The organism is Wolbachia endosymbiont of Dipetalonema caudispina (genome assembly GCF_013365495.1).
Classification (GTDB): Bacteria; Pseudomonadota; Alphaproteobacteria; order Rickettsiales; family Anaplasmataceae; genus Wolbachia.
In genome coordinates this window covers 692,058-749,728 of the sequence record NZ_CP046580.1, presented here as the reverse complement: position 1 = coordinate 749,728, position 57,671 = coordinate 692,058, and the positions used below count along the sequence as shown (strand labels likewise).

Here is a 57,671-nt window from a genome sequence, read left to right as displayed (position 1 = left end):
ATGTCTAACGAAACTATGTTCACAGACTACAAGTCCTCCTATTGACTTCCAAAGTCCAATTATTGCAGTTATCATTGCAATGACAGCAAGACCAGTAGATAAGCCAACAGAGGAGATGATTAAAACAACACCAGTAAATATTGCACCAATGGCAATTGCTATTCCAGTAAGTGCTGAGGTTGTTTTAAATGCTTCACAGTCAGGGTTAGAAGCACGACTAAAGCTATCGGTAAAATTAAATCTACTAATAAATTTTGTTCTATCGGAATCACTTATCATATCTGCAAAAGTTGGATATGATAGTAAAAAGTCTGCATTTAATAAAAATACTGCAGTAAGTAATAGTGACAGTTTGGTTTTAAACATTTTTTACTCTCTGGTAGAAAATGGGTAACCACTTTTTGGGATCATTTCCTACTTCTTTTAATATATCGTGTAACAGTAGGATACTTTCTGCACGTCCAGATAATACATTGACTATGTCATCTAGATCTTTTAAGTCTACTCTAGCCACAACGGCATTAGCTCCTTGTTTTACTAAAAAAAATCTAGTACTTGGATCTGTGTGCTTGATTAGTATGTATTCACGTTCAGTTAACATAAAAACATCTCGATAAACGGTAGTAGCTTTTAAATTTGGTAAAAAAATTTGTGTTGCTGTTTGTTGTACAAGTGTATCACTAATGGTACTTTTGCTTGCATCTTCAACACTTTGGGTAGCGAAGATCACGAAAGCGTTTAACTTTCTCAGTACTTTTAACCAATCTTTTATTTTTGGTGCAAAGACTGGATTATCTATTAATGCCCACGCTTCATCAAGTACAATAATAGATGGGGTACCATCAAGAGATGTGCTGATTTTATGAAATAAGTAAATCAATACCGGTCCAAGAGCAACAGTATCTTTGAGTAAGCTAGCCATTTCAAAGCCAAATACCCTTGCTTTTGAAAAATCCAGTAGGTCTTCTTTATTATCGAATATTGCAGCATGAGAACCATCACTATGCCACATAGATATTGCTCCAGCTAGAGTTCCAGGGCCTGTAAGACCTAAAAATGGTACAAGATTTCTTAAAAATCTGTCTTCTTTTTTTAATTTAAAGTTCCCTTCAATTGCGTCATTAATTCTAGTAATATCTTCTGAAGTAAATTTATCATTATAAACCGAAATTAAAGATTTTATCCATTCCATTAAAAATGTTCTATTATCAGGGGTGTCATTGAGTTGTAAGGGATTAAAATTTGTTTTGGTTCTTGGTTCTATTAGAGTGTAGATGCCGCCAAGTGCTCTTAAAAAGATTTCTGCGCCACGATCTTTATCAAAGAAAAATATTCTTGGAGAGAATTTCATTGCTTGAGCACATAAGAAGTTCATTAAAACAGTTTTACCAGTACCAGTTGGACCAATTATCATGGTATGACCAACATCTCTTATATGAAAGTTAAAGAAAAATGGTGTACCAGATGTTGTGTCAAAAACTGTAACAGCATTTCCCCAGTGATTATTGAATTTATTACCTGTAGGGTAATTGTGTTGAGATACAAAGCCAGCTAAGTTAAGACTGCTTATTGTACCTTTTCTTACTATATAATCAAAATTACCAGGAATTTGCGCCCAAAATGCTGGTTCAAGATTAACTTTTTCACGGATGGGGTAAACACCACAATTAGAAAGTTCCGATTCTATTAACGATAAAGCATTATCTAATGACTTATGATTCTTTTCTATACATAGAATAGTTAAGTGATGTTCACCAAATGCAATTTTGCCACTCATTGCATCATCAAGTGCATGAGAAATTTCTGCTATTTGAGAAATAGCTTTATCATCGGATTGTATCATGCGATTTTGTTGTATTTGCATTTTTGCAATTGCTATTTGTCTGTTTGTAAATTGAAAGGATTGTGTAATGATGAACTCATATGGAAGTTGTAAAAAATGGTCAAGCATCCCTGCATAGGTATTATTTCCATATTCTTTGATGCTGACTATTCCAGCATATTTGCTTTCATTATGAGTTAAGACTTGTATAGTTTTGTGACCAAAGAATAGCCTATGTACTGGTAGATATTTCGATATTTCGGTTCTTAAGGGAAAAAGAGTGTTTGTGATAAAACCACAATTTACAATTCTAGATAGGAATTCCATTATTTCGCAAAATAGACCATTTTGTGTTTCTTTTACTCCAAGAATCTTAGGAGAATAATTTTTAAGGCTTGTTACTACACGGTTTGTTGTTTCTTCTAAGTCTTCATAAGTAGCGTACATGTCACTTTCCCAGGCATATTTTGAAGTTACATGCCCGAATTTTTTTAATAAGTATGATAAAAATTCTATCCCTTTTATGTCTGTTCTACGAATAATTGTAATATATAAGTCATTAATAAATGATTTTCTTGTTGAGAGCTTTTCTTTCCATTTAAGATTGACATAATTAGCAAAAAAATTTGGTAATTTTTGACTTGCGGATTCATTAGAAAAAATATTTTTTTTGCGTCTGATAGTATGAAAGTATAACCCAAATGTTGGAGAGGAAATGCTTCTTAGCATCTGATTTCTGATATTATTTTGTATTACTAAATCTTCATCGTCAGCTGTTTCAAACGCGAAGCCACTTAATTTTATAAATTTTACTAACCAGTTTTGTTTTGTTATTAGAGTTGTGCTATTCCAATAGTAAGAATAAGGTATAAATTCAGCAGTATGAACTTCTCTGTTTAAAATGGATTTATTTTTTGATTGAATAGCCCTGAATTTCAATATCATATAGATTAAGTAATATCGTAGGAATTGGCTCCATAGTAAAGACGGTTTAGACATCTTGAGCATTTTCCTAATTTTACTTTAAGTAGTTCAATAAACAACGGTTCTTTTGCAGAAGCTATGTAACCAAGTCCATGTATTCCGAATAAAACCAAGAAAGTTCTAAGATCATTTGTGTTAATAAAAATTAACATGCAAATTAAAACATTTAATATTGCGAACATATAACTTACGCCAAAGAGCATTGCAGGTCTTGTAAGACCTTTGAATAATTGATTTGTTTGTATGCTGCCTGTAGACATTTTTACCTTAATTAAATATATTCTAATACTAATTATTAGTACATCATTAATTAAAAATCCATTGAAATAAGTAGCTTTTTAGGTAAGATAAGTAATTTGATTCAGTTTTTAATGATAAGTTGGCCCTTTCAGGAAGCAGAAAAAATATTACAAAGATTTCCTGATAAGAAAGAGATAATATTTGAAACTGGCTATGGGCCTTCAGGTTTACCACATATTGGTACTTTTGGAGAAGTTTTTCTTACTACAGTTGTTGCGAATGCACTAAAAAAAATAGCTTCTGATATAAAGACTAAAATTATTGTAATTTCTGATGACATGGATGGGTTGCGAAAAATACCAGATAATATACCAAATCAGGAAATGTTAAGAGAACATTTAGATAAGCCATTAACCATGATACCAGATCCATTTGGTACTCATGAAAGTTATGGTCACCATATGAATTCATTATTATGTAAATTTCTTGATTTATTCGGTTTTGAATATGAATTTAGAAGTGCTACAGAATGTTATAAATCTGGTATTTATGATGAAAAGCTTTTACTTTTGCTGAAAAATTATGATAAAGTAATGAATGTAATGCTTCCATCATTCCGAGAAAAAAGGCAGCAAACTTATAGTCCCTTTTTGCCAATATGTTCGAGATTTTCTCAAGTTTTACAAGTTCCAGTAGTTGAAAAGGATATTAATAAAGGAACAATTACATATAAGGATACAAATGGAAGAAAAATAGAAATTTTGGTGACGAGGGGCAAATGTAAACTGCAATGGAAACCAGATTGGGGAATGAGATGGGCTGCATTTGGAGTGAATTATGAAGCTCATGGAAAAGATTTAGCTCCATCTACTGTACTTTCGAGTCAAATATGTGAAATTCTTGGAGAAAAACCTCCACTTCTATTTTGCTATGAATTTTTTCTTGATAAAGAAGGAAAGAAAATATCAAAATCAAAGGGAAATGGTATTTCACTCGAGGAGTGGCTTACTTATGCACCAACAGAGAGTTTAGCGTTATATATTTTTCAGAATCCACAAAAAGCTAAACGTTTATACTTTGATGTTATACCAAGATTAACTGATAAGTATTTAGAGCTTGTTAAGCATTATAATGAAAATAAAGAGAGATGTATAGATAGTCCTATATGGCATATTCATCAAGGCAATGTTCCAAGCATAGAGATTTCAAGTATAAGTTTCTCGTTACTTTTAAACTTAGCAGCGGCTTGTAACGCTGAAAATAAAGAGATTCTTTGGGGATTTATATCTACTTATGTGTCAGGTATCACACCGGAGAACAATAAAATGCTTGATAAATTAACAAATTTTGCAGTGAGGTATTATCATGACTTTATCAAGCCAACAAAAAAATATAAAGTTCTAAGTAAGAAAGAGAAAGAAGCGTTACTAGATTTAAAAAATGTTTTAGGTTCCTTACCTATTATGGCTACTGCTGAAGAGATTCAATCTCAGGTTTTTTTAATTGGAAAAAAAAATAATTATAGTAATTTGCGTGATTGGTTTAAGCTGCTTTATAAAGCATTACTTGGTCAAAAAGATGGTCCAAAAATGGGTTCTTTTATAAAGCTTTATGGAATAGATAATACAATTTTTCTTATAGATGATGCTATTAAGCGCACACTTTAAAGTTTAGTTTTGTCTATATACATGTTATATATTTTGTGAAATTTAGTGTTTTCCACTGTATAAGTGGAAACACATTTATAAATATTTTGAGTACTTTAAAGAGTATAAAATTGATGAGTAGTGTTTAAGTATTGGTTGTTCTAGATTTTTTTTACTTTGTTAATTAGTCTATTTTTGGATATTTAGAACTAAAGGAATTTAAAAGTTTTAAAGAGGGAGGGGGATGTTATGCTTAAAACTTTATTTGTAGATGGTTGCTTTAAAAAAAAGTATAATGTTAGTATACTTAATGCTTAGGTTAATAATAGTTATAATAAAATGAGAGTAAAATGTTTTATGAAAAATTTGTATAGTTAAATTATATTTAAATTTGATGATATGATAGAGAGCAATATGGATGAAAGAGTTAGAGTAGAATTAGATAGTTTAGGTGAAGTTAAAGTACCAAGTAGGCATTATTGGGGAGCACAAACACAACGTTCCTTGGAGAATTTTAAAATTAGTATAGAGAAAATGCCAGAACCTCTAATTAAAGCGTTAGCGATAGTAAAGCTTGCGGTAGCACGTGTCAATATGAAGTCTAATGCTATAGATAAAAAAGTAGGGAATACAATTTGCATGGCTGCACAGGAGGTAATAGATGGTAAATTTAATGATGAATTTCCTCTTGTTGTATGGCAAACTGGCTCTGGGACTCAGACTAATATGAATATGAATGAAGTGATTAGTAATCGTGCAATAGAGATTTTGGGTGGTAATTTAGGTAGTAAATTTCCAGTGCATCCAAACGATCATGTAAATTGTGGTCAATCATCAAATGATACTTTTCCAACAGCAATGCATATAGCAGTAGCAAGAGAAATAAATCATTCTCTTATTCCTAGTCTTGAATGGCTTCGTAAAACGCTAAATGATAAAGTTCAGGAGTTTAAAAACATAATAAAAGTAGGACGTACTCATTTGCAAGATGCAGTACCTTTGACACTAGGGCAAGAGTTTTCTGGCTATATGGTTCAGGTTAAAAAGGGGATAGAGAGGGTAAAGTTAGCTCTGGGTAATGTATATGAGCTTGCGCAGGGTGGCACTGCAGTTGGTACAGGGCTAAACGTTAGCCGTGGCTTTGCCGAGAGTGTTGCTAAAGAAATAGCAAAAATTACTGATCTTCCATTTACTTCAGCACAAAGTAAGTTTGAGGCATTAGCAGCTAATGATGCTTTAGTTGAATTAAGTGGAACACTTAATACGGTAGCGGTTAGTTTGATGAAAATTGCGAATGATCTAAGATTACTGAGTTCTGGTCCTAGATGTGGGATTGGAGAAATAATATTACCAGAAAATGAACCTGGTTCTTCAATTATGCCAGGTAAGGTAAATCCTACTCAATGTGAAGCAGTAACTATGGTATGTGCTCAAGTTATGGGAAATCATGTTGCTGTAACTATTGGCGGCTCAAATGGTCATTTTGAATTAAATGTGTTTAAGCCAGTAATAATTTATAATATTTTACAGTCTATAAGACTTTTAGCTGATGTAAGTTTAAGTTTTGCAGAAAAATGTGTGCTTGGTATTAAAGCAAATGAGAGAAGGATAAAAGGTTTTCTAAATCAGTCATTGATGTTAGTCACTGTATTAAATACTCATATAGGATATGACAATGCAGCAAAAATAGCAAAACTTGCCCATGAAGAGGATATAACCCTGAAAGAAGCTACAATAAAATTAGGATTGCTTACTGAGAAGGAATTTGAAAAAATAGTAAATCCAAAAGAGATGGTAAATTTGTATAGCTACTAATTTTATATTGTATTTGGAGTTATTTTTAATTTTTGTAGTATTTATAATAATTTTGCCCCTTATAATGAAGGAGTTAACCATTAAATAGTTAATGAGCATTGTAAGGCTTTGATATAGAAGAATATTAAGTAGTAATGTATATTAATTTATATTAGAATATGAAGGTATTAAATGTTGTATTTATGTTAGATTAATTCTAAACAATTACAACTTTAGCAAGATTAATTGTCATATTATATGTATGATATAATATGATATTAAAATATATACTACATATTTTGTAAATTATATAAATTAATGTGATAATCAGTGAGAAAAGGTTAAAGTAAAAAGTTCAAGAGTTATATAGTTACTTTATTTGTGTATAATTTCAGAAAAATTTTATTTCATAATAATGAAAAGAGCTTTAATATCAGTGTTTGATAAGACAAATATAGTTGATCTTGCATTGTTTTTAGTACAGCGACGAGTAGAAGTTCTTTCAACTGGAAATACTTATAAGGTACTATTTGAAGCTGGGGTAAAAACGCGAGAAGTTTCAGATTATATAGAGTTTCCAGAGATACTGGGTGGTAGGGTGAAAACTTTACATCCTAAAATTTATGGAGGAATACTTTGTGGTCAAAAAAAGTATAATGAGGAAATGCAAGATTTAGGAATTGAGCCTATAGATCTTCTGATAGTTAATCTATATCCATTTTGGGAAGAAGTAAATAACATGGCAAGTTATGGGCAGATTATAGAACAAATTGATATCGGTGGAGTAGCCTTAATTAGGGCTGCAGCAAAAAATTTTCATTTTACTTCAGTTATTTCTAGTATTGAAGACTATGAAATATTAAAAATTGAGATGATTAAGAATGATAATAAAACTACGTTGAAATATAGAAAATATCTAGCAACTAAAGCGTTTGCTCTTACCACATATTATGATTCTAATATTTATAATTGGTTTATATCACAAAGTAAGGATAGTAGTAAGTTGCCAAAATTTTTTGCTTTGTGTGGATATAAGATGCAAGAACTGAGATATGGTGAAAATCCTCATCAAAAAGCTGCATTTTATAGTAATCAATTTACAAAGTATCCGCTAGAAAAGATACATGGTAAAGATTTGAGTTATAATAATATATTAGATGTAGAATCTGCACTTGATGTGATTTCTGAGTTTAAAGAGCCTATAGCAGTAATAATTAAGCATAATAATCCATGTGGTGTTGCTGTTGGTAGTAATGTTTTAGAAGCATATGAAAAGGCTTTGTCATGCGATAAAGTAAGTAGTTTTGGTGGTATAGTAGCTTTAAATCGAGAGGTGGATTTCAAGCTAGCAAAAAAATTAAATGAGATATTTTTGGAGATAGTTGTTATGCCATCAATAAATAATGAAGCATTGCAAATTTTACGGAGAAAGAAGAATTTGATAATTATTATTTATAGGTCCTTTAAGCAAGATATAAAATATAAAATTAAAAATGTTGTCGGTGGTTTTTTAATACAAGGGAATAATGACCATATAATAAGAACGGAGGAAATGAATCAAGTAACAGAGTCTGCTGTAACAGAAAAAGAAAAAAAGGATCTGCTTTTTGCTTGGAAAATATGTAAATATGTGAAATCAAATGCGATAGTTATAGTGAAAAATGAATGTACTGTTGGTATTGGTGCAGGGCAAACAAGTAGAATAGATAGTGTTAATATTGCAGTAAAAAAAGCAGGTAAAAGATGTAAAGGTGCTGTGCTTGCTTCAGATGCATTTTTTCCATTTTCAGATAGTATAATTAAAGGTGCAAAATATGGAATTACAGCGATAGTTCAGCCTGGAGGCTCTCTAAAAGATCAAGATGTGATAGCAGCTGCAAATAAAAGTAAAATCGCTATGTTTTTTACTGGTATTCGTAATTTTTTTCATTAAATTTTATAACTTATAGTAAAAAGTTTTTTTGTATCAAGTAATTTAACGAATATATATGATTTTTTACTTGGTAAATAATGCTCTCTAGTAAGAGTTTGCTGCACTTTTAAAAGTGCAAAGCTTATTTTTATTATTTCAATATATCAAGAATTATTTAAGAAATTATTCTGAAATGATTTTTTTGTATTTTTATATTTTGGATTAAGTAATTTTTGATTCTTTTATATAAATGAATGAATTAACAAATCCTATGATTTTTATTTTTTTGTGCTTATAAAATACCTTTTTGCTGTTTTATGAGCATGTTCTTTTTTAGTAATGTAAAATCTATTTTGATTTACACTAATATTAATTCTAATGTAAACTTTAACTTACATATTATATAATGGTATGCATTGAAAGATGTTGCTTTTTTTTAAAAAAGTGGGCATTCAATGTTATTGAATATAGTTTGTTATAAATTTTGGAGTTGAATTTATAGTGCAAAAATATATCATGTTTTTTCTTTAATATTACTAAACTTTTTTTTCTGTATTTAAAATACTACTTTGTAAATTTATTTATGATGATTTTTCTTTAATTTTATACAGTTTTTACTGTGGTGGAGTAACTTTTATCTTAGTAGAAGATAAAGTTTTTTGATCGAAGTTTTTTATTGTTCAGCAGAAGCCTAATAGCTGGCTAGGAAAATTAAGTATTTATGTGTTTTTGCTGTATTGATTACTGAAGATATGATTTAATTTGTCTCTTTATGTCATATCAATATCACTTGTAGTAAATTTACCTGCGATGTGGAGGTTTTATTCTTAATAAAGTTCATTTATTAAATAAATTATTTGTTAGTTAAACAATAATTTATTTGGATTTATTTTTTATATTTATTGGATATTAGAATTATTTTTATGGATTACTTTTTTTAAATTTTGTATTAAGTTGCTACGCAAATAATTCATCATAAGTAAACCTTTTTTTTAGAGTTTTAACTTCTCTCTTTATTTTCTTTCAATTAATAAACTCGTTTATATAATTTTATAAGCTTTCTTTTCAATTAGCCGTTATTTTAGTTAGTAAACATCTGTCTTGAATTTTAATTAAATTAATGTTCTTTAGATTGGATTTGTTATACTCTTAATCGTTTGTTGAGTGATTTTAATATTTGGCAATTTTTTTTGAGCTTGTTTCTGGTAATATATTTATTTTGTTGAAAATAGTTAATATGAATAATTGATTATGGTTAATAAATAATATGAGTGAGTATATTGACTTTTATTTTTTTAAATTATTTTGTGGTTTATTTAAAGTAGTGATTTTGATGATTCTTATGTGAAGTTATGAATTCTCGAACTTGAAAATTGAGATGGTAATGTATTTCTATCTATATAACTAAGTGGTTTATAAGATATAGGAACAGGGGTTTATTACTCTTTATTTTCTTATGAAGTTTAGTGGTATTATAGAGTAAATTGAGGTTTTTTTTAGTGAATTGTTATTTAGAAAAGTTAGCACATTTAGTGCTGTTTATGTGAGCACATAATAGTTAATAAAAAAATTAGTTGTTCTTTAAGTTATATTATTTGCTATTAAACTAATGTACTGACTCTTATCAAGTCATTAGTAGTTATTTTATTACTTTTTAAGTATTTTAATGTTATATTAAGAGTATTTTATATATATTATTGTATAGTGATAATTTAGAGAAAAATGATGAAAATTTAGAATTAAGTAAAAACTATAAACGATAAATCGAAGGTTCGATGAATTAAATGCATAAAGATTTTATAAGTAGGTCGGTCTTATTTATTAAATGAAAGATGGAATTCTGCTACCTTTTTGGAAGAAGTTTTTAGAGAATATTAAAATGTACTGGATTTTAAGTTTTAAGTCCATTTCTTTTAGAGAAGTTGATTATTAAATATAATATAAGTGTATATTATGTATTAAATTAAGAAAAGGGTGTGTCTTTTCCTTATTTAGAAGATATGATTATGTGTAGATTTTATATATATGGTATATTTATCAGGTCATACCTACATTAGGTATAATGAAAGGGCTAGTTTTTTATAATTTTATTAAATTGAATAAAATATTTATGTAATCAGAATTGCTTATTCAAATTTGCTTGAATTTCGTATAAATGAAAAGTAACATAAGTTTTATAAGAGTGAGTAAATTTATTTTTGTATATTATTAAAGAGCTAATCTAGGCTCTTTTTCCCTCTCTATTAGTTGGTTAAGTATGCAAGTGAAAGTTTATTTAAGTTTAAGAAGTTTTTTTAGTTATTGGGAGAGATTTAACTGGCTAAGAATAAGTAAAAATGAGAAAGAAAGGTTATTGCTATTGCTATAATGAAAGGTTGTGAACTTTCAAAATAAAAACTATCTTTAATAAGGTAGTTTAAGTAATATATTGACTGTTGTACAGAACAAGTATGGTATCATTTAGATTAAAAAAAGGGTGTAAATTTTTCTATACAATTGATTACTTTAGAATTTGGAAATTGATTTTTAAACCAGGTATATTGACGTTTTGCGTAATGTCTTGTGTTGGTTTGAGTAATTTGTATCGCTTTATTTAAAGTAATCTCACCTTTCAAGTACTTTGTAATTTCTGGCACTCCATGTGCTTTCATAGCTGGTAAATATGAAGGTAAGTTCATGTTAAGTAGATTTTTTACTTCATCAATTGCTCCATTCTTAATCATTGTAATAAAGCGGGAATTTATTTTTTGGTAAACATCTTCACGTTTAGGTAAAATTGTATATATCTTAAAATTATTAAATAAAGGAGGCTGTTTATTTTCTTGCCATATAAGAATTGACTTGCCAGTTTCAGTGATAACTTCAAGTGCTCTTAAAAGACGGTATGAGTCATTCATGAATATTTTACCTTGAATTTTAGGGTCTTTACTTAGGACTAATTTGTAAAACTCTTCTTTGCTTAAATTTTTTTTGAGCTTACTTACATTGTTTTTTACTTCTTGACTGATTTGTGGAATTGATGATAAGCCTTTGATCAAACTACTGATATAAAATCCACTTCCTCCAGTAATAATAGGTATTTGTGAATTTTTTAGTGCATTGTTAATTTCTTTTTTTAAATCTTCTAGCCATAGACTTACAGAATAATTTTCTTTTGCTGAAACATATCCGTATAATTTATAAGGTTTTTCTTGTTTAAATGGTTGGGCAGTAATGATGGGAATTTCTTTATATATTTGCTTTGAATCACAGTTTATGATGCTAAGGTTTAAGTGTTTTTTTATTAAGTTATTACATAATTTTGATTTACCTGAAGCCGTAATTCCTGTGATGACTACTATACCATCTTTCATGATATATATATAATAGATTAGAGTGTAGAGAAATTTAAATTCTATAATTTAACGTCCGGGGATTTTTATATGGCAGAGCACAATAATAATAATTCGTTTACTAAGCGTTTTATAAATAGGGTTTCTAGTGATACAAGAGAAAGTTTTTCTAATAAATATTTATCTCGAAATATAAAGGAACATTTGTTAAGAGAAAAAGGTAAGATTTCTAGATTAGTAAGTAAAAAAACTAAATCTAAAGAAGCTTTTTGGGGAAGTAGTCTCATAAAAAATAAGAGCAGGATTCTTAATGAAAGGTCTTTTGTGGATGCAACAAGAAGAAGTAGATCAGATCTTATATATTTAGTTCGTGGTAAAGATCGTGGAAGGCCAGCATGGCATTATATATTGGTTGATAAAGATAAGAAAGAAATGTTTCTTGCAAAAAGTAGAACTGGTTCTATGGATGTTGCAGATTATGGAGAGATTTTGTATTCAGGGTGGGGAGAAAATCCATCACAAGAGATCATTGATAAGATTAATGAAGAGTTTGGGCTGTAATAAGGTTGTTATAAATTTTATTAATTTCTCTGTAATTTAGTTAATTAAGCAGAATAAAGTAATTTATCTTATTTATAAAATGTTAGTATTGTTTAGTACTATATGTTTTAAAGTGTGTTAGTTATGAAAAGGAATTTATTAAATATAAAGAAGGTAAAGAATTTATGATAGAAGAAGTTACTCATTTTTTTCATCTTAATCTCTATGTTCTTATAATGCCTCAATATTACTCTTTTTTATAAACATTTCTTAGTCATAAAATATAGGTAAAGGGTTTATAAATGTTAAAAATCTTTTGAAGATATGGGTGTATTAGTTAAAAGCTAGATACATTAAATTTTTATTTTTATCTGTATAAGCTGACTTAGTTTAACAAGGAGAAAAGTGATAAACTTGTAGTAGTTTTTTTATTTTTAAATATTTGGACATGTTGTAGATATGTGGGTAATTGATTGTAAAGTAGTTAATTTGAAAAGAAATATATAAACTATTTTAGTTTTAAAGCTTAGAGATTTAGTTTATATGATTACTTGGTTAGTAGTTCAGCATGTATCTTTCTTTAGTTAAAAGTTGTATAGGTTTATTGTCATTTTAGAATGTATAGAATTTCACTTTAAATAGCTTAGATATTATTTTATATGATGTAGGAACCAAAGGACCGGAGGAATAAATTTTATATTTTATATAATGAAATGTAATAGCTGAATAGCATTATTGTCAGCGTTAGTGTTTTAGCTGTTAATTCTTAATCACTTCAGTTTTTTTTGACTTTACTTCTTGAGTTGATGAATTTCGATCAGGGGAAAGATGGAGACGATACGAATGAACGTTGTGATGATTCAAGAGGAAAAGGTTTATTACTTTTACAGTAACTGTAAATACCATGGCTTTTTAAACTTTATTACTTATGAAATTTATAAATTTTTTAGTAGAGAAGAGTGTATATTATTTATTTTACTTCTTGAAGGTGAAAATTGTGCTGCCAATATATATTGTGAATCACCTTTATAATAAATTAAATTCATATGTTTTGCAGAAAAGGTTGCAGCAACCAACGTTGAATTTTATAATTATTACATCTAAGATGGTAATTTGTGTAGTATCACAAACAGTTCAAAGGGAATTAGACCTAGCAAATTAAATGAATTTGTTTTTTTTATTAGTAAACACTGATTTACTTATTTTTTTATTAAGGTAAATTAGTAAATCATGATACTCTAGCTGCTGTTGGATGGTAAGGGAGTTTTTATTAAAGGGTTTGGATTAATTAATGTATGGCATTTAATGATTTTTTTTGTGCTTAAAGAATGTAGTTAATGATTATATATCTAAAAGGTTTTTGCGTTTTTGTATCGGTTGACATGCAAGTATTTCAATTATATGGAAATGCTATAAGCGATACTTTTGTTTTCATAGGTTGTAATAATTAAAGTATCTGTTTAATCAGAGCTTTATTTGGTATGATCTGGAATGTAGATTATAGTGTTGTTAATCATCTTTAAGATATTTTGTTAATTAATGTTGCTAACCACCACATTGTAGCTACTAAATTAGTATGTTTTTATTATGATTGATTGTAGGTATTATAGTAAATATTTTAATATACGTTTGAGAAGGGAAATGAGTATGGTAATGTTAATTTAGTTAGTGGATTAGAAATTGTTTTCATTTTTTATATTAATTAACACCCTGCAAGTGTAAGTATTTTGCTAATATTTTTGGCATTTAAATTTTAAAGGTATGAGGGTTAAGATTACCTTTTGGAGTATTTTTGTGGCTTATATTTATAAAACTGTTTTTTATGTTAAAGATATTTTTTTAATAAACAAAATTATTTTTATTAGGTTTTTAATTTGGTCAATTAAGATAAATAATTTTTTACTTATTAAGTATTTGCTGTTTGTAGAAATATTTGTACTATTTAAGTGTAATTTAGTATAAATTAATCATGGAATTCAATAAGATTATTGCTTCGATTTTGTTTTCTGGGCTAGTGATTATGATAATTAGTAATGTAGTTGATATGCTTTATAGTCCAGAGGAGTATAAGATAAAATATAAAACAATAATTACTGCTGGCGATAATGAGTCTCAACAAAAAATTGAACAAGTAGCATTTGATATTGGAGTTCTTATGCAAAATGCTAGTGTTAAAAGAGGTAAATCAATTGTAAAGAAATGTGTAGCTTGTCATAGTTTTGAAAAAGATGGATTTAATAGAGTTGGACCCAACTTGTGGAATATAGTTGGAGATAAAAAAGCACGTTTTAGTAGTTCGTTTAATTATTCAAAAGCAATGCTTGAAAAGGGTGGAAAATGGAATTATGATGATCTCTTTATCTTTTTGAAAAATCCAAAGGCCTATATAAAAGGTACACGTATGGCATTTGCTGGTATTTCAAATCCGCAGGAAATTGCGGATTTAATTAGCTATTTACTACAATTAAGTGATAATCCGATTGATTTATCAAAATAGTATGAATTTCATGAATAATTTTATTAAGATGATAGATATGCATATTGAAGCTGTAGGGAAAAGAAACTTTTGTAATTATCTTTATTGGGTGTTAATCCAATATAAATTAAAATAAAATACTGCTTATAGATTTTTTGTGACAAGAATATGGTAGATGATGCTTGTGTGCTATTTTAAAAAGTTATGATTGTTTATTTTAATTCTCAAAAAAGATTACAGCGGTTTATATGATATTCTTTCTTGGTTTACTTCAAGTTTGATATTTGAAGGGGAGCTGTTTGGTGGTAAAAAAATTAGGCAAACTCTAGGGGGGGGCTTAGGTAAATTTTGTTCAAGAAATTGAATATAAGATAATTAAAAATGTGATAAAAGATAGTAACAAGAAGACCTTCTTAAATTCTAATAAAGAAATGAAGAATGACAGGATTTTTTTGTGCTTTATTATTTTATTAATAATGTAAATGTTTTTTATCAGAGTTATTAATTGAGCTAAAAACTAAGTTATTGATGTGCCATGTTTAGTAAAATTATTTTAATAGTATATCTGATAAATTTTTGTCTGAAAATTTTTTCAGACTGTAAAGATTTTGTTTAGTGTAACTGATTAAATTATTTGTATTTGTTTAGTTGATTTAGCTGAATGTTGATTTTTATTAATATAGTACTTGATAGAAATTTAATATGAATTTTAGTGGTATAAATTAGTATGTTATAATTTTATATAATTAAAGGAATAGAAAGATGGATACATAAAATAATAAGCTACTAGAAAGATAATTAAGAGTAAGTTTTATAATTGACTACTTTTAAGAGAGCTTAATGCGAGAATAATGAAAAGTGTATATATTTGTTTGTATGTTATGCTTATGGAATATAATGTTAAGTTGTAGTCCTAATTAAGAAGAGGTACTGAACGACACGTGTTCCTTTTTGTTTTTGCTTTGTATCATATTAAATGAAAATGTGATTGATCTATGAAGTAGGATGTGAAGATGTAGTAATGTTAAATAAATATTTTTTTGCTCTTAAGAAGAGTATACTAAGGTATATAAATAGTAACAGATAAAGGTGTTGACATATAATAAGTAAAATTCTTTAAAATAGAAAAAATAATGTAATGTATTTTTTTAGTGATACTTTTAAAGAGTAGTAAGATTTGTTGTTTAATTTATAAGAAAATTCAGTAAGGATTAATTTGAGAGTTTTATTAATCAGGAAATAAAGTTGGGATGTTTTAAATATTGCTTTGGTAATGAGGGGAAAGCTTATAAAAAAATGTAGAGTTATATTAAGTAGTGTTGAGAACAGATATATATTGGGTAAAACTAAGTAGTTTTTTCTTGATATAAAGCGAAGTTTAAAAGTAGTGCCATATAAAGCAGTGGTGTAAGATTTTTTATGTAATAACTATAGATTAAATAGATTGTGTTTGTGGTAAAATGTGTTTACAAACTTTTTTTTTACTATCTTAATTTATGTGTAGTAGGGTGTAGTATATTAAAGATGCCTAATATTTAGAGGTAAAAGCAATTATCTGTGGCAGAATGGATAAATGAAGTCAGGAATTGTTTTTTTATAATATTAAAAATTATTAATTTATTAACATATTTTTGTTGATAAGGAAGTGATTTCTTTATTTTTTTTATAGGTTTATTTGTGTTCGTAATTAGTAGTTTTTTAAATTAAAAGAAAATAAAATTATTGTTGTTTAGTTAAAATATTATTTTTGATAATATGAAAGGTTATTGTGATTGTAGACAATTTTTTTTATGTTATAATTTTTAATTACAGTACTTTTTTTTAGTTGTTAAGTGGATATTTATGGAATATCTGACTTAAATATAAGAAATTATAAAGAAAAGGTGGCTTTTTAAGGTTAAATTGTTATCTTTTAATATGAAAATACAAAGAAATAAATAAAGATATGTTTTTCAAGAGTCGATTTTTAAATAACTAAAGTTAAAATTATATAAGTAGGTATACGTAAGCTTTTTTTTAAAATTTTTATCTTTTTATATTTATCGGTAGTGATTAGTTTAGATGATGAAGAAATTGTATCATGATTAAGATGATTATATAAAGTATTTCTGAAGTAATTAAAAAGAATTAATAACTTTTTTAAAAGAGGAATAAAAAATGCTTTTTATGAAATTATGAAGGTCACCATTTGAAATGGTATGTGTATTTAACTTAAAAGGCTACCTAACAGTCGATACTGTGGTAAGTTAAAGATTGAGAAGTGAAATTATATTTATTTAAGCTGTTTATTTTGTATAAAACAGGTTTAATATCATGATTTAAACTTAAAGTTGTACTTAAAATAGTAATTATAATCGTTTGCATAGGAATTTAATGAATTTTGTTTTCATATTATAATTGAAATCCTTTTTTAGTTGAAAGTGCTGCTGACCGAAATATATAAATGTGGTATTGATTAATGTTTATAAATTTAAATGGTTTTATGGAAAATAATTATAATGCTAATGCAATAAAGATTTTAAGAGGTCTTGATGCTGTGAAAAAGCGTCCAGGTATGTATATTGGTGATACTAATGATGGATCTGGTTTGCATCATATGGTATATGAGGTTGTTGATAATGCAATAGATGAATCTTTATCTGGGTGTTGTAATAAAATTGAAATTAGTATAAATGAAGATGGTTCAGTATCTGTAATCGATAATGGTCGTGGCATTCCAACTGATATGCATGAAGAAGAGGGAATATCAGCAGCAGAGGTGATAATGACTCAACTACATGCAGGTGGTAAATTTGACAATAATAGCTACAAAGTTTCTGGGGGATTACATGGTGTTGGAGTTTCGGTTGTAAATGCATTATCTAGTTGGTTAGAATTAACTATTTGGCGTGATAATAAAGAGTATTTTATACGCTTTGAAGATGGTAAGCCTATTGAATCTTTAAAAATAGTGAATGAAAGAGTGAATAAAAGAGGAACAAAAGTAACGTTTATGCCGTCAACGGAAATTTTTAGCAGTATCGATTTTAGTTATTCTATTCTTGAGAGTCGAATCAGAGAGTTAGCTTTTTTAAATTCGAATGTTAATATTGTTTTGTATGACTTACGCAGTAGGCCATATATAGAATCTTGCTTTAATGGTAGTGAGGAATCTAAGGATAATTTTGGTACAGCAAATTTTATATGTTATTTAGATAAAAATAAGACACATCTTACCAAGATTGTTAGTATGAGGGGTAATGTAAAGGATTTAGGTATTGATGTAGAGGTCTCAATGGGATGGAATGATTCTTGCTATGAGAATATGTTGTGCTTTACAAATAATATAAAGCAATGTAGTGGTGGTACACATTTAGCGGGGCTTAGGTCTGCACTAACTAGATGTATTAATAATTATGCAATTAATGAGGGTTTTTTAAAAAGAGCAAAAGTGACTTTAACTGGAGAAGATATTAGGGAGGGGTTAACTTGTGTTTTATCTCTTAAGATGCTTGACCCTAAATTTTCTTCACAAACGAAAGATAAATTAGTCAGTTCTGAGGCACGTACAGTTGTAGAAAATATAGTTTTTGATAAATTAAGTTCAATGCTTGAAACTGATCCTAAATTAGCAACAAGTATAGTGGAAAGAGTGATTAAATCAGCTAAAGGAAGAGAGGCTGCAAGAAAGGCACGAGAGTTAGTTAAAAATAAAAGTAATATTGATATTGCAACTTTACCTGGGAAACTTGCTGATTGTCAGGAAAAAATTCCTGAGTTATCGGAATTGTTTATAGTAGAAGGTAATTCTGCGGGTGGTTCTGCAAAGCAAGGTCGTAATCGAAAGACACAAGCAGTACTTGCTTTAAAAGGAAAGATTTTAAATGTAGAACGTGTAGGGCTTGATCGTATCTTTTCATCTGCGGAAATTGGCTCTTTAGTGACGGCAATTGGGGCTGGAGTAGGAAGTAAGAATTTTGATATCGAGAAGGCTAGATATCATAAAATTATTATTATGACAGATGCAGATGTTGATGGTGCACATATTAGAACTTTGCTCTTAACATTTTTTTTTCGATATATGCGTGGAATAATTGAAAAAGGCTACTTATATATAGCACAACCGCCTCTTTATAAAGTTACAAAAAATGCTAAAGATACTTATATTAAAGATGATAAAACTTTTGAAGAATATATAGTAAGTTCAGCAGTTAAAAAATTAACATTAAATGGTGTAAATAAGGATTTGCGTTTTGTTTTGAATAGATGTCTTAATATTTCAAATATTAGTAAAAATTATGGTAGGGAAATACCACAAAATTTATTAGAGTCTTTGCTAATTCTAAGTAAAAAAAATGTTTTATCGTCTGCTAATGAAATTTTAAGATATTTAAAATTAGTTTATAGTAAATATACTTGGAAAGTAGAAATAAAAGGCGAAGAAATTTATATTTGTAAATTATTTCAAGGATTAGTAGATAGATATGCATTTTCACTTAGCATGCTTAAAAATAAAGAAGTACTTAGTATATTTAGTTTTCTTGATGATATAGTTGATTTATTTAATGGTAATTCATTTTTGAAGTTACAAGAAAGTCAAATAAAAATTGAATCTCCAAGTACACTTGTGAAAATAATTATGGACTATGGTAAAAAGGGTTTAACTATGCAGAGGTTTAAAGGCCTTGGTGAAATGAATGCTAATCAGCTTTGGGAAACTACACTTAATCCGGAAACTAGGACTTTACTAAAAGTTGAAATAGAAAATTGTGAGGAAGCAAATAGTATGTTTTCAATACTAATGGGTGATATAGTTGAACTGCGCCGTGATTTTATCAAGAATAATGCGCTTAATGTATATAATATTGATATTTAACTTTTTTTCTATTTTTATAATTTTTTATGCTATATTTTTTTTTATAAAATTTTTACTTAGTTTAGTAAGGATTAATATATTATTTATACTGTTTTTGTAATAGTGTTCATGCAATTTATGTTATATATGTTATTGAATTAGGTACTAGTAAGTTCAATTTGAAAGAAAAAAAACTTAATGGTAGATTATCTAGTGTGGCTTGCAAGATTTAGATCTTGTAATAAAGAACATAAAGATAATGTAATTATATTGTTCGTTTTATATTTATATTAATTTTTTACTTAAAAATGAATATTTAGTGTTTGTAAGGTGTGAGGTATTTTTAATCTAGATAGTAAATTTACATACTATAAATTTTTATAGTAAGTTCTATGTATAATCTTGTTTTATAACTAAACTTGCTTGAGGTCAATTTTTCAATATTATGATAATGTGTGGAAAGGTGGCTGAGTGGTTTAAAGCACACGCTTGGAAAGCGTGCACATATAAAGTATGTCGGGGGTTCAAATCCCCCCTTTTCCGTATGTAAAATAGAAGTAAAAATTATGAAAAATATAATGCTAATTGGCGGTGGAGTTGGAAATGCGGTATTGTTTTCAATAGGAAAAGCATGTCTTGAGAATAAGAATGAGGTTTTATATTTTGCTGGCTATAAAAAATTAAATGATGTATTTAAACAAACACTAATAGAATATGCGGCAACTATTGTAGTTTGGGTATGTGAAGAAGGGTTGATAAAAGCGAACAGGAGTCAAGATAGATCTTTTCACGGTAATATAGTTGATGCAATAGTTTCTTATCAACATGGAATATTGGGTAATACTGAGGTAAATTTAGATGCTATAGATCAAATTATTGTTGTTGGTTCTGATAAAATGATGAAGACTGTAAATGAGGCTAGAAAAACGGTTTTAAGACCATATTTAAGATCTGGCCATGTAGCAGTATCATCAATTAATTCTCCTATGCAGTGTATGATGAAAGAAATTTGTGCTCAATGTGTGCAACGGCATATAAATATGGAAACAGGAAAAGAGAGTTTTATTTATAGTTGTAGTCGTCAAGACCAAGATATGGATTTTGTTGATTTTGACTTTTTAAGTGAACGTTTAAAGCAAAACAGTTTGCAGGAAAAACTTACTGCAAAGTGGATAGATCATGTTAAAAGATATTAAACAACAGAAAAAAAGGATAAGGGAACAATATAGAGCTATAAGAAAGAATATTGATCAGAGTTATTCAAATTATGCAGCAAATTCTCTTATTAATCTTTTTGATCAAAGCTTAAGTTATATAAAAGGTAAAACTATTGCTGCTTATATTCCAATTGATCAAGAAATAGATGTTATGCCCTTGATGTATAATTTGCTTGATTTAGGTTATAATGTGGCAATCCCTGATGAAAATAAGCAGTTAAAATTTAGAAAATGGAATGGAAAAGGTGAAGATATAGTTCCTGATGCAATAATTATTCCTGTTATTGCTTTTGATGATTGTTTGAGTAGATTAGGTTTTGGAAGTGGATGGTATGATATTATAATAAAAGAATTGCGGCCATTTAGAAAAATATTTATAGGTGTAGCTTATGAAGAACAATGTTATAAAAATTTACCTATAGAAGAACACGATCAAAAATTAGATATTATTATTACTGAGACGTGTATTAGATGTAGATAATTAAGATTATTTATAATTTTCTTTCTTTTGAAGAAGATTTCAAATGTGTTATATTTATAGACTCAACTTTTTAAAAAAATTTGAAATGATACTTAGCCTTTGAGTTTAATAATTTATGTTTTAGTTATTAAAAATATAATGTTTGGGTGATTACTATTTTTTTTGTAATAAATGAGGATTTACGGTTAAGTGTTTTATAATACTACTTGCAATTTTTTTTAAATTTTGATGGTTTGTAATTAAATTATTAATTTATTTAATTTAAGTATATTTTTTATGGTCGTAATTTATAACTAAAAAAAGTTGAGGGGTTAATTATATATATACTTTTATAATTAATATATACTTATTATAATATTTGCTGTTTGTAATTTGCAGATGAATTTGTGTGTAATAAAGTCATAATAATAACTTTTTTTTAAGGCTAATATCATAAGCAAAAGTCTAATATTCCTATGTTATAACTAATGGCATATAGTTTTTTTAATTTATTTTTTTAGGAAGGCTATATATATAAATGATGTAGTAGTGTTTTTATGTATTTTTTTTAAAATAATATAGGTAATTTATTAGTTAATTTAGATTAAAGTATGCTATATTTAAGCTTTGAATTGAGCTTTATTTTAAATAAAATTTTTATAGAGTTAGATGAGTAATTTTTAACTTTATATTAATTTTTATAATTTTTTTTAATTGACTAAAGCGGTGGTGAAGGACTGCAGATATTTTTTAATTTATAGTCAAGTAGCGATGATAATTGTATATGACATTTATTTTTAAAGATAAGATTTTGTTATTAATTACCTTAGTTTCTTGATTTTATTTAGAAAACTGTTTTATATCTATTTAAAGATTTTTATAGGAGAATAGGATAATTAAATTTTTTAAAGCAATATATTAGGAATATTATTTATCTTAAAAAATATTAGTAAGTTTATACTTTGTGTAAGTTTTGTAATAAGAAATGATGTATAAAATTTAATGCATGATATATTAAAAATGTACTTGCATTATATGATTTTGATTTACTCAGTTTTGGTACTTTTCATATAGTGAACATTTGAAAAGTAAATGATAAAAAAGTTTTGTTACTTTTTTTATTGCTAATCTAATTTAGTGTGCATTCAATGATGATTTAAGCTTTTCAAAGAAGAGTCGATTCCATATATTTTGGATAGTTGTAGATAGAAGGGATAAGTTTATTATGTATTTTTAGGAAGTTTATTTTTGTGAAATGTTTGTATTTAAATTTTATGTTATTCATATGTAATAATAAATTTAAAATTATTGCAATATGATTATGTTTAAAGAAATTATGGATTGTATGAAAGAAAGAAACACTCCTGTGATGGAACAATATTTGAATCTAAAAGCTCAATATAATGATCATTTGTTGTTTTATAGATTAGGTGATTTTTATGAATTATTTTTTGATGATGCTGTTAAAACTGCAAAATTGCTAAATATCGTGCTTACTAAAAGGGGTAATTCATGTGGACAAGATATACCAATGTGTGGAGTACCGGTGCATAACAGTGAGTCTTATTTATGTAAGTTAGTAGCTTTAGGATTTAAAGTAGCAGTTTGTGATCAGTTAGAAACTGCTGATGAAGCAAAAAGAAGAGGATATAAATCCATAGTAAAACGTGATGTAGTTCGAATTATTACTCCAGGTACGGTTATTGAAGATTCATTATTGGAGGATAAAAGTAATAATTATCTTGCATCCATAGTTGAACAGAATGAAGAGTATGCTATTGGTTGGCTTGAATTATCGACAGGAAAGTTTTTTCATATTAAAACAAATTTGAAATCTCTGGATAATGATTTACTGCGTGTGTCACCAAAAGAATTATTAATTTCTGAAAAGCTTATTGAGAATGAGAAAGTGAGGTTAATTTTAAAGAATTACAAAACCTCAATTACACAGCATGCTCAGAGTTTTTTTGAGTATAATAAATCTTATAGAGTTCTATGTGAATTTTATAAAATTAAAAAACTTGAGGTTATAGGAAATTTTAGCAAAGTAGAGGTAATGGCTTGTGGTGCATTGCTTGAGTATGTAAGAGTAACTCAAAAGGGTTTTGTTCCAAGGCTTGAGTTACCAAAATCTTATAAGCAAGAAAGTTTTATGTTTATCGATTCTTCGGCAAGGAGAAATCTTGAGTTGTTTTTAACTCAATCTAGTGAAAGAAAAGGTTCGCTAATTTCAGTAATTGATTATACAGTGACAGCTTCTGGTGGGCGATTGCTTAAACAAATGCTTGCTTCTCCGCTTGTTTGTTCTAAAGCAATTAATTTAAGACTTAGTACTGTTGAATTTTTTGTTAGTCATTATGGATTATGCAAAGAAGTGCGAGAAATACTTTCTAGTATTCCAGATATTGAGAGGTTATTATCACGCTTGGTGTTAGGGCGTGGTTCACCGAGGGATATCAATTTATTAAAAGTTGGTCTTGGAAAAACTTTAGAATTATCTAAGTTTTTATGTAAAATTGAGTCTGGTAAAAATGAACTCAGAGCAATACGTAAAAAACTTGGTAATCATAAAGAACTATTTGATCTTTTAGACGAGGCTGTGCTTAATAATGATCTTAATTCTGTAAAAGAGGGGAGATTTATTAATCCACAATATAATCAAGAATTATCAGAATTATCTTATGTGTTAGATAATAGTAACAAACTAATAGCTAAACTTCGTAAATTTTATTGTGACCTGACTGGTATTGCTGCACTAAAAATATTGTATAATAATATTCTTGGTTATTATGTTGAAGTGTCAACAAATTATAAATTAACTTCTAACCTCTTTATTCATAGACAAAGTTTAGCAAATAGTATGCGTTACACTACTAATGAGTTGAAAGAATTAGAGAACAAAATTCTCACGGCACGTGATGCTATGATTAACTTAGAAATGAAAATTTTTGATGAATTGTGTAGTAAAATTGCTAAAAGATCTGAAAAAATTGCTCTTGCTGCAAATGCTTTAGCTAAACTTGACGTTAGGGTTTCACTTGCAGAGCTCGCGGTACAAAATAACTATGTAAAGCCTATTATTGATGATAGTAAGGAATTTAATATTTATGGTGGAAGACATCCAGTGGTTGAAATTCATGGTAAGTTTATTGCAAATAGCATTAATTTAGTTGGTATACATTTAATTACTGGTCCTAATATGGCTGGAAAAAGTACTTTTTTAAGGCAAAATGCTCTCATTGCAATTTTAGCTCATATGGGTTCATTTGTACCAGCAGATAGTGCACATATTGGAGTGATTGATAAGGTATTTAGCAGAGTTGGTGCAACAGATAATTTAGCATTTGGCTATTCTACTTTTATGGTAGAAATGCTTGAAACAGCAGCTATAGTGAATCAGGCAACAGATCGTTCCTTAGTAATACTTGATGAAATTGGTAGAGGTACAGGAATATGTGATGGTTTATCTATTGCTCAGGCAGTAGTTGAGCATATTCATAATGTGAATAAATGTCGTGCTATTTTTGCAACTCATTATCATGAATTAACTAAAGTGGGTAAAAACTTAAAAAACATAAAATGTTTCTGTGTGAAAGTAAGAGAATGGAACGGAAAAGTTATTTTTTTACATGAGGTAGTTGAAGGTATTGCAGATGAGTCATATGGAATATATGTAGCAAAACTTGCTGGTTTTCCCGATTCTGTACTAGAAAGAGCAAGTGTAATATTTGAGGAGTTAAAGGCTTGAGGGGAGTTTAATTTGATTTTGCGTCCATTTAGTCAATATAATTTTTCTAAGGGGATTATTGGTTGTTAAGTTTTGTATAAATCTTATTTTATCGTTATATAGGTATTTAAAAGTCTTTCTGGGTAGGGGGTGGTTTTGAACTATTGATAAAAGCTTGCTATATTAATGAATATGACCTATTGCTAAGTATCATTTAAGGTATGGAAATTTTTTTGACTGTTCTAAAAGAGGTATTATGTAGAGTTTTTCCTGCTAAAGCGATAAGCTCTTTTTTAGGGATAGGGTATTTACCGAGTTGGCAAAATTATTGGTCTTCTTTTTTAATATTGCTTATTACAGATATTATATTAATTTTTATATATGGAATTGATTTTATACTGTATAAGATGCCATATTCAGGTATAATTATTGCTGCTATTTTTGCGAAATTGGCAATAGGTGTATTAGTTTTGCAGTTAATTGGAATATTTGTTTTCCATATTAAAGATCCTTCAGCGAATAGTAGTGAAAATATAGTAATACAAATAGCATTAGGACAGCTATTGACTATTGCACTTTCAATGCCAGCAATAATGTCAATTTATTATGTTATAAGTAAATTATATAGAAATATATGTAAAGAAATACTTCAGTGTGCATTTTGGTTTGATAATTTTATGCATTTTTTCTTTTTCTTGATGATACCTTATATATTTTTTACTATTATAGAAATAGTAAAACCTTGGCCAATAAGTTCAATACAACTCAGTTATAATAATGCAATATCAATTACGTTTGAAGGAATTTTTCATGCTTTTTATGCAGTGATTTTTCTATATTTGATTGCATTTATATGCTGTGATTTAACTATGCATGATGCAATTGTTTTAAATAAAAGTATAATTCAGCATGTAAAAGGAAGTTTAGCAGTTTTTGATAATTATCTACGTGATAGTGTAAAAAATAAATATTGGTAGAGTTTCTATTTGTTTATATATTTATTATAAAAATTATATAGTTTGTGTGAATTTACAAAGTATAATAAAAGAGTTACAAAATTTTTGGGTTGAGGAAGGATGTACTATACTTCATCCATACACATCTGAAGTTGGAGCTGGTACGTTACACCCTGCAACAGTTATGTCAGCAATTGATATAAAACCAATAAAAATTGCGTATCTACAGCCAGTAATTAGGCCAGCAGATGGTCGTTATGCTAATAATCCTAACCGTCTATATCAACATCATCAGTATCAGGTAATAATAAAACCTTCTGGAAATAATTTGCAAGATATCTATTTAGATAGCTTAAAGGCTCTTGGTGTACATACAAAGAGATATGATATTAAATTTATTGAAGATGATTGGGAAAGTCCAAGTATTGGTGCATCAGGTCTTGGATGGGAGGTTATATGCAATGGGATAGAAGTAGCACAACTTACTTATATACAACAAGTAGGAAGCATTGATTGTAAAATAATTCCTGGTGAACTAGCATATGGATTAGAACGTTTGGCAATGTGTATACAAAGTGTAGATAATGTTTTTGATATAATTTGGGATGATAGTGGAGTAACTTATGGAGATATTTTTAGGCAAAGGGAATATGAATTTTCTTACTTGTCGTTAGACTATTATAATACTGAAGTAGTACAACAGCAATTTGAAGATACGGAGAAATTATGTCAGTTCTTGATTGAAAAAAAATTACCTGTAGCGGCTTATGATCAATGCATTAAAACTAGTCATTTACTTAATTTGCTTGATGCAAGAGGAGTACTTGGCGTGAATAAGCGTATAATATATATTAGTAGGGTTAGAGAGCTAGCAAAAAAATGCTGCGAGTTATACATGAATCAATAACCATGTCGTTACAACTGTTATTTGAATGTCTTTCAGAAGAAATACCATCGAGAATGCAAAATTTAGTTATATCTCAAATTAAAAGTTATGTTGTTAATATTTTTAATAAAAATGATGTGAAATTTGTATCTGTAGAGGTCTTTGTGACGGCGCGTCGTATAGTTCTTTTTGTTAATGATATAAGCGTTTCGCGGTTAAAAGATTTTGGTGATGAAATTAAGGGACCAAATGTTAATGTATCTGAAGGGGCTATTGAGGGTTTTTTAAAAAGATATCAGAGAAGTAAAAAGGATTTATTTATTCGAAAAGTAAATGATAAAAAATTTTATTTTATTGGAAGAAAAGATGATGTGTTTGATATTAGAGAATTTTTTAAGAATCAACTTGAAGAAATGTTAAAAAATTTTTCTTGGCCAAAAAGTATGAAGTGGAGTGAAAGAAAGGAAAGATGGGTTAGGCCAATTAAGAATATTTTATGCATTTTAAATGATGAGATAATACCTGTATCTTTTGCAGGAATTACGGCGTGCAATGTAACGTATGGTCATAGGTTTTTTTTAGATGATGTTGCATTGACTGTAAGAACGCCTAAAGACTATTTTAAGTTATTAGAGAAAAATAATGTTATTCTTCAACCTGATAGAAGAAAGCAATTTATACTCGATCAAATTAATAAATTTGTAAAAGAGTGGAATCTGCGACTTGAAAGAAATGATTATTTGCTGGATGAATTAACAGGGCTTATAGAATGGCCAATTGTATTGTTTGGTAAAGTTGATCAAACAAAGTCATTCGGATTACCAAAAGAGTTAATTCTTAGTATAATTAATATACAACAAAGATGTCTTGCTTTAAGTAATGGAGGGAGAATTTCGCATTTTGTTACTGTTGTTAATATCAATAATGATGAAGTTATCAAAGGATATGAAAGAGTATTGGAGGCACGTCTTGCTGATGCGCAATTTTTGATATCCCAAGATAAAAAGGAAAATCTTGATTATTATGTTAGAAAATTAGATTTGATATTATCTCATACTTCGCTCGGGAGTGTTGGGGAAAAGGTAAAGCGCATTATAGTTTTGTCAAAATATATAGCTATGTATGTTCCATATGCTTCGTTGACTAAAGTTGGACATGCTGCATACTTAGCAAAAGCAGATCTTGCAACATCAATAGTAAGAGAATTTCCAGGGTTACAAGGAATAATGGGTGGGTATTATGCTTCTTGTTTTCAAGAAGATAAAGAGATAGTTGAAGCTATAACTGAGCATTATAAGCCAATTGGACCAAAACAAAAGTGCCCTAAGTCTCCTACTACGATTGCTGTAGCTATTGCTGATAAAATAGATAGTTTAGTGGGTTTAATTGCAGCAGGTGAGAAGATATCAGGTTCATATGATCAGTTTGGTTTGCGGAGAATGACGATTGGTATAATTAGAATAGTACTTGAGAATAATTTACATGTTCCAATCAGACTATTGATAAGTAAGTCAATTTCTTTATATTCAAGAGCTACATTTGCTGAAAATGAAGTATCAATTAATCAATCAGATAAGCTAAATAGGGAGCAGGTTTCAAAACTTGTACTTAAGTTTTGTTTAGAGAGATTTAGGGTTATTTTGAAGAGTAAAGGTTTGAGGCAAGATGTTGTGGGTTCAATATTATATAAAACTGCTGATATTGATGATTTACTGACAGTAGAGAAGCAAGCTGTTATATTAGATTGTTATCTTGATACGCCTGAAGGAAAGCAGATACTAAATACTTATAAAAGGATGAGTAATATAGTTGGCAAGGCAGAAAGAAATGATGCTATTCTTTATAGTGCGTTTTATGATGAAAAATTTTTGATTAAAAGTGAAGAAATAGAACTGTCAAATCGTGCTATCAATATTTGTATGAGCATTAAACAAGCGATAAAAAATGGTTGCTTTAATACAGCGCTTAGTGAACTTAATGGTTTTGTTCCATTTATTAATCAATTTATGAACAATGTGAAGATTAATTGTGTTTCTAATAAGCTGAGGAAAAATAGGTTATCTTTACTTGTGAGTATTGTTTCTATTTTTAATCTAGTAGCATGTTTTAATCTTATACGAGTTAAATAATGAATGACATTATAAATAATATTCAGGCAATAAAAAGGCAAGTTAGGTTTTCTACACAGACTTGTGGGGTGTATAAGATGACTGGAGAAAAGGATAAGGTTTTGTATGTTGGGAAGGCAAAAAATTTAAAAGCAAGGTTATCTAGTTATCTTCGATTAGGAGCCCTTTCTAAACGAGTTAAAGTTATGCTTTCACAGGTTGTTAAGATTGAGACTTTTATAACTAAAAATGAAATTGAAGCTTTGCTTCTTGAAGCAAGATTAATAAAATCACTTCAGCCTACTTATAATATTGTGCTTAAAGATGGAAAATCTTATCCTTATATAACAATTTCTAAACACACTTATCCAAGTATAGCACAACATAGAGATAGATTTGGAGAAAAAAGCGAGTCTCACTATTATGGTCCCTTTACATCTGCTACTGCTGTTAAGCAGACTATATTGTTATTACAAAAGGCTTTTCTTTTAAGAGGATGTTCAGATAAAAAATTTTCCTCAACCAAAAGGCCGTGTTTTGAGTATCATGTTAAACGTTGCTCAGCTCCATGTATAGGTAAAATTACGAAAGATGATTATTATCAATTAGTAAAACAAGCACAAGATACATTACTTGGAAGAAACAATAAAGTGGAAGAACAGTTACTTTCTGCAATGAAAAAATATAGTGATGAGCAAAATTATGAGCTTGCTGCTGTGCATAGAGATCGGATAAGGCTTCTTAAACAGATTCAAATGCAGCCTATGGATTTTTCTTTTGAAAAAGATGCCGCCTTTTTTGGTTTTATATGTAAAGAAGATTTGGCATGTGTGAATATGTTATCGTTTAAAAACAAGAAAAGCTCTGGAAGTACTTCTTACTTTATTGAAAATTGTAGTGATAAGTCAGATAGTGAAATTTTATCTACATTTTTGATTAATTTGTATAGTTCAACTAACTTACTTCCAATACAAATTTATATTTCAGATTGTATTGCAGAGAGAAAAATGATAGAGCAAGCACTACATAAAATTACTCATAAACCAATAAAGGTTTTTTATGCAAAGAATAACAGGGAACATGATTTATTAGAGTTTGTTTATAATAATTCTCGACATAGTTTAGAGCAAAAGCTTAATGATTATAAAGACAGTTTAGAAAAATTTAAAGAGCTGAGTAAGATTTTTTTGTTGCCAAATATTCCAAAACGTATTGAAGTTTATGATAATAGCTATATGTCTGGAAGTTATCAAGTTGGTGTAATGGTTGTTGCGGGGCAGGAAGGTTTTTTAAGAAATGAATATAGAAAATTTACTATCAAAGGGAAATTTTTAGGTGATGATTATAAAATGATGAAAGAAGTATTAACTAGGCGTTTCTCTGGCAAGATAAGGGATATTATTCCTGATTTTTTATTGATTGATGGTGGACTTGGGCATGTTTCTACGGTGCAGAGTGTATTGCAAGTATTAAAAGTGGACGTCCCTTTTGCTTGTATGGCAAAGGGTTTTTATCGTAATACAGGGAAGGAGAGATTTTATATGCCTGGTAGAGAGGGATTTACTTTGGCAAATGACAGCAAAATTATGCTTTACTTGCAATTGCTTCGTGATGAAACTCATCGTTTTGCAATATCTTTACATAGAAAAAAACGCGATAAACAGTTTATAGTTTCATAGTTAAGAAAAATATTCCATTGATAATAAATGGAAAGAGGTGTTGTATTTTTTTGTTTCGGTTTGATGGAAGAATTAAGTAGGTTTTTTTAATAAAATGAGAAGATAATTGAGTAAATAAAAGAATAGGTAGAAGAAAATTATTTCAAACGCTTAAGTCATATTTAGTGGAGTAAATTTATGTATATAATATAATATATTGACGCTACTTCTTTCTTGAAATATAAGCTTTGAGTGTCTAATAGCTATGTTCAAACAATGAGAAAAATATAATAGTTAAGATATCACTCAATTTAAAATAGTAGTTTTTTAGATGTAAGAATTATTTAGTTGCACTTATTTTATCTAATGTTCGTTGTAAAATTATGCATGCAGAGATTTTGTCATCTATTTTTTTAGATTTTATGATTGATACTCCAGCAGTCTTGAGTATATGAGTTGTAATAAATGTTGATAAGCTTTCATCTTGCAAATATATACTTACTTTATATTTTTTTATCATTTTGTTTGCGAATTGTACTATGGTTTTACTCCATTCACTTCTTTGTTTATCTATTTCTAATGGTAGTCCTATTACTATTGAACCAGCTTCATTTTCTTTAAATAGTCTATTTAAATAACCTAAGTCTTTGTTTATGTTTTTTCTATTGTATATACTATGAGCTGTGGCTATGAGTTGTGTTTTATCACTAAATGCTATACCTATTTGTTTTTTTCCCATGTCAAGACACATTATGCGCTTATTTTTTGGAATAGACTTTAAAAATTCAATGTGATTTTTGTGTAGCATTTATTGACATGATAAGCACTCGTTATAGTCAATATCTGTTTTTTGATACATTATTTTATTTTTTTTGGATATGTCATGTGAAATTTTGTCTGCTCTTTGTATTGACTGTGATCTACAGTAATATAAACTCTTTAAATTTTTTTTCCAAGCAAGCATGTGTATTTTGTGTAAATAGCGTTTGTGTACGTTGGCTGGTAAAAATAAATTTACTGATTGAGATTGGCAAATATATGGAGTTCTATCACTTGCATGTTCTATAATCCATCTTTGATCGAGTTCATATGCTGTTTTAAATATTGATTTTTCATGTTCATTAAGAAAGTCTAGATGTTGTACGGAACCTTCATTTGTTGAAATTGAGGACCATACTTTATCGTTGTCTTGATTTTTTTTTACTAATAATTCTTGTAAGAATTTGTTCCGCACTACAAATGAACCTGTTAATGTTTTTTGTGTGAATACATTTGCTGCGTATGGTTCTATTCCAGGAGAAGTGTTACCTGCAATAATAGAAATTGAAGCTGTTGGGGCTATGGCAAGCTTGTGTGTAAACCGTTCCATTAAATTAATCTCTTTTGCATCAAGGCATGCTCCTTTTTCTTTTGCTAATTTTTTAGAGACTATGTCTGCTTGTTCACGTAAATGTTTGAATATTTTTTTATTCCATTGTTGTGCTATCACTGACTCAAAAGGAACCATTTTGCTTTGTAAAAATGAATGAAAACCCATTACACCAAGACCAATGCTACGCTCTCTCATTGCGGAGTATTTTGCTCGCTGTATTTTATCTGGTGCTTTGTTTATAAAATCTTCAAATACATTATCAAGAAAACGCATTATATCTTCTATAAAAAGTTCACTATCTTTCCATTTTTCGTAGTATTCAAGATTTACTGATGATAGACAACATACAGCAGTACGTGGCTTATTTAAGTGGTCGTAGCCTGTAGTTAAAGTGATTTCACTGCATAGGTTTGACATTTTTATGTTTAGATTGAGCTTTTTATAAGATTCTGGCTTATTGTTATTGATTGTATCGAGGAAAATGATGTAAGGTTCTCCAGTTTCAATTCTTGCTATTAATATTTTGATCCATATATCACGTGCTTTTACAGTCAGAATAACTTTTTTGCTATGAGGGCTAATTAAATTCCACTCTAAGTCCCTTTCAACAGCTTGCATAAATTTATCATTTATTATTACAGCGTGATGTATATTTAATGCTTTGCGATTTGGGTCACCTCCTGTTGGCTTACGTATATCGAGAAATTCTTCTATTTCTGGGTGAGATACAGGAAGGTATACTGCTGAGCTTCCTCTTCTTAAAGATCCTTGACTAATTGCGAGTGTCAAAGCATTTTGTACTACAATAAATGGTATAATTCCTGATGTTTTACCGCTACCTTTTACGCTTTCACCAATTGAACGTAAATTTCCCCAATAACTACCTATCCCTCCTCCACGTGCGGCAAGCCAGACATTTTCATTCCATAAATCCACTATTCCCTGTAAACTATCTTCAGTTTCATTAAGGAAACAAGAGATAGGTAATCCCCTATTAGTACCCCCATTACTGAGTATTGGTGTTGAAGGCATGAACCATAAATTGCTTATATAATCATAAAGACGTTGTGCATGCTCTTTATTATCAGAGTAATAGCTGGCAATACGTATAAAGAGGTCTTGATAACTTTCATTTTTTGTTAAGTATCTATCTAGTAAAACTGCTTTTCCAAAACTGGTTAATTTAATGTTCTTTTCGTGATTAATGGTGATACTTTTCATAAATTCCTCTTTTGTTTTATTGTACATAGAAACTGTTTTGAGTAATAGTGGTTTAAATAAGAGTTTTTAATTTTTTTTGTGGATGTTGAAGGGCAAATAATATGCCATCAATCTGACTTCCATATATTTTGCAATAACTTATATAACTTATTTGCATGTTTATTTTTTTTGCAACGCTTCGTATGTAACTTTCTGAATGGCGAAAGTAATCTCCTTTATTTACAAAGTCAATACCTTCACCTTCCTTTCTTCTTATTAAGCATATAATTGCTCCTTTTTTGCTAGTAGATTTTTTTGCTAATTCTAGTTCGATTTGAAAGTCGTGTAAATAATGCAATACTTCAGCAAAGATAGTAATATCGTATAAGTGATTTCTTTTTTGTTTTAGGAAATCTGTCATTTCCATGTGTATTAACTCGTTGTAAATAGGTTTACCTTTTAGAAAGCATCCTCTGGCAATATTTAGCATTCTATTTGAAATGTCAACTCCTGTTATGTAATTTCCAATGTTATGTATTTTTAAAAAATGGCCGCATATTCCGGTTCCGCAACCAAGATCAAGTATGTTAAGTGTGGAAGTTGAGTTATTAAAAATTTTTATAACTGCTGTATATGTAAGTTCATGGCCTCTGTATTGCTTAGCAATCAACCAATGATCAACGAAGTGCTTACCGGTGTAATCGAAATATTGTTTGATAAGGTTTTTAGGTAGTTTTGTAATAGATGTTAAATTTGTTATTTTTTTTATATAGTAGGATGCTTCTTCGTAGTTGTTATCTAATTTTAATGTTTTTATTAGGTAAGTATAGGCTTTGTTAGTATTTCCCATTGCAAAATGACATCTTCCAATATTGTACCAAACTATAGGTAGGTTAGCATTGAATATGCTGATTAACCAAAATCTTAGTTTTGCATCTGATATGTTGCCATTATAAAAATGGTGTAGTCCGATTTCAATATTAGTATTTAATAGATTTTTTGATTTTTCAAAAAGTACAGCTATTTCTTTGTAAAAAGCATTATATTTATTTGTAGCGAATTGTTTGGCTTTCTTAATGTTAAGCATGCTAATTAATTTGCATATAAAATTTGAAATAAAATTTGTAAAGGATAGATTATTTTTCATACTTTAAATACCTTGTATGTTTACTATCATTCTTAAGTAGCTTTCTTAAGTAGCCTTGATCTTTGAAAGTATTTTATATCATGAAATATTTTTTTTCATTGATTTTTATTGCACAATATTGCTGAATGTTTATTTTTAGATATTAAATTTTATTACTTAAAAATATTAAGTATGTATTGTTGTCAATTAAGTAAATATTTTATATAAAAAAGACGTTGACATATTATTTATCATTTTTTAACATATAAGAAATTATTTAGTTTTAAGTTGTTTGACAAGTTTTATGGTAGAGATTATTTAATCTCAGTTCAATTTAAATGGTATTTAACTCTGCATATTCTGCATGTAGTTAGTAAGTAAATTATTAAGAGCACTTGATGGATGCCTTGGCGTCAAGAGGCGATGAAGGACGTGGCAGGCTGCGATAAGCTACGGGGAATTGTCAACAAATTTTGATCCGTGGATTTCCGAATGGGGGAACCTAACTAGTTAGCTAGTTATTACATAGTATGTAAAGCAAACTTGGTGAACTGAAATATCTAAGTAGCCAAAGGAAAAGAAATCAACCGAGATTCTGTTAGTAGTGACGAGCGAAAGCAGAAAAGGCTAGAGATTTAAAAATTAAGAATTAGAATACTCTGGAAGTAGTAACCATAGAAGGTGATAGTCCTGTATAAGTAGAAAGTTTTTAAATCCTTGAGTAGGGCGGGACACGTGGAATCCTGTTTGAATATGGGGGGACCATCCTCCAAGCCTAAATACTCCTTGACGACCGATAGTGTACAAGTACCGTGAGGGAAAGGTGAAAAGAACCCCGGGAGGGGAGTGAAATAGAACCTGAAATCAGGTGCTTACAAACAGTTGGAGCTTTATGTTTTTCTATAGGAGTAATGTCTTATAGTTTACATTAGAGTGACAGCGTACCTTTTGCATAATGGGTCAGCGAGTTAATTTATGAAGCAAGCTTAAGCCGTTAGGTGTAGGCGTAGCGAAAGCGAGTCTAAATAGGGCGTTTTAGTTTCATGGATTAGACCCGAAACCAAGTGATCTAGTCATGACCAGATTGAAGGTGTAGTAAAACACACTGGAGGATCGAACTAGTTAATGTTGCAACATTATTGGATGAGTTGTGATTAGGGGTGAAAGGCCAATCAAACTTGGAAATAGCTGGTTCTCTGCGAAATCTATTTAGGTAGAGCGTTGTATGTATGTTATTGGGGGTAGAGCACTGGATAGACTAGGGGGATTTATCATCTTACCAAATCTAACCAAACTCCGAATACCAGTAATTAATTATACGGCAGACACACTGTGGGTGCTAAGTCCATAGTGAAAAGGGAAACAACCCAGATCACCATCTAAGGTCCCAAAATTGCAGCTAAGTGGGGAAGGAAGTGGAAAAACCATTACAGCTAGGAGGTTGGCTTGGAAGCAGCCATCCTTTAAAGAAAGCGTAACAGCTCACTTGTCTAAATAAGTTTTTCTGCACTGAAAATTTACCGGGGCTAAAGCTGTATACCGAAGATGTGGGTACTTATTGATTTTAGTTAATAAGTGCGGTAGCGGAGCGTTCTGTAAGTCTGTGAAGGTAATTTGTGAAAATTGCTGGAGATATCAGAAGTGAGAATGCTGACATAAGTAGCGTAAAAGAGTGTGAAAAACACTCTCACCAAAAATCTAAGGGTTCCTACGTTAAGTTAATCTGCGTAGGGTTAGTCGGTTCCTAAGGTGAGTCCGTAAAGGGGTAATCGATGGCAATCAGGTTAATATTCCTGAACCTCTTAAGTGTGACGAGTTTTGTATTTGTATGGGGCTTATTGGATTGTCTTATGCTTAAAAGAAATTCCAGGAAATAGCACTTATATTGTGAGGCCGTACCGTAAACCGACACTGGTGGATGGGTAGAGTATACTAAGGTGTTGAAAGAATGATGTTGAAGGAACTCGGCAAATTATACCTGTAACTTCGGGAGAAAGGTAACCTGCTTTTAGGTAACTATTAGGAGGTGGCACAAAATAGGGAGTAGCGACTGTTTACTAAAAACACAGGACTCTGCAAACACGTAAGTGGAAGTATAGGGTCTGACGCCTGCCCGGTGCTGGAAGGTTAATAAGAGGGGTGCGAGCTCTAAATTGAAGCCCCAGTAAACGGCGGCCGTAACACTGACGGTCCTAAGGTAGCGAAATTCCTTGTCGGGTAAGTTCCGACCCGCACGAATGGCGTAACGATTTCTCCACTGTCTCCAACATCACTTCAGCGAAATTGAATTCCCCGTGCAGATGCGGGGTACCCGCGGTTAGACGAAGAGACCCCGTGCACCTTTACTATAGCTTTACATTGCTATTAAAAATGTAATGTGCAGAATAGGTGGGAGACTGTGAAGTTATAGCGCTAGCTGTAGTGGAGTCAATCTTGAGATACCACCCTTTACACTTTTGATATCTAACTATGTCTTATTATCTGAGGCTAGGACGTTGTATGGTGGGTAGTTTGACTGGGGCGGTCGCCTCCTAAAAAGTAACGGAGGCGTGCGAAGGTAAGCTAGAGCTGGTCGGAAATCAGCTTGATAGTATAATGGCAAAAGCTTGCCTGACTGCGAGGCTGACAAGCCAAGCAGAGACGAAAGTCGGTCATAGTGATCCGGTGATTCTGTATGGAAGGGTCATCGCTCAACGGATAAAAGGTACGCCGGGGATAACAGGCTGATGGTGTTCAAGAGTTCATATCGACGACACCGTTTGGCACCTCGATGTCGACTCATCACATCCTGGGGCTGGAGAAGGTCCCAAGGGTTCGGCTGTTCGCCGATTAAAGTGATACGTGAGTTGGGTTTAGAACGTCGTGAGACAGTTCGGTTTCTATCTGCCGTGGGTGAAGGAAATTTGAGAAGGTCTAACTCTAGTACGAGAGGACCGAGATGGATATACCTCTGGTGTACCAGCTGTTATGCCAATAGCATTGCTGGGTAGCTATGTATAGGTGGGATAATTGCTGAAAGCATATAAGCAAGAAACCCTCTTCAAAAAGATTTCCCAATTAAGGCCGTGGAAGACTACCACGTTGATAGGCTAGATGTGGAAGTATGGTAACATATGAGAAGCTAACTAGTACTAATAGCCTGATTGATTTATTTGTTTTCTATGTGTATATATGCAGTGTTAAGTATTAGGTTAAATTAGAAATTTTAATAAACTTGGTGGCTATAGCAAAAATGAAACACCCGATCTCATTTCGAACTCGGAAGTGAAACTTTTTAGCGCTGATGGTACTTGAAAAGGGAGAGTAAGTCGCTGCCAAGTTTATTAAAATTTCTTTGCTTAAAAATGATAAATATACTTTTATCTTAATTTTTTTGTTTTTATGTATTTTTGATTTTCTTTTATATTATCTAATATCGTTCTTACCTCTTCTAATCTGTTCCCTTTTAAAAAAGGATTATTTATTTTTAGTGATGTTGTATTATCTATTTTCTTTTTTAATAATTCTTCTTGCTGACGGAATGCTGACCTCCAATCTGTTCCTGTTCCTTTAGGGAGAAATAAAAATTGATACATTTTACCAAAACCTGTATTACTCATCTCTATTTACATATTCTACTATTATTATACTCATTAACTTTTTTTTTAAAAACTTTACTTATATTATCGTAAATAATGTGGTTGTAAATACCTTAAATTGAGTTTTTTCTTTTATTTTTTTAAAGCAAATGTTTAAATCTTTCTGTAAGCTTTTGTAGCTTGCTTGTATAATATTTCTGTGAGCTACTATTATATAGTAATATCCAATGTTACTGACAGTTAAGATATTAACTCTAATAAGCATTCGTAATCGTCTTTTAATTTTATTTCTTTTTATTGCTTTTCCAACTTTTTTATTGATGATCAGGCCTGTTCTAATAGAATAAATATATTTTTCAGGTTCTTTTTCTTTGACGGCATATAATGATATATAAAGCCCGTGATAAAAAGAATTGTTAGATGCTAGCTTGTTTCTAAAAGCAAATGAAAAGTCTTTTTTTTTATACTCAATAACTTTATTATGCACATAGTTTTTTGCATCCTAATGAACGACGTCTATTAAGTATTTTTTTTCCAGCTTTCGTTGTTATCCGTGAGCGGAATCCATGCCTACGTTTTCTTATTAAATTTTTTGGCTGAAAAGTTCTTTTCATTGTTTTTGTTAAGATATTTAGTTATTTTAATTAATTTTACTTTAATTGTCAAATGATGTTTGCATCATATATACTAAATATCCTTAAAGGTTATATTTTCATTAAAGTAAGGTTTGAATATGAGTAAATGAATTTATTGACAACGATTTTTTTTTTCATGCTTGTACTACTGCTTCCTTTGTTGTGTCTTAGTAAGTTTAAACAGTTAGATAAAGTTAAAGTTTATTTATATCTTAGTTATGTATGGGTATTAACTTGGTCATTAATATTTTGTAACAATTATTTTTTAATTTCTATTGCTGTAGCTTTACTTTTTTTTATTTTTGTTTTTGTCCTAAAGTGTAATAGGACAATTAAGCTTTTGTTATTTATAGCTCTTGCCGTATCATTTTTTATTACTTTATTTATAATGTTATCTATTCTCACTCAGTCTGTTAGTTTTTTTAGGGAAATAGCGATTTCAGAATTTTTGTTTTGCTTGAAATGGAGTCATAATGTAGTGATTATTAATGGTGAAAAAATAGGATGTTTTGGTATAGCTACTCTTTTGGTTGGTACATTAGTTATCACTATTGTAGCAATGTTAGTTGCTGCTCCGCTTGGTTTATTTTCTGCAATATATATTAGTGAGTATGCAAGTGGAAAAGTGCGTTATATTGTCAATACAGCTTTACAAGTTTTATCTGCTATTCCTACGGTTGTATATGGATATTTTTCTATTGTATTTTTATCTTCTTCTGCAAAACGAATAGCAAATTTTTTTGGTTTGAGTATGCAATCAGAGAGTGCATTGGTTGCTGGTTTATCTATAGGAATAATGGTTCTTCCTTTTATTATTTCTTTATTGGAAGATGCAATTAGATCTGTTCCAAAAAATTTACGTTATGGCTCTATGGCATTGGGTGCTACTTCAGCAGAAACTATATGGTACATAACAATACCATATGCAATGCCTACAATTTTGAGTGCAATTTTATTGTCAGTTTCGAGAGTGATAGGTGAGACAATGATAGTGCTAATGGTTGTAGGGGTCAATTCGAACTTAACTTTTAATCCTCTTAATTCAGTTACTACTATTACTGTACAAGTAGCTACGCTACTTACTGGGGATCAAGATTTTAGCAGCGTGCAAACGCTCGCTGCTTATGCACTTAGTTTAGTACTATTTATTATTACATGGTTATTGAATGCATTTGCATTGTTTATGATAAAACGTGATTAGTGAGTATTTTAATGTTGCAAGATTCTTGTTAAGAATATAATATTTATTTTGTGAATTGAGGGGTTTATTATAAAATTATAGTATAGTGATAAAATAATAAAGATGAATGTAGGTAGAGTAGTTAAAGTGACTCAAGCGGTTATTGATTTAAAATTTGAGGGTGAATTACCGAGGATATTCGATGCTTTAAAAAGTAAATTAAAATATGAAGGTAAGGAGCTAATTTTAGAAGTTTCACATCATATAGGTGATAATGTGGTTCGTTGTATTGCCATGGATAGTACAAATGGTGTGTCAAGAAATGATGAATTTATTAATGCAGGTATGCCGATATCTGTTCCAGTTGGTCGTTCAACTTTAGGGAGGGTTTTTAATGTTGTTGGAGAAGTTATAGATGGATATGGTCTATTAAAAGGAAAGTATGATTTTGAGCCTATACATAAAGTGCCTCCAAGTTTTACCGAACAGAAAATACAGGAAGAAATTTTGGTTACAGGAATAAAAGTTATAGATCTTCTTGCCCCTTATCTTAAAGGAGGAAAAGTTGGTTTATTTGGTGGAGCTGGTGTTGGTAAGACAGTTCTCATAATGGAATTGATTAATAATATAGCAAAAGTTCATAAAGGGTTTTCTGTATTTGCTGGTGTTGGTGAAAGAATACGTGAAGGTAATGATCTTTATCGAGAGATGATAACTTCAAATGTAATAGATATAAATGAACATGAAAAGTCTAAAGCTGTTTTGGTTTATGGTCAGATGAATGAGCCACCTGGGGCGAGGGCTAGAGTTGCGTTAACAGCACTAACTATGGCAGAGTATTTTCGTGATCGTGAAAATCAGGACGTTTTATTTTTTGTGGATAATATTTTTCGTTTTACACAAGCTGGTTCTGAAGTTTCTGCTTTACTTGGTAGGATGCCTTCAGCTGTTGGTTATCAACCAACACTTGCAACTGATATGGGTATGATGCAGGAAAGAATAACTTCGACTACTTCTGGTTCTATTACTTCTGTGCAAGCAATATATGTTCCTGCAGATGATTTAACTGATCCGGCTCCAGCAACTACATTTTCTCATCTTGACGCAACTACAGTATTATCAAGGCAAATAGCTGAAATGGGAATATATCCTGCTGTTGACCCACTTGATTCAATTTCTCAGTCTTTATCTGATGAAATCATTGGTGAAGAACATTATAGAGTAGCTTCTGAGGTAAAACGTATACTGCAAACTTATAAGTCACTTAAAGATATTATTGCCATACTCGGTATGGATGAACTATCTGATGATGATAAAATTATTGTTGATAGAGCTCGTAAGATTCAGAAATTTCTTTCTCAACCTTTTCATGTTGCAGAAATATTTACTGGTATGCCTGGTAAGTTTGTTTCACTTTCTGATACTGTTTCGAGTTTTAAGGGGATTATTGAAGGTAAATATGATTACTTACCAGAGGCTGCTTTTTATATGGTAGGAAATATAGATGAAGTAATAGAAAAGGCTGAATTAATAAAGGTTTGAGTTTAAGATTATATAGTAAAAAAATTAAAGATTATGAATACCTTTAAAGTACAATTTTTTTCTCCTGATAATCAAATTTTATTTGATAAGGTAATTTCTCTTTCAATGAATGGGTTTGAAGGTGAATTTATGGTTTTAGCTCGTCATTCTCCTTATTTAATTTATTTATTACCAGGTATAATTATTGTTAAAATAAGTAAACACAAGAAAGAAAAGATTATAATTGATAATGGTATATTAGAGGTTGTAAATAATAATTGTAGCATTATGACAAATCAAGTTTGGGTTTTTAATTATGTCATTCATAATGAAGAGCTTTTAAAAAGTAAAAGAGTGAATATGCAATTAAGATATTTTAATCAATAGGTTTTTATTATTGTATATTTGAATATTATGGAAATTTTTCTTGATAGTGTTAATTTAAATGAAATTAAAGAACTAAAAGACTGTATTGATGGTGTAACAACCAATCCTTCTTTGATAGCAAAATCTGGGTATAAAGCTGAATATGAAGATTTAATAAGTAAGATATCTTCTATTATCAAAGGACCTGTTAGTGTTGAAGTTGTTGCAGATAATTATGAAGATATGGTTGAAGAAGGTGTTAGATTGGCAAAAATTTCTAGTAATATTATAATAAAATTGCCTCTCACGTATGAAGGGTTAATTTCTTGTAAGAAGTTGTGGACAGAATATAAAATATCTGTTAATATTACGCTATGTTTTTCTCCTGGACAAGCACTGCTTGCCGCTAAGGCCGGTGCTTGTTTTGTTTCTCCTTTTGTTGGTCGTCTTGATGATATAAATCATAGTGGTTTATTGCTAATAAAAGATATATGTAATATATATTCTAATTATAGTTTTAATACTAAGGTTCTTGTTGCTTCAGTTAGAAATTCTGCTCATGTTATAGAGTCTGCAAAACTTGGTGCTGATTCAATTACTGTTCCAGCAACAGTATTTAGACAGTTACTTAATCATTCACTTACTGATCAAGGACTTGCAATCTTTAAAAAAGACTGGGGGTGAAAATCATAAATGATCACAAAAATTCATAAAAGTATTGGAACTTAATAATCTTGGCTGTTTTATAATATAATCTTAAAAGAAAGTTTATTTTTTTATACTAAGTTATAATATTCTAATTTTTAATTAGAAACATGGTGTTTTTTTTGAAGAAGAGTAGTAGAGAGTATATATATGTAAAAATATATGTATAGTTGTAGTAGTAAGAAGATGTATTGCATTTACTCAATTTATTAGTAATGGAAGAGCTTATAAATGAAGATGAATTTTGATTTCAAAGTGTTTTATGGGGAGACTATCAGTGGTTAGAGTATTAGTGGTAATAAAAAGCAATTTTATTCTCTTTTAAAGATTCTATTAGCTCTTTTAAAGAGCTGGATTTAGTGTTGTTGTGTCTAATTAATAAGGAAAAATATGATATAGAATAAGTAAATTTAATAATAAAATTTAAGGAAAAATTATTTTTGTTCATAGTATTGTTATAAAATCTTAAATATTGAGAGCTTGCATATATTTGAAGTTAAATTGTACCTTTTAAATTAGAGGATATTTTATTTTGATGTGTAATTCTTATAGAAGGAGCTTAAGGTTTTATTGTAAACTTGATGAGTTTTATAAATTATGATTTATTTGTATTTGGGTGATTTTTATTGAACTGGATTTTAAGCTTTATTTTTTTATAATTGTTACTAAATTTATAGTCGTTAAAAATTTGTTTTTTTATTTGTCTGATTGGAAATTTAAAGGATATTTTATCTAATGTTGTTTTATGAATAATGAAGTACTATAGTAGTAGTATTCACATTACTATTTTGCTCTTTTTGAGTGTAATATAATTATCTATCTCTATTAGAAATATTTTCTGAATTGTTACTATAATTATAATTTTATGTATTTATATACTTTTTTTTAATTTTTATTAATTTGTTTAAAATACTTTGAATATTGAATTAAACTTAAGTTTTTTTTCTTATTTTTTTCATATCAAGCTATGTGTTCGTTTTTAATTCTATTTTTTTGATACTATTAGTAATAACATATTTTACTTCATCAAATTTTACTTTTTCTTTTAACAAGAAATTGATACTCATCAAATTATTTTCATGAGAGAAATCATTTTATTGAAATTAGTTATGAATGAATTTTGCTATTGCTAATTTTGTAAAAAGATTCAATTGTAAATATTGATAAAATTAGCTTATATCTATTTATGTTTGTTAATGAAGAGTTTTGTTAGTTTATGATTAAAGTTTTTATTGTATAATATATGTTTTTTAGTGATTTATTTTGTCGTTTAATGAATTAGATTGTTTTAATGAAATAAATAACTGTTTTATGTTTTTATTTGTTACTTAATTATAGATTTAGTTATTAGGTTGTCTTTAGAAGATTTGTAATATTTTTTTAATTATTAAAATGAGTATAATTCGCTTTTTAGTTTATGTTTTTCAAGATTAAGGATAGGGATTTAATAAAGTTATGAGAAAAAAAAGTGTTAACTTATATAATTTTAAATTACATTTCCTATTATAAATGGAAACTGATATAGTAATAATAGGTGCAGGACCTATCGGAATATTTACTGCTTTTCAAGCAGGAATGCTTAATATGCGATGTCATATAATAGATATTTTAGATCAAGTAGGAGGTCAGTGTACTGCTCTTTATCCAGAAAAATTAATATATGATATACCTGGTTATCCTGTAATTACTGGACGAAAATTAATAGAACGATTGATAAAGCAAGCCTTACCCTTTGATCCTGTTTATCACTTAAATCAAAAAGTGGAAAAAATCTTAAGTGGTGATGATCAGGATTTTTTTGTAATAACGAATGCAGGTATAGAGGTGAAATGTAAAGCTGTTGTTATTGCTGCAGGTAATGGGATGTTTGAACCTAATCGCCCGCATTTGAGTGGTATATTAGAATATGAAAGTAAATCTGTATTTTATAATGTAAATAAAATTTCTGATTTTCAAAATAAAACTATAGTTATTGCAGGAGGAGGGAATTCTGCAGCTGATTGGACCATAGAACTTTCTAAAGTTACAAAGAAAATTTATGTAATACATCGAAGGAAAGAATTTCGTTGTGCACCTGAAACTAGAAATAAATTAGAATTACTTAAAAGCTATGGAAAGATAGAACTTGTAACTCCATATCAATTGCATGAGTTAACTGGAAATAATGGAAAGTTACACACAGTAATAGTAAAAAATCTTGCCTCTAAGGAAAAAAAGGGAATATATGCTGATTTTTTACTGCCATTTTTTGGCCTGTCAATGAATTTAGGTCCAATAAATAATTGGGGTTTAAAATTGGAACATAGTCGTATTGTTGTTGATCAAAGTACATTTAGGACTAATAGAGATAGGGTATATGCAATTGGAGATATAGCTACTTATTTGGGGAAATTAAAGTTGATATTAAGTGGTTTTGCTGAAAGTGCTATGGCTTGTTATGACATATATAAGGTGATTCATAATTCTCCAATTAATTTTCAATATTCAACTTTAAAAGGAATTTATAGAAGAAAAAGTAATTTACTTTAAGTTAAACTGTTGTATAGTGGCTTTGTGCTTTATTTATATGAATATACTTAGTATAGAGAATTGTAATTTTCAAGATAAGGTTGTTTTACTTAGAGTTGATTTCAATGTTCCCATAAAAAATGGGAAAATTTATGATACGACTCGTATTTTGAGAGCCCTGCCTACTATACAGTACTTAATAAGTGCAGGTGCAAAAATTATCATTATATCACACTTTGGGTATCCAAAGGCCAAAGAAAATAGTTGCTCATTGAGAAATATAGTTGAAACTTTATCACAGTTTTTGAAAAAAGAAGTGAAGTTTATTGATGATTGTATTGGTCAGAGAGTACAGAGAGCGGTAAGTGTGATGAATAGAGGAGATTTAATATTATTAGAAAATTTAAGATTTTATAAAGGTGAGGAGCAAAATGACTCGAATTTTGCTAAACAGTTAGCATCTTTGGCGGATATATATGTAAATGATGCATTTTCTTGTTCTCACAGAGCTCATGCTTCTATTTCATCTATTACAAAATTTTTGCCTTCTTATGCAGGGTTTTGCTTACGAGATGAGCTAAAATATCTTGAGCAAGTTATATTATTTAACACTAGACCTATTACTGTAATAGTTGGGGGAGCTAAAATATTAACCAAAATAAAAATGATTATGAGATTAGTAAAAAGGGTTAATTATTTAATTCTTGGTGGTGCAATTGTTAATAATTTTTTGTTGTGTAATGGAGTAAATATTGGTAAATCTCTTTTTCAAGATAATATTAGTCATCTTATCTATGATATTGTTAAGGCAGCAAGTGAGAATAATTGCAGAATAATTGTGCCTGAGGATGTTTTGGTTGCAATAAACTCTAATTACAATATTAGTATTCTTAGAGAAATTGAATCTGTTTTAGATCATGATGTAATTTTAGATATTGGGCCTCGAACATTAAGCATAATAAATAGTGTAATAGCAAGTAGTAAAACTTTGCTGTGGAATGGACCTATTGGTGTTTTTGAACATTTAGCTTTTGCAAATGGTACATTAGAGGTAATAAGGATAATAAGTAGTTTGACACACAAGGGGAAATTAATTAGTGTGATAGGAGGGGGGGATAGTTTATCCGCAATAAGTGCTGCTGGTCTTACTGATAAAGATTTTACATATGTTTCAACTGGTGGTGGAGCATTTTTAAGTTGGCTAAGTGGTGATGAGATGCCTGGAGTTGCTGCGTTGCAATTAGTGTCAAATTAAAGCTTTAAAAGTAATTACTTGTATTTTAATTATTTTTTTTATTATTTGTGTCTGATAGTAGAGAATAACTAAGTTGATCTTGTATTGATAATATTTTTTAACAAAATCAATTTTTGAAATTAAGAGTTATTATCTTGCTGTCTAATTTATAGATAGATAAGTGTGTAAGGTTTAGATGATAATAAACTGATGAATTTGAATATAAGTCTAAGTATATAATAGAAGTAATTGCTAGTTCATTTATTTAAATGGATATTATTAGATAATGAGTAAGTGAAGGAAATTATAGATAGAAATATATAATTTTTATGTTGATGATAATGCTTTGTTTTTTACAGCTAAAGTATTAAAGAGCTAAGAGTAAAGGTTATATTTTTTTCTAAGAAAAAAGAAGGGGAAGGAGATGATTATTTTTAATTTATGGTTGTAGGAAGATTAGCTATGCTTATAATTTGACTTCTATTATGGTGACTAATTGTATTAGTTATGGTGAATTTTTATAAGCATGTAGACATTTATAGAAAGTAAAACAAATATTATTTTATATGTTTGCATTGATTAATTCTTATTGAATAGGTAAGTAGATGTTCATAAGTTTTGCTTTATTTTTATAAGTAAAATTTTAAGAATGTGAGAAAAAATCTTTTAAATTTGCTATTTTCAAATTTTGAAAGCTTTAATTTCAGAGTTTTTTTTTAGTATCTTTAAAAGAAAAATTTCTATTTGATGTAAAAAATAAATGTTTGAACTTTTTTATGTAAAACTGTGAAGTCTTTTGAAGATATAAGAAAGAAAAAAGCGGGGAATATGTGTTAGCCAATTAACCATTTCAGTTAGGTTAATAACAACTTATTGAACGGTAATAGTGAGATATAATAAGTAGAAAAGATTAGATAGAATAGTTAATAAAGTAAAGGCACTAAGATTTAGTTTAAAGTAACCTGATAAAACCTGAATTACACTACCAAGTGCTGATACCCATGAAAGCAATGCAACTGCACAAATCAGTAGATTTCTTATGATTTTTTTTGGTATTATATGCTCATTTTTTGATTTATAGTATATATTTCTAGTAAGAATTATTGTTCTACCTAAATGCCAATTGATTATTCCACCAATACTTGAGCCTAATACTCCAAAAAATAACATAAATAGGAGGTTGTAATTCGATCTGAAATACAACATAGTATAGAATACAAAGCCTTGGTGTATAGGCAAAATAAGTGATGATGTTAGATTATCTGTAAATAATAGGAGATAATTTTCCATATAAACTTACCAGGTTGTTGTACCATCTTCATTATCAGAGATTATAACCCCCATTTTTTTAAGTTGATCTCTTATTTTGTCTGCAGTGTTATAATCTTTATTTTGTTTTGCTATTTTTCTTAAATTTATTAATTTTTCTATTTTTTTATGGTCTTCACTTATAGTGAACCATTCTTGATAGCTCGACTTAAGAAGTCCAATAAATCTTGCACTTTTAATAAAGCTTGCAATTAATTTGAGCTTTTTATATTTATTGCTTGTTTTATTAATTTTTGTGGCCATTTCATGCAATATAACTAAAGCTTTAGGAATATTTAAGTCATTTTTTAGAGCTTCTATGAAACCTTTATAAATTTCTGTGTCACTTTTTTCAATTTTTGTTATGTTTACACTACGTAATAATCGATAGAACTTGTTTAAAGTTTCTTGTGATTCATGAATAATATCCTCAGTCCAATTGAGTGGTTTTCTATAATGAGTTTTGAACAACGCGTAACGTATTACTTCACCTTTTATTCCGCTATTAAGCAAGTCTTTTATTTTAACTATGTTTAATAGTGACTTGCTCATTTTTTCTCCTTTTACTGTTAAGAAACCATTATGTATCCAATATTTTGCAAACATTGATCCAGAAAATGCAGATTTACTTTGTGCAATTTCATTTTCATGATGAGGAAATTGTAAGTCTATGCCTCCACCATGAATGTCAAAATCTTTGCCAAGATATGCATATGACATTGCTGAACATTCTATATGCCAACCAGGCCTTCCTTTTCCCCATGGGCTATTCCAGTAACTTGAAAGTTTATAGTCAATATCGTTTACAGGTTTCCATAGCAAAAAATCTCCTGGGTGCTTCTTGTTTTTATTAATTTCGATTCTGCTGCCATAATCCAGTTCATTAATTTTTTTGCCCGATAAAATGCCATACTCAGGATATGATTTAATGCTGAAATATATATGCTTATTAAATTCATAAGCATGATTAGATAGCAATAAATATTTAATTAATTTGATGATATAGTCTATGTTTTCCGTTGCTTTTGGCTCATATGTTGGTTCTATGCAATTTAGATTTTTCATATCTTCATGGAAAGCTTTAGTGTAATGTGTAGCTATACTTTCTATACTGCTATTTTTTTTGTTTGCTATATTGATTATTTTGTCATCAATATCAGTTATATTGCGTACATAGGTAACTTTATCATAATGAGATTTGAGCAACTGAAATAACACATCGTAGATAACAACAGAGCGTGCATTACCTATGTGTGCTGTATCATATACAGTTGGTCCACAAACATACATTTTTACATGACTTTTGTCAATTGGTGTAAAGAGCTCCTTTTTTTTTGTTAAAGTATTATAAAGCCTAACCATATACGAAGCTTTTTAAAAAAGAAAATGCTCCTATTATGAGTTGTGGTCCTTTGATTATTACGATGAGAGTAAGTAATAAACCACATAAAGATACTAAGACTCCTAATATAGAGAGAAGTCCATCTTTGCTCATAATACTAAGTGAAATGAGAGTTGTACCGATTGCAGGAATAAAATTGGTCAAAGGCAGTGGAATAGCTATTGATAATGCACAAAGTAATATTATGAAAGCTAGGATTTTCTCACCAGGTCCATAAAAAATGAAAGGTATTCTTGGTTTCATGAACTTTTCTATTTTTTTTAATAAAGGTGATGTTTTTTCTATTACAAGAGTTAATGTTGAGAGTTGGAAAGATTTTTTTTCCAGCCAATGTGGCATCCAAGGAGAATGGAATCCAAACAGGAGCTGTAGTGAAAGTAGGATTAAAGGTATAGAAAGTATAGTTGTATAGCCAGGTGGCACTGGTATAGGTACTGATAGGGGTAAGGAGAAGATAATTATTAAAATACCGAAACTACGTTCTTGTAGGGCTATTTTAATATCAAATAATGTTACTTTTTCACTGTTAGCAGTATTAATATCTGCAACCTCTTTTAAAATATCAGAAACTAATTTTTTATTTTTAGTTGCTCTGTCACTTTTTTGCACATTTATCCTTGAACAAATTATTTATTTTAGCTAGCATAATTATTACTATATTTCAATATTCATTCTACATCCTTATTAGAGATTTATTTTATATTAAGGTATTTTATAAAAATTTAACCACGTAACAAAGCTTTTGAAAAGGGAAAGTACTCCTGTTATAAATTGTGAACCTTTGGTTATTATAATGATGGTAAATAATAACGCGCATAATGATATTAAGATTCCTAATATAGAAAGAAGACCATCTTTACCTATAATACCTAGCGAAATAAAAGTTGTGCCAATTGCAGGGAGGAAATGGGTAAAAGGTAGTGGGAGAGCTATGATTATTGCGCAAAGTAATGTTATGAAAGCTAGAATTTTTTCACCAGGTCCATAAAAAATGAAAGGTATTCTTGGTTTCATAAACTTTTCTATTTTTTTTAAGATAGGGGAAATTTTGTCTACTACTAGAATTATTGTTGAGCGTTTAAAAGCTTTTTTTTCTAGCCAATAGGGCATCCAAGGAGAGTTAAATCCAAATAAAAACTGTAGTGAAAGTAAGATTAGAGGTATAGAAAGAATAGTTGTGTAGCCAGGTGGCACTGGTATAGGTAGCGATAGTGGTAATGAAAATATCATTATTAAAATACCAAAACTACGCTCATGTAAAGTTGTTTTAATGTCAAACAACGTTATTTTTTTATTGTTGTTAGTATTATTGGTACTTATAATCTCTTTTAGAATATCGGAGGCTAATTTTTTGTTTTCAGTCAGTTTTTTATTTTTTTGCACGGCTATACTTTATAAGTAAAACTACTAGTTTTAAGCTAGCATGATTGCTTGTACATTTCAATCTATATTTTGCTTTGGCTAAATTTAAATTATGAAATGACACGCACTGCAGTGCGTGTCATAAAAATATGAGAACGTTAACGATCTGGTTCATTAGATGATAATTTCTCTGAGTCTTTAAGTTCTTGTTTAAGGTTTTTAATGCCTTTTCCTAAATCACTCATAACTTGAGGTAATCTGCCTGCACCAAATAAAATTAAGATTATTATCAAGACTAAAAATAATTGCCATGGTCCTAAACTCATTTGTACCTCCATTAAATATAATATTTAAAATATAAAAACTTGTCTGAAGTCAAGTATATATAAATTATATCATCTTTATTTAACTTAGACTAAAATTTTTAAATCTATTTTTAGTAATTTTAATTGAGCTATTTTGAGCAAAGATATGTTTAGAAAAAATCCTGATTGAATTGTCTTTCCAATTTTCTTACCGTAGTATGGAATTAAGGTTTTTTATGATTCTTGTAAGTCATTGGTTTTATTAGAAAAATGAATATTTCTTTATAAAAGAAAGAGAATATATGGTGTTTTGTTTAGTTTTTAAGGTATATCTAAATTTAAAAATAGTTTATCAAGAATAAATTGAAGGTTTTATTGTAATTTTACGTTGTTATTCACTCATTACTATGCTTCTTTAAATTCAGTTTAGAAATGTATGTTTTTATGTTTTACTGTGTTTATAATCACGTTAAAGTACGTTAATGTTTATATTATTTGAAGTTAAGTTGTTTTAATTATCTTGAATAACAAATGGTTACTCATCAATTATTAGTGAAATTAGTGATAGGATGATATCAGATATTTTAAGAGGTGTATTAAAGTGCTTTATTGTTATTAGTTGTTGTTGTGGGGGTTGAGATTAAAAGATAAAAAGATAAGTAAAAGATAAGTAATTTTTTGCTATGATGAGTAAGTGGGAGAAATATGGGACTATAGCTCAGTAGGATAGAGCATTGGATTCCTAATCCGAAGGTTGTGCGTTCGAATCGCACTAGTCCCACATAGTATTTCATAGGTTTATGTACCATTTTATGTTTTGAAGAAAGATATCGTTGGAACTGTGGTTATACAAACATACTTGTGTATAGGAAATAATCTTTTTAAGATTTAGATCTTTCTTTTTCCAAGGAACTAAGTTCTATATTATACTTTGAAGGTATATAATTTGTTGTTAGAAAAAAATGTTTCTTTGTGAATTGTTTTAATATTTTGAAGCTATTAAATAAAAAGAAAAAATTTAGTATAGGAGTTACCTGATATTTATTTTATTTATATGTTGATATTTTAATGCTTTTAAATATTTGGTAACGTAGGTTTATAGTACAGTTGATAATATAAATAATGCATAAATAGTAATTGGTGAGAATTAAATATAATATGTGCATATAGGTATGTTGAGTTTTTTATTTAAGTCTATTAGAAAATAAATATGTTAAAAAATAATAAATAATTTTGTAATGCATAAGTGCAAAGAGTTGCAAAGTTTATTAGTAATTTTTATACTCGATCAGATATTAAAATGTATTGAGAACTTTATTCGTGTTCTACTCTAATTTTATTAGTTTGAGTTGTTTAATTTTGAATTATTCGAGGTTGATTGAGTATAATATAAGTGATATGTTAACAGTTTGCCACAAAAATTTTTTATGTTATTGAGGTTAGCTCTTAATTGGTATTTTAAGGTTTGACAATTTTATTGTATTCTTATGCTACTAACTTTTAATAAAGGATTATATATTCTGGCAGTTGTAATTTTTTCTTAAAAAGTTTAAATATTGAGAGTGGATTAAAAAATAATAAAAATAGTATAAAATAGCTTAATAGTTATTTCAGATATACTAGTCTTTACACGTTTAATTATTATTAGGTTTCCAGCTTTCATAATAATTTTTAACTTTATATAAATCTTTTCTATTGGTTAAATTATGAGTGTGTTTTACTTTTCTTTTTTTATCATTAACTGGTACTGTATTATCAGTATAGTGAATCCATATGTGCCACTTTGAAGATACTGTTGTAGGTTCTGGAACATTACTATATATAACCCACCTTTTTCCGCTTTTTGATTCATAGTAAGAATTTCCATTTTTGTCTTTTCCTATAAATTTAGCTTTCCTTTGTAATAAATATTTTATTGCATTAAAAATTTTAGATAACATTAAACTATTAAAACAAAAAGTATTACATATACTTAATACTTTGGCAATTTATTACAAAATTTAGTGCAATTAGTAATTTTACAAGTTATTATACCAATAATTGCGTCAGTATTTTGCTCTCTTGTTAGGGAGCATAGATTTTCTTGGTTTATCTCTTTTATTACAACAGCAGCTACTTTTCTTATTTCATCGATACTACTCATGAAAACTTATAATGGTGAAGTTGTAACTTATTATCTTGGAAATTGGATTCCTACATACGGAATAGAGTTAAGGATTGATATATTAAATTCCTTAATTTTAAGTTTAGTAAATTTTGTGGCGTTGATAAGTGTTCTTTATAGTTTTTACATCAATGAAAAAGAGATTAGTAAAAATAAAATAGCTGTTTTTTATTCTTTGTTTTTGTTGTGCTTAAGTGGACTACTTGGAATTTTGGTAACAAATGATGTATTTAACCTTTATGTTTTTTTAGAAATTTCATCTCTTTCTTCTTATGTGCTAGTTTCAGTAGGAAGGGATAAAAAAGCACTAATTGCAGCGTTGGAATACTTAATTAGTGGAACGATAGGTGCAACGTTTTATTTATTTGGTATTGGGCTTTTATATTCTATAACAGCTACGCTTAATATGTCTGATATGGCTGAGAGAATAATGTCACTATATGATAATAATATAGTGAGGCTTGGTACATTATTTATTTTTATTGGTCTCTCGACTAAAATGGCATTATTCCCATTAGGTAAGTGGTTAGTTAATTCATATAGTGAGGCGCCAAGTTTTATTACTATATTTTTCTCAGGTACAGTAACCAAAGTTATGATATATGTTTTTATTAGAATCTTTTATACCATTTTTCATCAGAATTTTTTTTTATTTAAACCTCCATTAAATAACGTAATAGTTATACTTGCACTTTGTTCTATTGTGTTTGGGGCATTGTTTGCGATAACTGCGACAGATATGAAAAAGTTGCTTGCTAACTCTAGTATTAGCCAGATTGGCTATATAGTTTTAATGTTAGGTTTGAACTCAAAAACAGGTTTGTTTGCTGCAGTTTTTCATACTATAAATCATAGTATGGTAAAAATATCTTTATTCATGGTTGCTGGGTGCATTTCTTATAAGTTTAATTCAACAAAGGTAGAGAATTTATCAGGGTTAGAAAAATCAATGCCTTATATAACATTTATGTCTACTTTACTTGGATTAGCATTAATTGGTATGCCTTTAACAAGTGGCTTTGTAAGTAAGTGGTATATGATGAAAGCAATTATTGAGTCTCATGCATGGATTTCTCTTGTAATTTTTGTTGCTAGTTCTTTTCTTGCGTTAATATACATATGGCAAATGGTGGAGAAAATGTATTTTGGAAATACTACAACAGCATCACATGTTAAAATGATAGCTGTTTATGCTAATGAGATACCATTACCTATGCTTTTTTGTCTATTATTTATGACTATTTTAATAGTAGTAATTGGAATATATAGTAATCTTGTTTGTTCAGTAGTTGAGAGATTAGTTTTTTGATTTTTTTTTATTTTATATATTTTAGTGTTTATTGTACTGTAAGACAATAAGATGTAAGGATTATTTTATAAAATATTGAAAGGAATTTATTGGTTATTAGTTATTAATTTAATAGCTCTGTTTTGTATTGGTATTATTATTCAATATTCTTCTGCTTCAGGAAAATGGATGCCATTTGCAGTTCATCAATTAGTTGTTTTTTCTTTCTTTTTTTTGCTAGCTATAGCTATGTCATTTATAGAGCTAGATTTTTATTTAAGGCATGCTTATTTTTTTTATATAATAGTAATGATTGCACTATTGATAGTAAACTGTTTTGGTTTGTCCGTAATGGGTTCAACAAGGTGGATAAAGATAGGCTCAATGAGTTTACAGCCATCAGAATTTGCGAAAGTGGGATTAATACTTGTACTTGCTCGTTATTTTAGTAAACAGAGTGTATATAAGATGATGGAATTGCGTAAATTATTTAATGCGTTTATAATTATTCTCTTGCCTGTGTTCTTAACATTAAAACAGCCTAATTTAGGCACAGCTGTGATAATGTTGTTTATAGGGACATCAATTATATTTACGTCAATAATAAAAAGGTTACATTTAATAATTTTTGGAACATTTGGTGTGTTTTTAATACCAGCCATTTGCTTTTTTTTTCATTCTTATCACAAGCAAAGAATATTATCTTTTTTTGATTCGTCAATAGATCCGCTTGGAGTAGGTTACAATGCACATCAATCTAAAATAGCTATTGGTTCAGGAGGATTGCTTGGTAAAGGTTTTGTTAGAGGAAGTCAAACTCAACTTGGTTTTTTGCCAGAGAAATGTACAGATTTTGTTTTTGCAGTGCTTGGTGAAGAATGGGGTTTTATAGGTGGTATGGCTTTAATTTTTCTTTATACTATATTGCTTGCTATAATATTTTTTGTTGCTTATAGAACAAAAAATTATTCTTCTAAATTAGTATCTATTGGAATTTTTGCTTTTTTTGGTGCTCATTTCTTTATAAATATTGGAATGACAATAGGTTTTTTACCTGTAATAGGTGATCCATTGCCATTTTTATCTTATGGGGGAAGTATAACTGCTGCAAGTTTGATATGTATAGGGTTGCTACTCAGTTGTATAGTTTCTGAAGAAGATTTAAGGTTAAGCTCTCGATTCTATTTATAGAAAAGCTTGTATTTTAGAGTATATAATATTTTTATGAATTTTTATAGATTATTTTTATAAATATACTTTTGTATGATTTATGTAATATACCTGAGTTTATATAATCATAAAAAAAGCTATTGAGATTTTATTAATTTTATCCTTGTGATATAAAAGGATTCAGTTATCTTTAATCTTTGTATAGATTGCAGGATGACTATATTGTATAGTTGTATCTTATATTTAATTTTTTACACAGTATATCTTAATATTTTTGTTGTTTTGCTCACTTTTGAAGTTTTTAACTGAAATGTGCTTATAAATCTTAAGTAGATAAAAGATATTAATTTGTAGAGTTAAGAGAAGGGATATTTACTTATTAAGTTACTCAACTTTTTTTTCTATTAGGTAAATTTTAAAGCGTTTATAGCTAGAATAATTTAATAGAATCTAAGAAAATTATTGTTATATGGTATTAAAATTTACTTTTCTAAATTTGGGGTGAGTTGAATATGTTGGCTTTTTAAGTGATGAGATTGAAAGGTTTAATTTGCTTCACTAAATCTTACGATAGATGGTAAAAAAGTAGTCTCAAGAAATTTTTCTTGGGTGAGTCTTTTATGTTTAAACTATTGTTTTTTTATTCTTAGTTTGTAGTGAACTGAATTTTTATGATTAGTTAATTATTTTGTATGTCTTACTCTGTTTTATTGGAAGGTTCTCAATATATAGTTTTATTACTGTAGCAAAATTAGGTAATAAACATTAAAAAAATTACCTTCGCTAATTTTTTGATATAAAAATAATATATGATTTATTTTACTTTTACTAAATATTTATAGTAAAATAGCAATAATCTTGTGGTTTGTAGATTTTACTTTTCTTTAAAATTTGCTTATTTATTCACAGTTATTAAGTAATTCTAGTGCAATATTATAGTTGTATGTTTATAGAGCTTAGTATAGAATAGTTAATAAGGTTTGTATTATTGAAATCAATATGTAGATTTATTGTTTTATGTGTATAATGAATGAAAAGCTTACAATTAGATAAAATACAAAATCATGTGGAAAATATCTGGAAAAATAGGAATGAACTCATTAATCGTAATGTGAAAGTAACAGCAAAAGTAGTAATCAAAGAGATAATTGAGCTTCTTGATTGTGGTAAAATTAGAGTAGCTGAAAAGTTATCAAATGGACAGTGGATAATACACATATGGATAAAGCAAGCAATATTATTATACTTTCTTGTTGAAGAAAGTAAAGCGATAGGTAATAATAATTGGTGGTTTGATAAAACTAATAGTAAATTTGATGGATGGGATGAAGAAAAATTTCGTCAATTGAAAATTAGAGTAGTTCCTGGATGTTTTGTCCGTAAGTCTGCTTATATAGGTACAAATGTTGTCCTTATGCCGAGCTTTATTAATGTTGGTGCTTATATCGGTTCAGGTACAATGATAGATACGTGGTCAACAGTGGGTAGCTGTGCACAAGTAGGTGAGAATTGCCATATTTCTGGAGGAGTAGGAATTGGTGGGGTTTTAGAGCCTATTCAAGCTTCTCCAGTTATTATAGAAGATAATTGTTTTATAGGAGCACGTAGCGAAGTAACTGAAGGTGTTATAGTAAGAGAAGGGTCAGTTTTGGGTATGGGAGTTTTTATTGGATCATCAACAAAAATTCTTAACAAAGAAACTGGCGAAGTATTTTATGGTGAAGTGCCACCTTATTCTGTAGTAGTACCAGGATCTACTTTATCTAAGAATAATGTTTCAACTTATTGTGTAGTTATAATGAAAAAAGTAGATGCAAAAACAAGATTAAAAACCTCTATAAATGAGATATTAAGATGTTAAGTTATGTGCTTGTAATAGAGGTATGATTAATATGGCAAGTAGTGTTATATGATTGTAAATAATTGATTGTAGTAATTTTCTATAATTAATTGTGATTTATTATATAGAACCTGTTTCTAATAGCTTAAGGATTAAATGTTTTATTTTGTTTTTTGTATAAGAATTTGTAGTTTTAATATTAATTTGCATCTATTTTTATAGGTTTACACTAGTTTTTTTAAAGTTAGGTAAGTAATTTTGCTGACTTGATGTGTGATAGTGCATTGCTAAAAATAGCAGATCTCTAAGATTTAATGTTATTAGATATAAGATAAGTTTGATTAATATATGTCATCTAACTTATTTGTATATTGTAAAATATTTTAAATATGGTATTTTATTTCTATAAAATATTTTTTATTTAAGAATTAGTTAAGCTTATTCTATCCATGTAATAGTTATATGATAATTTATGCTTATTTTTCACAGTAGTTTTCTAGGCCTTTATTAAATATTTTTGATAATTAAAAACCCTTTTATTATTATTCACTAAATATGGAATTGGTTATAATTTTATAATATAATTATATAGTATATAAATTGAATATTGGTAGTGTATGGTATTTTAAAATAGTGAATTAAGATACTTGCTTCTTAAAATTAATTTACTGTCTTCATATAACTCTTAACTAGAGTTTTTTTTTATTTTAAATAGGGTATAAATAATTGTGAACTGCTATTACAATAGCATTTATAATTTTGCTTTAGATTTTTATTTATGATTTGTCATGCATGAGCATTTAAATGATCTTTTT

The 57,671-nt window shown here is 28.8% G+C and carries 38 protein-coding genes, 2 tRNA genes and 2 rRNA genes (1 of these 42 only partly in view); 26 read left to right on the top strand and 16 right to left on the bottom strand.

The window, feature by feature from the left end; all coding sequences use genetic code 11:
* The 3 genes in view from GOY14_RS02920 to GOY14_RS02910 are tightly spaced (at most 8 nt apart) and all read right to left on the bottom strand, a layout consistent with a single transcriptional unit that may run on beyond the window.
* On the bottom strand, window positions 1-366 hold the beginning of the coding sequence (locus GOY14_RS02920; RefSeq protein ID WP_175809776.1) for a TrbL/VirB6 family protein. It extends 2,037 nt beyond the left edge of the window; 366 of the gene's 2,403 nt are visible here — the first part of the coding sequence; the start codon lies at window positions 364-366; its stop codon lies beyond the left edge, outside the window.
* On the bottom strand, window positions 359-2,764 hold the full coding sequence (locus GOY14_RS02915; protein WP_175809894.1) for a VirB4 family type IV secretion/conjugal transfer ATPase: 2,406 nt from the start codon (window positions 2,762-2,764) through the stop codon (window positions 359-361). The genes GOY14_RS02920 and GOY14_RS02915 overlap by 8 nt, the downstream gene beginning before the upstream one ends.
* A gap of 8 nt (window positions 2,765-2,772) precedes the next feature.
* Window positions 2,773-3,066, bottom strand: a complete 294-nt coding sequence (locus GOY14_RS02910) for a type IV secretion system protein VirB3 (protein ID WP_175809775.1) — start codon at window positions 3,064-3,066, stop codon at window positions 2,773-2,775.
* Between the two features lie 111 nt (window positions 3,067-3,177).
* Here GOY14_RS02910 and GOY14_RS02905 point away from each other — a divergent pair, with 111 nt between their 5' ends.
* The 3 genes from GOY14_RS02905 to purH all read left to right on the top strand — a co-directional run bounded on the left by GOY14_RS02905 (window position 3,178) and on the right by purH (window position 8,419).
* Entirely contained in the window at window positions 3,178-4,713 is a 1,536-nt protein-coding gene (locus GOY14_RS02905) for a lysine--tRNA ligase (protein WP_175809893.1), read from the top strand.
* Window positions 4,714-5,106: 393 nt separating this feature from the next.
* Window positions 5,107-6,507 (top strand): class II fumarate hydratase, encoded by a 1,401-nt coding sequence (fumC, locus tag GOY14_RS02900; RefSeq protein ID WP_175809774.1) that lies wholly within the window; start codon window positions 5,107-5,109, stop codon window positions 6,505-6,507.
* 388 nt (window positions 6,508-6,895) lie between these two features.
* Window positions 6,896-8,419, top strand: coding sequence for a bifunctional phosphoribosylaminoimidazolecarboxamide formyltransferase/IMP cyclohydrolase (purH, locus tag GOY14_RS02895; RefSeq protein ID WP_175809892.1), 1,524 nt, complete (start codon window positions 6,896-6,898; stop codon window positions 8,417-8,419).
* Between the two features lie 2,444 nt (window positions 8,420-10,863).
* On the opposite strand, the gene miaA is transcribed toward purH, so the two are convergent.
* Complete coding sequence (gene miaA, locus GOY14_RS02890) at window positions 10,864-11,751, bottom strand: tRNA (adenosine(37)-N6)-dimethylallyltransferase MiaA (RefSeq protein WP_175809773.1); 888 nt, start codon at window positions 11,749-11,751, stop codon at window positions 10,864-10,866.
* Window positions 11,752-11,820: 69 nt separating this feature from the next.
* Between miaA and GOY14_RS02885 the strand changes: the two genes are divergently transcribed.
* The 11 genes from GOY14_RS02885 to uvrC all read left to right on the top strand — a co-directional run bounded on the left by GOY14_RS02885 (window position 11,821) and on the right by uvrC (window position 30,613).
* A complete protein-coding gene (locus GOY14_RS02885) occupies window positions 11,821-12,291 on the top strand; it encodes a hypothetical protein (RefSeq protein WP_175809772.1) in 471 nt (156 codons plus the stop codon).
* Window positions 12,292-14,239: 1,948 nt separating this feature from the next.
* On the top strand, window positions 14,240-14,767 hold the full coding sequence (locus GOY14_RS02880; protein WP_175809771.1) for a c-type cytochrome: 528 nt from the start codon (window positions 14,240-14,242) through the stop codon (window positions 14,765-14,767).
* 2,461 nt (window positions 14,768-17,228) lie between these two features.
* Complete coding sequence (gene gyrB, locus GOY14_RS02875; protein WP_175809891.1) at window positions 17,229-19,601, top strand: DNA topoisomerase (ATP-hydrolyzing) subunit B; 2,373 nt, start codon at window positions 17,229-17,231, stop codon at window positions 19,599-19,601.
* Between the two features lie 436 nt (window positions 19,602-20,037).
* A tRNA-Ser gene (locus GOY14_RS02870) sits at window positions 20,038-20,123 on the top strand.
* A gap of 23 nt (window positions 20,124-20,146) precedes the next feature.
* Window positions 20,147-20,776 (top strand): ferredoxin reductase domain-containing protein, encoded by a 630-nt coding sequence (locus GOY14_RS02865; protein WP_175809770.1) that lies wholly within the window; start codon window positions 20,147-20,149, stop codon window positions 20,774-20,776.
* A complete protein-coding gene (locus GOY14_RS02860; RefSeq protein ID WP_175809769.1) occupies window positions 20,760-21,278 on the top strand; it encodes a 5-formyltetrahydrofolate cyclo-ligase in 519 nt (172 codons plus the stop codon). Before GOY14_RS02865 ends, GOY14_RS02860 begins: the two co-directional genes overlap by 17 nt.
* A gap of 1,324 nt (window positions 21,279-22,602) precedes the next feature.
* Window positions 22,603-25,005 (top strand): DNA mismatch repair protein MutS, encoded by a 2,403-nt coding sequence (gene mutS, locus GOY14_RS02855; protein WP_410543574.1) that lies wholly within the window; start codon window positions 22,603-22,605, stop codon window positions 25,003-25,005.
* Between the two features lie 200 nt (window positions 25,006-25,205).
* Entirely contained in the window at window positions 25,206-25,961 is a 756-nt protein-coding gene (locus tag GOY14_RS02850) for a phosphatidylglycerophosphatase (protein WP_175809768.1), read from the top strand.
* Window positions 25,962-25,998: 37 nt separating this feature from the next.
* On the top strand, window positions 25,999-26,847 hold the full coding sequence (locus tag GOY14_RS02845) for a glycine--tRNA ligase subunit alpha (RefSeq protein ID WP_218938846.1): 849 nt from the start codon (window positions 25,999-26,001) through the stop codon (window positions 26,845-26,847).
* A gap of 2 nt (window positions 26,848-26,849) precedes the next feature.
* Window positions 26,850-28,955: a glycine--tRNA ligase subunit beta gene (gene glyS / locus GOY14_RS02840; protein ID WP_175809889.1), complete on the top strand. Its 2,106-nt coding sequence runs from the start codon at window positions 26,850-26,852 to the stop codon at window positions 28,953-28,955.
* On the top strand, window positions 28,955-30,613 hold the full coding sequence (gene uvrC, locus GOY14_RS02835) for an excinuclease ABC subunit UvrC (protein ID WP_175809766.1): 1,659 nt from the start codon (window positions 28,955-28,957) through the stop codon (window positions 30,611-30,613). The genes glyS and uvrC overlap by 1 nt, the downstream gene beginning before the upstream one ends.
* Before the next feature lie 319 nt (window positions 30,614-30,932).
* On the opposite strand, the gene ruvX is transcribed toward uvrC, so the two are convergent.
* The 3 genes from ruvX to GOY14_RS02820 are packed head-to-tail and all read right to left on the bottom strand — an operon-like array spanning window position 30,933 to window position 34,311.
* The gene (ruvX, locus tag GOY14_RS02830; protein WP_175809765.1) at window positions 30,933-31,400 is read right to left on the bottom strand and encodes a Holliday junction resolvase RuvX; all 468 of its coding nucleotides are present in this window, start codon (window positions 31,398-31,400) and stop codon (window positions 30,933-30,935) included.
* Window positions 31,401-33,185 (bottom strand): ribonucleoside-diphosphate reductase subunit alpha, encoded by a 1,785-nt coding sequence (locus GOY14_RS02825; protein WP_255419682.1) that lies wholly within the window; start codon window positions 33,183-33,185, stop codon window positions 31,401-31,403. It abuts the gene before it with no gap.
* Between the two features lie 52 nt (window positions 33,186-33,237).
* Window positions 33,238-34,311 (bottom strand): methyltransferase domain-containing protein, encoded by a 1,074-nt coding sequence (locus GOY14_RS02820; protein ID WP_175809763.1) that lies wholly within the window; start codon window positions 34,309-34,311, stop codon window positions 33,238-33,240.
* A 354-nt stretch (window positions 34,312-34,665) separates the two neighbouring features.
* Here GOY14_RS02820 and GOY14_RS02815 point away from each other — a divergent pair.
* Window positions 34,666-37,446: ribosomal RNA gene (locus GOY14_RS02815) — 23S ribosomal RNA — on the top strand.
* Between the two features lie 57 nt (window positions 37,447-37,503).
* Window positions 37,504-37,610 (top strand): 5S ribosomal RNA (gene rrf / locus GOY14_RS02810).
* 39 nt (window positions 37,611-37,649) lie between these two features.
* Here the strand turns inward: rrf and GOY14_RS02805 are convergent.
* The 3 genes from GOY14_RS02805 to rpmH are packed head-to-tail and all read right to left on the bottom strand — an operon-like array spanning window position 37,650 to window position 38,482.
* A complete protein-coding gene (locus tag GOY14_RS02805) occupies window positions 37,650-37,889 on the bottom strand; it encodes a hypothetical protein (protein ID WP_175809762.1) in 240 nt (79 codons plus the stop codon).
* 58 nt (window positions 37,890-37,947) lie between these two features.
* The gene (rnpA, locus tag GOY14_RS02800) at window positions 37,948-38,355 is read right to left on the bottom strand and encodes a ribonuclease P protein component (protein ID WP_175809761.1); all 408 of its coding nucleotides are present in this window, start codon (window positions 38,353-38,355) and stop codon (window positions 37,948-37,950) included.
* Entirely contained in the window at window positions 38,348-38,482 is a 135-nt protein-coding gene (gene rpmH / locus GOY14_RS02795) for a 50S ribosomal protein L34 (protein ID WP_175809760.1), read from the bottom strand. The genes rnpA and rpmH overlap by 8 nt, the downstream gene beginning before the upstream one ends.
* A gap of 127 nt (window positions 38,483-38,609) precedes the next feature.
* On the opposite strand from rpmH, the gene pstC reads away from it, so the two are divergent.
* The 6 genes from pstC (at window position 38,610) to GOY14_RS02765 (ending at window position 46,038) form a co-directional block, all read left to right on the top strand.
* Window positions 38,610-39,704: a phosphate ABC transporter permease subunit PstC gene (gene pstC, locus GOY14_RS02790; RefSeq protein ID WP_175809759.1), complete on the top strand. Its 1,095-nt coding sequence runs from the start codon at window positions 38,610-38,612 to the stop codon at window positions 39,702-39,704.
* Between the two features lie 102 nt (window positions 39,705-39,806).
* Complete coding sequence (atpD, locus tag GOY14_RS02785) at window positions 39,807-41,225, top strand: F0F1 ATP synthase subunit beta (RefSeq protein ID WP_175809758.1); 1,419 nt, start codon at window positions 39,807-39,809, stop codon at window positions 41,223-41,225.
* 33 nt (window positions 41,226-41,258) lie between these two features.
* Window positions 41,259-41,591 carry a F0F1 ATP synthase subunit epsilon gene (locus tag GOY14_RS02780; protein WP_175809757.1) on the top strand — a complete coding sequence of 111 codons (333 nt, stop codon included), beginning with the start codon at window positions 41,259-41,261 and terminating at the stop codon, window positions 41,589-41,591.
* A 27-nt stretch (window positions 41,592-41,618) separates the two neighbouring features.
* Window positions 41,619-42,254: a transaldolase family protein gene (locus GOY14_RS02775; RefSeq protein WP_175809888.1), complete on the top strand. Its 636-nt coding sequence runs from the start codon at window positions 41,619-41,621 to the stop codon at window positions 42,252-42,254.
* Between the two features lie 1,530 nt (window positions 42,255-43,784).
* Complete coding sequence (locus GOY14_RS02770; protein ID WP_175809756.1) at window positions 43,785-44,804, top strand: NAD(P)/FAD-dependent oxidoreductase; 1,020 nt, start codon at window positions 43,785-43,787, stop codon at window positions 44,802-44,804.
* Between the two features lie 37 nt (window positions 44,805-44,841).
* Entirely contained in the window at window positions 44,842-46,038 is a 1,197-nt protein-coding gene (locus tag GOY14_RS02765) for a phosphoglycerate kinase (protein ID WP_175809755.1), read from the top strand.
* An 849-nt stretch (window positions 46,039-46,887) separates the two neighbouring features.
* Here the strand turns inward: GOY14_RS02765 and GOY14_RS02760 are convergent.
* The 5 genes from GOY14_RS02760 to tatA all read right to left on the bottom strand — a co-directional run bounded on the left by GOY14_RS02760 (window position 46,888) and on the right by tatA (window position 50,415).
* Window positions 46,888-47,307, bottom strand: a complete 420-nt coding sequence (locus tag GOY14_RS02760) for a YqaA family protein (protein WP_175809754.1) — start codon at window positions 47,305-47,307, stop codon at window positions 46,888-46,890.
* Window positions 47,308-47,313: 6 nt separating this feature from the next.
* Complete coding sequence (cysS, locus tag GOY14_RS02755; RefSeq protein WP_175809753.1) at window positions 47,314-48,687, bottom strand: cysteine--tRNA ligase; 1,374 nt, start codon at window positions 48,685-48,687, stop codon at window positions 47,314-47,316.
* Complete coding sequence (locus GOY14_RS02750; protein ID WP_175809752.1) at window positions 48,680-49,336, bottom strand: exopolysaccharide biosynthesis protein; 657 nt, start codon at window positions 49,334-49,336, stop codon at window positions 48,680-48,682. The genes cysS and GOY14_RS02750 overlap by 8 nt, the downstream gene beginning before the upstream one ends.
* 93 nt (window positions 49,337-49,429) lie before the next feature.
* Window positions 49,430-50,110 carry an exopolysaccharide biosynthesis protein gene (locus GOY14_RS02745; protein ID WP_175809751.1) on the bottom strand — a complete coding sequence of 227 codons (681 nt, stop codon included), beginning with the start codon at window positions 50,108-50,110 and terminating at the stop codon, window positions 49,430-49,432.
* 137 nt (window positions 50,111-50,247) lie between these two features.
* Complete coding sequence (gene tatA / locus GOY14_RS02740; protein ID WP_175809887.1) at window positions 50,248-50,415, bottom strand: twin-arginine translocase TatA; 168 nt, start codon at window positions 50,413-50,415, stop codon at window positions 50,248-50,250.
* Between the two features lie 686 nt (window positions 50,416-51,101).
* Here tatA and GOY14_RS02735 point away from each other — a divergent pair.
* Window positions 51,102-51,175 (top strand) — tRNA-Arg (locus GOY14_RS02735).
* A gap of 853 nt (window positions 51,176-52,028) precedes the next feature.
* On the opposite strand, the gene GOY14_RS02730 is transcribed toward GOY14_RS02735, so the two are convergent.
* Window positions 52,029-52,334 (bottom strand): NADH-ubiquinone oxidoreductase subunit NDUFA12 family protein, encoded by a 306-nt coding sequence (locus tag GOY14_RS02730; protein WP_175809750.1) that lies wholly within the window; start codon window positions 52,332-52,334, stop codon window positions 52,029-52,031.
* A gap of 63 nt (window positions 52,335-52,397) precedes the next feature.
* Here GOY14_RS02730 and GOY14_RS02725 point away from each other — a divergent pair, with 63 nt between their 5' ends.
* The 3 genes from GOY14_RS02725 (at window position 52,398) to dapD (ending at window position 56,877) form a co-directional block, all read left to right on the top strand.
* Window positions 52,398-53,867 carry a proton-conducting transporter transmembrane domain-containing protein gene (locus tag GOY14_RS02725; RefSeq protein ID WP_175809749.1) on the top strand — a complete coding sequence of 490 codons (1,470 nt, stop codon included), beginning with the start codon at window positions 52,398-52,400 and terminating at the stop codon, window positions 53,865-53,867.
* 75 nt (window positions 53,868-53,942) lie between these two features.
* Window positions 53,943-55,037: a rod shape-determining protein RodA gene (gene rodA / locus GOY14_RS02720; protein WP_255419681.1), complete on the top strand. Its 1,095-nt coding sequence runs from the start codon at window positions 53,943-53,945 to the stop codon at window positions 55,035-55,037.
* A gap of 1,009 nt (window positions 55,038-56,046) precedes the next feature.
* Window positions 56,047-56,877, top strand: a complete 831-nt coding sequence (gene dapD / locus GOY14_RS02715; protein ID WP_175809748.1) for a 2,3,4,5-tetrahydropyridine-2,6-dicarboxylate N-succinyltransferase — start codon at window positions 56,047-56,049, stop codon at window positions 56,875-56,877.
* Window positions 56,878-57,671: the final 794 nt, after the last annotated feature.

Bases quoted from the DNA above. Each gene is read 5' to 3' on its own strand.
- GOY14_RS02880 (WP_175809771.1), top strand. From the start codon at position 14,240: ATGGAATTCAATAAGATTATTGCTTCGATTTTGTTTTCTGGGCTAGTG.
- GOY14_RS02885 (WP_175809772.1), top strand. From the start codon at position 11,821: ATGGCAGAGCACAATAATAATAATTCGTTTACTAAGCGTTTTATAAAT.
- GOY14_RS02820 (WP_175809763.1), bottom strand. From the start codon at position 34,311: ATGAAAAATAATCTATCCTTTACAAATTTTATTTCAAATTTTATATGC.
- GOY14_RS02770 (WP_175809756.1), top strand. From the start codon at position 43,785: ATGGAAACTGATATAGTAATAATAGGTGCAGGACCTATCGGAATATTT.
- glyS (WP_175809889.1), top strand. From the start codon at position 26,850: ATGTCGTTACAACTGTTATTTGAATGTCTTTCAGAAGAAATACCATCG.
- dapD (WP_175809748.1), top strand. From the start codon at position 56,047: ATGAAAAGCTTACAATTAGATAAAATACAAAATCATGTGGAAAATATC.
- GOY14_RS02910 (WP_175809775.1), bottom strand. From the start codon at position 3,066: ATGTCTACAGGCAGCATACAAACAAATCAATTATTCAAAGGTCTTACA.
- GOY14_RS02865 (WP_175809770.1), top strand. From the start codon at position 20,147: ATGAAAAATATAATGCTAATTGGCGGTGGAGTTGGAAATGCGGTATTG.
- GOY14_RS02805 (WP_175809762.1), bottom strand. From the start codon at position 37,889: ATGAGTAATACAGGTTTTGGTAAAATGTATCAATTTTTATTTCTCCCT.
- rpmH (WP_175809760.1), bottom strand. From the start codon at position 38,482: ATGAAAAGAACTTTTCAGCCAAAAAATTTAATAAGAAAACGTAGGCAT.
- GOY14_RS02905 (WP_175809893.1), top strand. From the start codon at position 3,178: ATGATAAGTTGGCCCTTTCAGGAAGCAGAAAAAATATTACAAAGATTT.
- GOY14_RS02825 (WP_255419682.1), bottom strand. From the start codon at position 33,185: ATGAAAAGTATCACCATTAATCACGAAAAGAACATTAAATTAACCAGT.
- fumC (WP_175809774.1), top strand. From the start codon at position 5,107: ATGGATGAAAGAGTTAGAGTAGAATTAGATAGTTTAGGTGAAGTTAAA.
- mutS (WP_410543574.1), top strand. From the start codon at position 22,603: ATGAAAGAAAGAAACACTCCTGTGATGGAACAATATTTGAATCTAAAA.
- GOY14_RS02760 (WP_175809754.1), bottom strand. From the start codon at position 47,307: ATGGAAAATTATCTCCTATTATTTACAGATAATCTAACATCATCACTT.
- uvrC (WP_175809766.1), top strand. From the start codon at position 28,955: ATGAATGACATTATAAATAATATTCAGGCAATAAAAAGGCAAGTTAGG.
- tatA (WP_175809887.1), bottom strand. From the start codon at position 50,415: ATGAGTTTAGGACCATGGCAATTATTTTTAGTCTTGATAATAATCTTA.
- pstC (WP_175809759.1), top strand. From the start codon at position 38,610: ATGAATTTATTGACAACGATTTTTTTTTTCATGCTTGTACTACTGCTT.
- GOY14_RS02860 (WP_175809769.1), top strand. From the start codon at position 20,760: ATGTTAAAAGATATTAAACAACAGAAAAAAAGGATAAGGGAACAATAT.
- GOY14_RS02775 (WP_175809888.1), top strand. From the start codon at position 41,619: ATGGAAATTTTTCTTGATAGTGTTAATTTAAATGAAATTAAAGAACTA.
- GOY14_RS02765 (WP_175809755.1), top strand. From the start codon at position 44,842: ATGAATATACTTAGTATAGAGAATTGTAATTTTCAAGATAAGGTTGTT.
- GOY14_RS02780 (WP_175809757.1), top strand. From the start codon at position 41,259: ATGAATACCTTTAAAGTACAATTTTTTTCTCCTGATAATCAAATTTTA.
- cysS (WP_175809753.1), bottom strand. From the start codon at position 48,687: ATGGTTAGGCTTTATAATACTTTAACAAAAAAAAAGGAGCTCTTTACA.
- atpD (WP_175809758.1), top strand. From the start codon at position 39,807: ATGAATGTAGGTAGAGTAGTTAAAGTGACTCAAGCGGTTATTGATTTA.
- GOY14_RS02850 (WP_175809768.1), top strand. From the start codon at position 25,206: ATGGAAATTTTTTTGACTGTTCTAAAAGAGGTATTATGTAGAGTTTTT.
- ruvX (WP_175809765.1), bottom strand. From the start codon at position 31,400: ATGCTACACAAAAATCACATTGAATTTTTAAAGTCTATTCCAAAAAAT.
- gyrB (WP_175809891.1), top strand. From the start codon at position 17,229: ATGGAAAATAATTATAATGCTAATGCAATAAAGATTTTAAGAGGTCTT.
- miaA (WP_175809773.1), bottom strand. From the start codon at position 11,751: ATGAAAGATGGTATAGTAGTCATCACAGGAATTACGGCTTCAGGTAAA.
- GOY14_RS02730 (WP_175809750.1), bottom strand. From the start codon at position 52,334: ATGTTATCTAAAATTTTTAATGCAATAAAATATTTATTACAAAGGAAA.